We start from the raw sequence: 57671 nt of genomic DNA on the forward strand, positions 1-57671 counted from the left end.
CACGTGCAGAAGGCGCTGCTCACCTTCCTGCTGGACACCGCGACGGGGGAGTCCCGATGACCGCACCGTTGACCCGCGCGGCCCGGCACGCCCGGATCGTGGAGCTGATCCGCGACAAGGCGATCCGGTCGCAGACCGAGCTGGCCGACCTGCTCGCCTCCGACGGCGTCGGCGTCACCCAGGCCACCCTCTCGCGCGACCTGGAGGAGTTGGGCGCGGTCAAGGTGCGTGGCGGCGACGGCCCGGCCGTCTACCTGATCCCCGAGGACGGCAAACGGCCGTTGCGCGACGCCGAGGCCGCGCCGGCCCGGCTGATGCGGCTGCTGCACGAGCTGCTCAACGGCGTCGACTCCAGCGGCAACATCGCCGTGCTGCGTACGCCGCCGGGCGCAGCCCAGTACCTGGCCAGCGCGTTGGACCGAGCGGGCCTGCCCGAGATCGTCGGCACCATCGCCGGCGACGACACCATCCTCGTCGTGGCCCGCGAGGCCGTCGGTGGGGCCGCGCTCGGCGAGAAGCTCGCCGGCTGGGCCCGACGGGAAGACAACGCCGAAGGGAACACCGCATCATGACCGAGCGGGTCGTGCTCGCGTACTCCGGAGGGTTGGACACCTCCGTCGCCATTCCGTACCTGGCCGAGCAGACCGGTGCCGAGGTGATCGCGGTCGCGGTCGACGTCGGTCAGGGCGGCGAGGACCTCGACGCGATCCGGCAGCGTGCCCTGGACTGCGGCGCCGCCGAGTCGGAGGTGGTCGACGCGCGCGACGAGTTCGCCGCCGACTACTGCCTGCCGGCCATCCGAGCCAACGCCCTCTACATGGACCGCTACCCGCTGGTGTCGGCACTGTCCCGGCCGCTGATCGTGAAGCACCTGGTGGCGGCGGCGCGCAAGCACGGCGGCACGATCGTCTCGCACGGCTGCACCGGCAAGGGCAACGACCAGGTCCGGTTCGAGGTGGGCCTGAACGCGCTCGCCCCCGACCTGAAGATCATCGCGCCGGCCCGGGACTTCGCCTGGACCCGGGACAAGGCGATCGCCTTCGCCGAGGAGAAGGGGCTGCCGATCGACGTGTCGGCCAAGTCCCCCTACTCCATCGACCAGAACCTGTGGGGTCGGGCGGTGGAGACCGGGTTCCTGGAGGACATCTGGAACGCGCCCGTCGAGGACCTCTACTCGTACACTGCCGACCCGGCGTCGGACCGCGACGCCGACGAGGTCGCGATCACCTTCGACGGCGGGGTGCCGGTGGCGATCGACGGTGAGACGGTCACTCCGTACCAGGCGATCCTGGAGCTGAACCGGCGTGCCGGCGCCCAGGGCGTCGGCCGGCTCGACATGGTCGAGGACCGCCTGGTCGGAATCAAGAGCCGCGAGGTGTACGAGGCACCCGGCGCGATCGCGCTGATCACCGCCCACCAGGAGCTGGAGGCGGTGACCGTGGAACGCGACCTGGCCCGGTTCAAGCGGAGCGTCGACCAGCGCTGGGGCGAGCTGGTCTACGACGGCCTGTGGTTCTCGCCGCTGAAGGACTCGCTGGACGCGTTCATCGACGACGCGCAGCGGCACGTGAGCGGTGAGGTGCGGATGACCCTGCACGGCGGCCGGGCCACAGTGACGGGTCGGCGCTCCGAGGCGAGCCTCTACGACTTCGGGATGGCCACCTACGACACCGGCGACACCTTCGACCAGTCCCTGGCCAAGGGCTTCGTGCAGTTGTGGGGCCTGCCGAGTCGGATGGCCGCCGCTCGGGACGCCCGGCTGGGCGGTGGCGGACAGTGACACGTGCGAGCGCGCGGAGTGAGAGAGCGCAGCGAGTGAGCCCCGCAGTCGCGAGCGAAAGGCAGGCAGGGCAATGATGGGCGACGTGGACGACAAGAGCCTGACCGAGAACAGTGCCGCCACCAACCGGACGAGCCTGTGGGGTGGCCGGTTCGCTGGCGGCCCCGCCGAGGCGCTCGCCCGACTGTCGGTGAGCGTGCAGTTCGACTGGCGCCTGGCCCCGTACGACATCGCTGGTTCCCGGGCGCACGCCCGGGTCCTGGCCGGCGCCGGCCTGCTCGACCCGGAGGAGCTGGGCCGCATGCTGGCCGCGTTGGACGACCTGGAGGCCGCCTGTGCCTCCGGGGCGTTCCGCCCCACCATCGAGGACGAGGACGTGCACACCGCGCTGGAGCGCGGCCTGCTGGAGCGCCTCGGCAGCCTCGGCGGCAAGCTGCGCGCCGGCCGGTCCCGCAACGACCAGGTCGCCACGGACCTGCGGCTCTACCTGCGGGACCACGCCCGGGGTGTGGCCAGCCGCCTCGTCGAGCTGGCCGAGGCGCTGGTCGAGCAGGCCGAGCGGCACATCGACACCGCAGCGCCCGGCATGACCCACCTCCAGCACGCCCAGCCGGTCACGTTCGGGCACTGGTTGCTCGCCCACGTGCAGCCGCTGCTGCGTGACCTGGAGCGTCTGCGTGACTGGGACCACCGGGCGGCGGTCAGCCCGCTCGGCGCGGGCGCGCTGGCGGGCTCCGGCCTGCCGCTGGACCCGGTGGCCGTGGCCAAGGAGCTGGGCTTCCGCACGTCGTTCGCCAACTCGATGGACGCGGTCGCCGACCGGGACTTCGTCGCCGAGTTCCTCTTCACCACAGCCATGATCGGGGTGCACCTGTCCCGGCTCGGCGAGGAGGTGGTGCTCTGGACGTCGCACGAGTTCGGCTGGGTCGAGCTGGACGACTCGTTCGCCACCGGCTCGTCGATCATGCCGCAGAAGAAGAACGCGGACATCGCGGAGCTGGCGCGCGGCAAGTCCGGGCGCCTCGTCGGTGGCCTGGTGACAGTGCTCACCATGCTCAAGGGTCTGCCGATGACCTACGACCGGGACATGCAGGAGGACAAGGAGCCGGCCTTCGACGCCGTCGACACCCTGGAGCTGCTGCTGCCGGCCCTGGCGGGAATGATCTCCACGATGACGGTCCGGGTGGACCGCCTCGTCGCCGCCGCCCCGGTCGGCTTCTCCCTCGCGACCGAGGTCGCCGACTGGCTGGTCCGGCGCAACGTGCCGTTCCGGGACGCGCACGAGATCACCGGCCGGCTGGTGGCGCTCTGCGCGGCCCGCGAGTGCGAGCTGAACGACGTCTCGGACGAGGACCTGGCCGCGATCAGCGAGCACCTCGACCCGTCGGTGCGCGACGTGCTCTCGGTCCGTTCGGCCCTCGCGGCCCGCACCACCCCCGGCTCCACCGGCCCCGGCCCGGTCGCCGACCAGCTCGCCGACGCGGCGGACCGGCTGGCCGGCTGGCGGGAGTGGGCCACCGAACGGGTCGTTCCGCGCTGACCTCGTCGCGGCGTCGGCGTGTTCCGCCGGCGCCGCGGCCGGTTCAGGCCGTCGGGCGCTCCCGCTTGGGGAGCTTGGCAACCACCATGTCGTACGACGCGTCGACCGCCTCGGTCAGCTCGTCGGCGTCGATCCCGCCGTTGAGCCGCAGCGTGTTCCACCCGGACCGACCGATGTAGGCCATCACCCGGGCGTCGTCGGGGTGCCGGTGCAGCCATTCGTCGGCGACCTCCCGGGTCGGCCCGCACTTGATACCGACCGTCGGCTCGCCGCCACCGTTGCCGAGGAACGCGAAGATCCGGCCGCCCACCTTCACCACCTCGTCGCCCTCCCACGGCTGGTCCAGCCACGCCCCCGGCTTGGCCAGGCAGTACGCCAGCATGTCCGCGCGCTCCATGGGTGCCTCCTCGTCGTGCGCACAGTCTGCCCGTCCGGCCGGCGTGCGGCATGCCAGTCGGCCGGGCGGGTCGCCACGCCGTCAGCGGGTCTGCTCGGCTGAGCGGGCGGCGACCCGCTCGTAGCGCTGCCGGGCCGCCTGTGCGCTGCCCAGCCCCAGCCCGTACGCGATGGCCTGCCAGGTCAGTCCCCGGTCGCGGGCCAGCGTCATCAGCCCGGCCTCCAGCGCGTCCAGCTCGGCGCGGACGTGCGGCAGCAGGGTCAGCGCGGCGGTCAGGTCGGCGGCGTCGACCGGCTCCTCCGTCGGCTCCCGCTCGGCCCCGCCGGCGGCCAGCGCGGTGACCAGGGCGACCGCCTCCCACGGGTCCAGCACGTACGGGTGTGCCCAGCGCGACCGCTGTGCGTCGGTGCCGGCGTGCCGGTCGCTGATCCGCTGGAGTGCCTCGTGGGTGCGGTGGGCGCGGGCGTGGGCCGGGTGCGGCGCGGTGAACGGGTCGTTCGTCGTCATGTCCCCAGCACACATCCTCAACATTCGGTTGTCAACAGAATGTTCAAACATTGTCGGTCGGGTTTGCCGATCTCCGTTGCCTGGAGTTTCCTGGAGAGGTGGACTACTCGTGGCTGCACGCTCCCGCCGGTCAGGTGCCTGAGATGGCGCAGACGCTCCTCGGATGGGAGATCACCGCCGGTGGTGTGCGGGTCAGGTTGACCGAGGTTGAGGCGTACGCGGGGACCGGGGAGGACCCGGCCTCCCATGCTCACCGGGGCCCCACTCCGCGCACCAAGGTCATGTTCGGTCCGGCTGGGTACGCGTACACGTACTTCGTCTTCGGCGTCCACTGGTGTCTGAATATTGTGTGCGCACCCGAGGGGGAGGCCTCCGCGGTCCTGCTGCGAGCGGGTGAGGTCGTCGATGGTGTCGACATTGCCCGAAAGCGCCGGGGGGAGAATGTGCCCGATCGTGACCTGGCTCGCGGGCCAGCGCGGCTGGTGGTTGCGCTCGGGGTCACCGCGTCGGCCAACGGCACGTCCATGCTCGACGGTGAGGGGCCGCTGCTGTTGACGCCGCCGGCCCGTCCGGTCCCGAGATCGGCCATTTCCGCTGGTCCGCGAGTCGGAGTGGCCGCCGCGCACGACGTGCCGTGGCGCTTCTGGATCACCGGCGACGCCACCGTGAGCAGCTACCGGCGGCACACTCCCCGCCGACGAGCTGCAAATGCGGTCGAGGATTAGACCGGGGTTACTCCATCAGGTGCAGGAACTCCGCTGGCGTTAACCCTGCCTGACGGAGGATCGAAGCCAGGGTCCCGCGCTTTATGGTGGCGTGCTGGGGTACCACCACCACATTTCCGGCAGAGTTCCGATAGACCGCGTGACTCCCCTTGGTACGTACATGATCGAACCCAGCCTTGGCGAGACCGGCCAGCACTTTGCGAAGCGGAAGATCTGCCAGTGCTGGGCTCATGCGGCTCTTCCCACCTGGAAGGACGTCACCAGGGGTGTGGCTTCGATGGCCGGCTGGGAAGCCTCCTCGAGGTACGCCTCGACTGCCTCCCGCAGATTGCTCAGAGCAGCGTCGAGCGTTTCGCCCTGACTGGCCACGTCCAGTTCCAGGCACCGCGCGACGTACCAGTCCTCTTCCTCGTGCACCGCTGCGGTGAACGTCCGAACCATCGAGGCCTCCTTGAGCAGGCGAGATCAGTCATTCTACGAGTTCGTTGCGTTCCAAAGAGGGAGGGCGAAGTCCTCGTTCCACGAGTGGACCAGGCGTAACGCGTTGCGCTGCTGACGGGCGTGTGTCCCACGAACGTGTCGGGGGGTGTGGCCATAATCACCGCACCTGCTCACCGACGGTTCGGAGGACGTCATGGCAACACTGCTCGCGATCGGCACGGCCAAGGGATTGTTTCTCGCCACCAGCACCGACGACCGGCGCAGTTGGGAGATCACCGGCCCACACTTCCCGATGACCGGTGTCTATTCGGTCGCGGTCGACACCCGTCGCTCCATCCCGCGCCTGCTCGCCGGGGTGACCAGCTCGCACTTCGGGCCCAGCGTCGCCACCAGCGACGACCTCGGCGCCTCCTGGGACGAGCCCGACGAGGCGCCGGTCGCGTTCCCGGCCGACACCGGCGTCTCCCTCGGGCGGGTCTGGCAGCTGATGCCGGCCGGTCCCGACCAGCCGGATGTGGTCTGGGCCGGCACCGAGCCGTCCGCGCTGTTCCGGTCCACCGATGGTGGCCGCAGCTTCGAGCTGGTCCGCTCCCTCTGGGACCACCCGCACCGCCCCCAGTGGGAGGCCGGCTTCGGCGGGCAGGCCGTGCACACCGTGCTGCCCCATCCGCGTGACCCGGCCCGGCTGCTGGTCGCGATGTCCACCGGCGGGGTCTACCGCTCGGAGGACGCCGGGGCGAGCTGGGCCCCGGGCAACACCGGCATCCGTGCCTACTTCATGCCCGACGAGTGGCCGGAGTTCGGCCAGTGCGTGCACAAGGTCGCCCGGGACGCCGGCAACCCCGAGCGGCTCTACGCGCAGAACCACCATGGTGTCTACCGCTCCGACGACGACGGCCGCACCTGGTCCTCGATCGCCGACGGGCTGCCCAGCGACTTCGGCTTCCCGATGGTGGCCCACCCGGGGCGGGGCGGCATGGTGTGGACCTTCCCGTTGGTGGCCGACAGCGAGCGGTTCCCCACCGACCACCGCTGCCGGGTGTTCCGTTCCGCAGACGCGGGCGGCAAGTGGGAGCCGCTGTCGGTGGGGCTGCCCGAGGGGCCGTTCTATCCGGCGGTGCTGCGCGACGCGATGTGCGCCGACGAGGCCACCCCGGGTGGGGTCTACTTCGGCACCCGCTCCGGCGAGGTCTACGCCAGCCGCGACGAGGGTGACTCCTGGTCCCTGGTGGCCGCGCACCTGCCCGACGTGCTCTGCGTTCGCGCCGCGGCGGTCTGAGATGGTCACCGTGCTGCTGCCCGGCCCGCTGCGCGGCGAGGCCGGTGGTGCCAGTCGACTGAGCGTCACCGCCGCCGGGACGCTGCGGGCGGTCCTCGACGAGGTGGCCGCCCATCATCCGCGGCTGTCCCGGCGCATCCGTGACGAGCGCGGCGAGCTGCGCCGTTACGTCAACGTTTTCGTCGACGGTGAGGATTGCCGGCACTCCGGCGGTCTGGCCACCCCGGTCGGCGACGAGGCCGAGGTGCAGGTGTTGCCGTCGGTGGCGGGCGGCTGAGGTCGCGGGCGGCTGAGGTCGCGGGCGGTCGATGCCCGCGAGACCTGACCACCAGCAGGCCGCCGCCAGCGACGTCACGGCCGGGTTGAGCCCAGCGGCGAAGCCCAGTTCGGTCCCGTCTGTCCGCTGTTGGAGGTGACCCGCGCCACCCCGAGACGTGCCGCCTTCGGAATAGTTGCGTCGTCAAATAAGTTGAGAGCTGCGTCCGGGCACCACGAATGACCCGGTTCTACACGCAGGGAGCTGGTCATGCAGTTCGGAGTCTTCACCGTCGGTGACGTCACGGTCGACCCGACCACCGGTCGGGAGCCGACCGAGCATGAGCGGATCAAGGCGATGGTCGCCATCGCGCTCAAGGCCGAAGAGGTCGGCCTGGACGTCTTCGCCACGGGCGAGCACCACAACCCGCCGTTCGTGCCCTCCTCGCCGACCACCATGCTCGGCTACATCGCGGCGCGCACCGAGCGGCTGCTGCTGTCCACCGCGACCACGCTGATCACCACCAACGACCCGGTGAAGATCGCCGAGGACTACGCGATGCTCCAGCACCTCTCCGGCGGCCGGGTGGACCTGATGATGGGCCGCGGCAACACCGGCCCGGTCTACCCGTGGTTCGGCAAGGACATCCGCGCCGGCATCCCGCTCGCGATCGAGAACTACGACCTGCTGCACCGGCTCTGGCGCGAGGACGTGGTCGACTGGAAGGGCAAGTACCGCACCCCCCTGCAGTCGTTCACCTCGACGCCGCGTCCGCTCGACGGCGTGCCCCCGTTCGTCTGGCACGGCTCGATCCGCAGCCCGGAGATCGCCGAGCAGGCCGCGTACTACGGCGACGGTTTCTTCGCCAACCACATCTTCTGGCCCAAGGAGCACACCCAGCGGATGATCGCGCTCTACCGCCAGCGGTACGCGCACTACGGCCACGGCTCCGCCGACCAGGCCATCGTCGGTCTCGGTGGGCAGGTGTTCATGCGGCGCAACTCGCAGGACGCGGTCCGGGAGTTCCGTCCGTACTTCGACAACGCCCCGGTCTACGGGCACGGGCCGTCGCTGGAGGAGTTCACCCGAGAGACCCCGCTGACCGTGGGCAGCCCGCAGCAGGTCATCGACCGCACGCTCTGCTTCCGGGAGTACGTCGGCGACTACCAGCGGCAGCTCTTCCTGATGGACCACGCCGGGCTGCCCCTGAAGACCGTGCTGGAGCAGCTCGACCTGCTCGGCGAGGAGGTGGTGCCGGTGCTGCGTAAGGAGTTCGCGGCGCTGCGTCCGGCGCACGTGCCGGAGGCTCCCACCCACGCCGCGATGGTCGCCGCCGCCGGTGGCGCCAAGGACAGCACCGTGCACGCCGTCGACGACGTGACGGGCAAGGCGCCGGAGGGGGCGACCCGATGACCCGCCGCACCCTGGCCGTGGTCTCGGCGGGGCTGAGTCAGCCCTCGTCGACCCGGCTGCTCGCCGACCAGCTCGCCGCGGCCACCCGCGACGAGTTGGTCCGGCGCGGCTCCGAGGTGGAGCTGCACGTTGTCGACCTGCGGGAGTACGCCCACGACGTGGTGAACAACATGCTCACCGGGTTCCCGCCGGCGGCGCTGCGCGAGGTCATCGACGCGGTCACCGGGGCCGACGGGCTCATCGCCGTCACCCCGATCTTCAGCGCCTCCTACAACGGGCTGTTCAAGTCCTTCTTCGACGTGTTGGATTCGGGTTCGCTGGTCGACCGGCCGGTGCTGATCGGGGCGACCGGCGGCACCGCCCGGCACTCGCTGGCACTGGAGCACGCCGTCCGCCCGATGTTCGCCTACCTCCGGTCGGTGGTGGTCCCGACCGCCGTCTTCGCCGCACCGGAAGACTGGTCGGACGGCACCGCCGACGGCGCGTTGTGCGGCCGGATCCGGCGTGCCGCCGGGGAGTTGGCCGACCAGATCGAGCGTCGACCGCCGGCCAGCGGCCCCGCCGACCCGTTCGCCCTCACCACCGACTTTCTACAGATGCTCGGTCGATCCGACGACACACCGGTCAGCTGACCGGGTAGGGGTGGGCGACCAGCACCGGGCAGTGCGCGTGCTGGATCGCCGCCTGACTGACCGAGCCGAGCAGCAGCCCGGCGAATCCGGCCCGGCCCCGGGTGCCCACGACCAGCAGCGACGCCGTGCCGCTGGCCTCGACGAGCCCCTGGGCCGCGCCGGCCGCGCGGACCGGATGCTCCCGCACCACCAGGTCGGGATGCTCGGCGCGAACGGCGGCGGAGGCGTCGGAGAGCAGCCGTACCGTGTCGGCCTGGTGCGCGGCCTGTGACTCCTCGATCTCCTCCGGCACCGTCCGCTCCTCGTCCGCAGGGCCGACGTGCACCAGCACCAGCGGCACGTCCCGCAGGGTTGCCTCGTCGGCGGCGTAGCCCGCGGCGAGCCGGGACGACTCGGACCCGTCGACGCCGACGAGCACCGGACCGTCCACCGGGATCGGTTGTTCGTCCGGGCGGACCACCAGCACCGGGCAGTGCGCGTGCGCGGCCACCTGCGTGCCGACCGAGCCGAGGAGTAGCCCGGCGAACCCGCCCAGCCCTCGGCTGCCCACCACTACCAACTCGGCCTGGCGGGACTCCTCGATCAGAGTGATGCCCGGGCCACCGGCGACCTGGCGCACCTCGACGGCCAGGCCGGGGCACCGGTCGGTCAGCTCGGCCGCCGTGCGCTCCAACATCTTCTGCGCCTCCTCGGAGGGCACCGGCACCCCGAGGTCGTACGGGTTGAGCGGCACGCCGTAGCCGAACGGGTGCAGGTAGCCGTGCACCAGGCGCAGCGTCCGGGATCGGAGCAGGGCGGCGCGGGCGGCGTGCTCCGCGGCGACGAGGCTGGACGGCGATCCGTCCACGCCCACCACGACAGGTCGGTTCATCAGCACTCCCTGGGTCGGTCAGCCCATTGTCGGCGGTGCGCAGCCGTCACGGCGCCGAACGCGCCGGCACCGGCCGACCGAACGCGCCGGCCGGGCGGTTGACGTGAGACCGGACGTGGGTCCGCGCCGGCCGAGGGGGAGTGGCCGGCGCGGACGGTACGAGGGGTCAGTCCTTGCGATCCTCGCGGCGGTGCCGAACGACGACCACCGGGCTGTGCGAGTGGTGCAGCACCGTGTGGCTCACCGAGCCGAGCAGCATGCCGGCCAGCGCGCCACGGCCGCGTGCACCGACCACGGTGAGCTGCGCCGTGGCCGACTCCTCCACCAGCATCCGCGCCGGTGCGCCGTACGCCACTCGGCGCCGCACCGGCACGTCGGGGTAGCGCTCGGACCAACCGGCGATCGCCTCGGCGAGCACCCGCTCCTCCTCGGCGATGAGCGCTTCCACGTCGTTCGCTATCGGCAGGAGGTCGCTCGGCGCCGCCGGGATGATCCAAGCGTGCACCGCCACCAGATCGGTGCCGCGCAACGAGGCTTCCTCGAAGGCGAACCCCAACGCCTGGGCGGACAGGTCCGAGCCGTCGACCCCGACCAGGACCGGCCCGTCGGCGCGGGCCTCACCCTTGACGACCAGCACCGGGCAGTCGGCGCGGGCGGAGACCTGCACCGCCACCGAGCCGATCAGCAGCCCGCCGAAGCCGCCCAGGCCCCGGCTGCCGAGCACCAGCAGCGCCGCGTCCCGGGCCTCGACCAGCAGCATCGGCGTGGGCGCGCCCTCGACGATCGCGCCGGTGACGGCGAGCTCCGGTGCGACCTTGCCGGCCTCGGTCACCGCCTCGGCGACCACCTGCTCCGCCTGGTGCCGGAACCCGGCGTTGACGGGAGCGCCCGGCGCCGGCTCCAACGACACGCCGTAGAGCGACCAGATGAACGCGTGCACCACCCGCAGCGGGCGGCCCCGCGTCGCGGCCTCCCGGGCGGCGACACGCACCGCCTCCAGCGCCGATGTCGAGCCGTCCACAGCCACCACCACGGGGGCACCGGATCTGTTGGTCATCACGTCCTCCTTAGTTCCGTCTTCATCCTCCTGCGGTGCGGGCCGGACGGTCAGGGGCGGACGGTAAGGGGCCGGGGGCCATTGGTCCCGTCGACCCGGTCGCTCGGCGGTGTCGGACGGCGACGGGTCAGCCGCAGCACCAACCCGGGCAGAGCGCTCACCACCGCGCAGGCCAGCAGCACGGTCGGTGCCAGGGGGTCGGTGCCGAGCAGGTCCCGCAGCGGGGCGAACAGCACCCCGCCGACCTGCAACAGTGCCGACACCGCGACCGCGACGAGGAGGCCGGGGTTGCCGTGGCGCGCGCCCGCTGGCCGGGGTGCCCGGACGGCCAGTGCCACGCCGAGCTGGGCCAGCCCGAGCACCACGAAGACCACCGACTGCCAGGGCAGGTCCCGGTCGGCGGCGACCACACCGGCGCCCAGCACCACGGCGGCGATCAGCGCGCCGGTGACCAGGACGTCCCGACCGAGCCCTGCGCCGAGCACCGACTCCTGTGGCGAGCGCGGCGAGCGCCGCAGGGTGCCGGGTTCCGCCGGCTCGGCGCCGAGCGCCACCCCGGGCACCCCGTGGGTCAGCAGGTTGATCCAGAGGATCTGGGCGGGCAACAGCGGTACGGCCAACCCGAACAGCGGGCCGATGAGCATCACCATGATCTCCGCCACGCCACCGGAGAGGGCGTAGCGCAGGAACCGGCGAATGTTGTCGTAGATGCGGCGGCCCTCACCGATGGCGGCGGCCACTGTGGACAGGTCGTCGTCGACGAGGACCAGGTCGGCGGCCTGCCGGGCGACCTCGGTGCCGCCACCCATCGCCACCCCGATGTCGGCGCGGCGCAGCGCCGGCGCGTCGTTGACTCCGTCGCCGGTCATCGCGACCACGTGACCGCGGGCCTGCAGGTCCGCGATGATGTCGAGCTTCTGTTCCGGTTGGGTCCGGGCGAAGACCCGGGTGTCCGGGTGCGCCGTCGAGTCGTCGTCGCCGCGGGCGAGAGGATCACCGTCGTGCCACAGGCCGAGCTGGGAGCCGATCGCGGCGGCGGTGGCCGGGTGGTCGCCGGTGATCAGCAGCAGCCGTACCCCGGCGGCGTCGAGGCTCTCGGCGATCTCGGGCGCGCCGGCGCGCAGCGGGTCACCGACGGCGACCAACCCGAGCGGGCGCAGACCGGTCGGCGCGGCCGGGTCCGGCGACGTGTCCGCCAGGGCGGCGGCGACGGCGAGCACCCGCAGGCCCTCCCCGGCGAGCCGGTGGGCGGTGCGGGTCAACGCGGCGATCTCGTCGTCGGTGGCGTCGAGCAGGGACGTGGTGAGGACACTCTCCGGGGCACCTTTGCAGACCACGAGATAGCGCTGGTCGCAGGAGCGGTGCACCGTGACCATCCGCCGTTGGGCCTGGTCGAACGGGTGCTCGGCGACCCGTGGCCAGGCCGCGCGGGTGTCCTGCGGGTCGAGGCCGCACCGGGCCGCGAAGGCCACGAGCGCCGCTTCGAGAGGATCGCCCACGGCGCCCCAGTCGCGTCGTTCGTCGTCCGGGGGTGACAAGGCGGCGTCGTTGCAGAGCAGCCCGGCCCGCGCCAGCCGGCGGAGTTCCTCCGGTACGGCCACCGGCGCGCCATCCTGGTGCACGGCGCCGTGCGGGGCGTACCCACTGCCGGTGACCTCGTACCGCTCCCCGTCGGTGGTGGCGACCTGCTGCACCGCCATGCGCCCCTCTGTGAGGGTGCCCGTCTTGTCGGAGGCGATCACGGTCACCGAGCCGAGTGTCTCCACCGCGTGCAGCCGGCGCGGGATGGCGTGCGCGGCGGCCATCCGGCGCGCGCCCAGCGCCAGCGCCAGGGTCACCACCGCCGGCAGCGACTCGGGTACCGCCGCGACGACCAGGCTCACCGCCGTGATGGCCATGTCGACCACCGGTCGACCGCTGAACAACCCGATCGCGAAGACCAGCCCCGACAGGACGACCGCGACCAACCCGAGCGTGCGGCCCAGGGCGGAGAGCCGGCGTTGCAGGGGAGTGGCGCCGGGCCGCGTGCCCGCCACCAGGGCGCTGATCCGGCCCAACGCGCTCGCCGGCCCCGTCCGGAGCACGGTGCCGTCCGCGCGTCCGGTGGTGACCACCGTCCCGGCCAGCGCCTCCTGACCGACGGTCCGCCCCACCGGTACCGACTCACCACTCAACGCGGATTCATCCAGTTGCAGCCGGTTCGCCTCGACCAGCAGCAGGTCGGCCGGGACGATGTCGCCGGCCTCGATCCGGACGAGGTCACCGTGGACGAGGTCGGCGGCGGGGACGGCCAGGTCCCGGCCGTCACGGACCACCCGGGCGGTGGGGGCGGCGAGCTGGCCCAGCGCCGCGATGGCGCGATCCGCGCGGATCTCCTGCACCACCCCGATGATCGTGTTCACCAGCACGACCAGGACGATCACCGCGGTGTCCGGGTAGTCGCCGAGCACCGTGGTCACCACCGCGGCGGCCAGCAGCAGGGCCACCAGCGGGTCGGTGAGCTGGTGCAGCACCCGTACGGCCGCGTGCCGGCGCGGCGGCGGTGCCACCGCGTTGGGTCCGTTCGCCCGCAATCGGGCGGCGGCCTCTGCCGCGTCGAGCCCGACCGCGACGGGCACATCGATCGTGCCCTCCAGCGTCCGGCCCGGACCGCCCGTCTTCGCCACCAGTGACCTCCCCGTCCCGCGCGGCGCGTCACCGGCACGCCGTCCGTCTCACCATCCCGCTGAGTGATCACCCAGGGCAGAGGCGTTGCGCCCGATGGGCTCGGGACCAAAGACCCGCCGGGCCTCCCGGGTCCCCGGCTTGTACGGGAATACGTTTGTACGTACTATCAACCTATGACCGCCACCATGGAGTCGCGGCTCGCCGCGCTGGAGACCCAGGTCGCCGCGTTGAACGAGCGCCTGGCGGCGGCGCCACCAGCGCCACCCGTATCCGAGGGCACCTTCTGGGCACTCGACGGCCTCAAGCAGCGCCTGCCGCCCGAGGGCACCGGCGCGGTCCTCTACACCGGCACCGTCCGCGTCGCCGGGCAGCACTACGACTGGCAGTACGGCCGCACCGTCGACGACGTGCTCGCCGCCGACTGGACGGAGCTGGCCAGCACGCTCTCCGCATTGGCCCACCCGGTGCGGCTGCGGCTGCTGCGCGAGATCCTCGACGGCCGGCAGAGCACCAGCGAGCTCGCCGAGATCGAGGAGCTGGGCACCACCGGCCAACTCCACCACCACCTGCGCCAGATCACCGCCGCCGGCTGGCTGAGCAGCACCGGCCGGGGTCGGTGGGCCGTCCCCGCCGAACGCGTGGTGCCGCTGCTGACCATCCTCACCGCCGCCGGCCGATGACCCACGCCCGCAGCACCGACCGCCCGCACGACGAGCAGCAGGGAGAAGCACCATGCGCCGGACGACAGTGATCACCATCGTCGTCGCGCTGATCGCCGGCCTCGCCGGAATCGCACTCATGCCCCGGGTGGCCCGCCTCGGCGCGCAGACCACCGGCGACGCTGACCTGGCCGGCGCCGCACGCGCGGCCGTACGCGACCCGTCGGGACACCGCGGGCTCGCCGTCGCACTGGTCGAGAACGGCCGGATCCGCACGGCCGGCCTGGGTGACCGGGACCGGACCGGCCAGCCCGTCGAGCCCGGCACCTCGTTCGAGATCGGCTCGGTCACCAAGGCGCTCACCGGCATGCTCCTCGCCGACCAGGCCGCCGCCGGGGTCGTCCGCCCCGACGACCCTCTCGGCGCCACCTGGCCCACGGTCACCGGCCCCGCCCGCGACGTGACGCTCGCCGAGTTGGCCAGCCACCGCGCCGGTCTGCCCCGGCTCGCCCCCGACGGCATCCTGGGCTGGGCCCGCATCCTCTGGTCCAACGTGTCCGGCGGCAACCCGTACGCCGGGCAGGACACCGACGCCGTCCGCAGCGCCGCCGACCGGGTCACCCCCGACGACGACGATCGCGGCGAGGTCCACTACTCCAACCTCGGGCCGTCCGTGCTCGGCCACGCGCTGGCAGCGAGGGCCGGCGTCGCGTACGCCGATCTGCTGCGGGCGCGGCTGCTCCAACCGCTCGGGATGGACGCCACAGTGATCGCCACCCACGCCGACGACCTGCCGGCCGGCCGCGCGCACGGCGGCCGGGCCTCCGGCCGGCCCCTCGACACCTGGTCGGGAGTGGGGTACGCACCGGCCGGCGTCGGCCCCTGGTCCACCGCCGGGGACCTGGGCCGGCTGGCCGCCGCGACCCTCGCCGGCACCGCGCCCGGCGCCGACGCCACCACCGCCCGCTTCCGGGAGGACGAGAACAACCACATCGGGTACGGCTGGTTCACCACCCGGCACGGCGACCACGAGGTGGTCTGGCACAACGGCGCGACCGGCGGGTTCCGGTCCTACATCGGCCTCGAACGGGCCACCGGCAGGGCGGTGGTGGTGCTCGGCAACACCGACAGGGGCGTCGAGCCGATCGGGCTGCGACTGCTCGGCGTACCGGAGAAGGAGGCGGGGGAGGCGGCACCGGTGGCTCCCGTCTGGATCGGCGCCGGTCTCGCTCTGGCGTTCACCTTCCTCGGCGGCCTGTCCCTGCTCGGCACCGCCCGCCGCCGCGAACTGGACCGGGTGACAGTGGTGGCCGCGGTGGTGTGGGCGTTCGCCTATCTCGGGTTGGCGCACCGGATGGGCGACTGGTCGGTGGTGCCGGTCTGGCTCTGGCCGCTCGGGGCCGGTCTGTCCGCGGCGGGAGCAACACTGGCCGTGACCCGGTGGTCCGCCCTGCCGGTGGTCGACGCGCGGGTGCCGTGGCGTCGCCTGCTGTCGGTGGCCAGTTCCCTGCTCGCCGCCGTGCTGGCGGTCGCCGCCGTGAGCGACTGAGCGAGCCGCGCGGGCCCGCCGTTGCGTACCCTCGGCCGATGACTTCTGATCTGCGGCTGCGCCCGGTCCTGGAGGACGACCTCGTCGAGTTCTTCCTGTTCCAGCAGGACCCGGAGGCCAACCGGATGGCCGCCTTCGTCGCCGAGGACCCGTCCGACCGTCGGGAGTTCGCCCGGCACTGGGCGCGGGTGCTCACCAACCCGGCGAACCGGGTCCGGACCGTCGAGGTCGACGGCGAGGTGGTCGGCTACGTGAGCGCCTTCCCGGTCGACGACCAGACCGAGGTCAGCTACTGGATCGACAGGGAACGCTGGGGCCGGGGCCACGCCACGGCGGCCCTGGCCGCCCTGCTGCGCGAGCTGCCCCGCCCGGTGCACGCCCGCGCCGCCAAGGACAACGCTGCGTCCCTCGCGGTGCTGCGCAAGTGCGGGTTCGTGGTGGTCGGCGAGGACTCGGGGTACGCCAACGGCCGCGGCGAAGACGTCGAGGAGTGGCTGCTGGAGCTGCCCGCCGATACTTCTGACCTGGGTGGGCACTAGTCTCGCGGCGTGAACTGGTTGGATCTCGTCGGCTGGGCCGGCTCTGCGGTGCTGGTCTGGTCGCTGCTGCAGTCGCGCATCCTGCGGCTGCGCGCGCTCAACCTCGTCGGCTGCCTCGTGCTGATCGGCTACAACGCCGCGATCGAGGTCTGGCCCATGGTCGGGCTCAACATCGTGCTTACGGTGATCAACCTCTGGTACCTGCGGGGAATGCTCGCCACCCGGCACGACGAGAAGACCTACCAGGTGGTCGAGGTCGGCGTCGGCGACCAGTTCCTCGCCCACACGCTGCGGGTGCACGCCGCTGACATCGCCCGCTTCAACCCCGACTTCCGGTGGGATGCGGACACCTCGGGACGATCCGCCTTCCTGGTGGTCACCGCCGACGAGGTGGTCGGCGTCGTGCTGTCCCACGCCGAGGCGCGCGGCGTCGCCCAGATCGACCTGGACTACGTGACCCCCAAGTTCCGCGACTTCACCCCGGGCGAGTTCGTCTACCGGCGCAGCCACCTGTTCACCGAACGAGGCTTCCGCCAGGTGGTCAGCCCGCCCCGGATGGTCGCGCCGTATTACCACCGGCTCGGCTTCCGCCCGGAGGGCGACTCGTACGTCCTCGATCTGCCTACCACCCCGGCGGCCGATCCCGCGTAGCGTCACCCGCGACCTATCGGCGTAGCCTCGCCGGCGCAGGATTCAGCGGGCACCGGATGGGGCAATCACACGCCTACGCCGGGCGGGCTCGCCGACCGGCGGGCGCCGCGCGTACCGGCCGGCGCCACCACCACGAGGGAGCGAACCGGGCGTGCAGAGCTACGGGAGCCAACTGGCCCTGGTCGGAATCCTGGTCGTGATCAACGCGCTCTTCGCGGGCAGCGAGATGGCGTTGGTGTCACTGCGGGACAGCCAGATCCAGCGGTTGGAACGGACCAGTCGCGGGGGCCGGGTGCTGGCCCGCCTCGCCAAGGACCCGAACCGCTTCCTGGCCACCATCCAGATCGGCATCACCCTCGCCGGCTTCCTCGCCTCCGCCGCCGCGGCGGTCTCGCTGGCCAAGCCTCTCGTGCCGCTGCTCGGAATCTTCGGCGGCGCCGCCGAGACGATGGCGATCGTGGTGGTCACCCTCGCGCTGACGTTCGTCACCCTCGTCTTCGGCGAGCTGGCGCCCAAGCGGATCGCCATGCAGGCCGCCGAGCGGTGGGCGCTGCTGGTGGCCCGCCCACTCGACCTGCTCGCGACATTCACCCGCCCGGCCGTCTGGGCGCTCGGCGCCACCAGCGACGTGGTGGTCCGCCTGGTCGGGCTCAACCCCAAGCACCAGCCGGAGGAGATCGGCCCGGACGAGCTGCGGGACATCGTCGCCGGCAACCACGGCTTCACCAAGGAACAACGCACCATCATCGCCGGCGCGGTGGAGATCGCCGACCGACGGTTGCGGGCTGTCCTCGTACCCCGGTTGCAGGTCTTCACGCTCGACAGCGGGACCACCGCGGAGGCCGCGCGGCTCGTGCTGGCCGCCACCGGGCACTCCCGCGCGCCGGTCGTGCGACACGGCGGCTTGGACGACACGGCCGGCGTGATCCACCTGCGCGACCTGGTGGGGGTGCCCGACGACCGCCCGGTCGACGAGATCGCCCGCCCTCCGATGCTGCTGCCCGACTCGTTGCCCGTCGTGGAGGCGCTGCGCCAGTTCAAGGCAGAGCGCCAACACATCGCACTCGTCGTGGACGAGCGCGGCGCGGTCGACGGCATCGTCACGCTGGAGGACATCCTGGAGGAGATCGTCGGTGAGATCTACGACGAGACCGACAGGGACGTGCGCTCGGTCCGCCGCGACCCCGACGGCGCGCTGCTGCTGCCCGGCACCTTCCCGGTGCACGACCTTCCGGACATCGGCGTCGAGCTGCCGTCGCGCCCGGAAGGCGACTACACCACCGTCGCCGGGCTGGTGCTGGCCCGACTCGGGCACATCCCCACCGTCGCCGGCGAGGACGTCACCCTGGACGGCTGGGTGCTGATGGTGGCCGGCATCGACCACCGGGCGATCACCGAGGTACGGGTCAGCCGGGTGCCCGACGACTCCGACTCCGACTCCGACGCCGACCTGACCTCGGAGCCGGTGCTGGACGAGGCCCGCAGCTGAACCGTCCGGGTGCCGCCGCTCAGTCGCGCGAGAGGTTCTGGAGGCGGACCTGACCGCGGGCGACCAGCCGCTCGTCGGCGTCGGTGATCTCCACCTGCCACAGCTGCTGGCTGCGGCCCCGGTGCACCGGCGTGCCGACCGCGGTCAGCTCCCCGTCCCGGACGGCCCGCAGGAAGTCGGTCTGGTTCGACACGCCGACCACAGTGCCCCGGTCACCCAGCCAGAGGGAACCACCCACGCTGGCCGCGGTCTCCACGACCGAGCAGTACACCCCACCGTGCTGAATGCCGAACGGCTGGTGCAGCTCCGGTCGGACCCGCCAGCTGATGACCACCCGGTCAGCGGACGCCTCTTCGAACTTCAGGCCGAGCAGGGCGACGAAACCACCCGTCAGATCCGGCATCTCCACGGCAGAACCCCTCCTCGATCAACGGGGCGCAAGCCTAACCGGGGCTGGTTACGGGAAACCCGGTACGGGTCGGTGCCGGCGATGGGGGAGAATCGGTGACCGTGACCGACAGCAGCCCCCCGCCGTCCCGGCGGGACTCCCTGACCGACGACCTGCTCTGGCGTGGCCTCATCCAGGACTCGACCGGCCTCGACGAGCTGCGCGAGCTGCTCGACGGCGGGACGGCCACCACCTATTACGTGGGTTTCGACCCCACCGCGCAGAGCCTGCACGTCGGCTCGCTCATGCAGGTCACCACGGCCCGCAGGCTGCAACTCGCGGGGCACCGCCCGTTGCTGCTGGTGGGCGGCGCGACCGGGCAGATCGGTGACCCCAAGGAGAGCGCCGAACGGACGCTCAACCCGCCCGAGGTGATCGCCGGCTGGGTCGAGCGGATCCGTGAGCAGCTCGCGCCCTTCGTGTCGTACACGGGGGACAACGCCGCGCAACTGGTCAACAACCTGGACTGGACCGGCGAGATGTCGGTGGTCGAGTTCCTGCGCGACGTGGGCAAGCACTTCCCGGTCAACAAGATGCTCGCCCGGGAGGTGGTGCGGGCGCGGCTGGAGACCGGCATCAGCTTCACCGAGTTCAGCTACCAGCTGCTGCAGGCCAACGACTTCTACGAGCTGCACCGGCGGCACGGCTGCCAGCTTCAGTTCGGCGGGTCCGACCAGTGGGGCAACATCACCGCCGGCGTCGACTACGTACGTCGACGTGGCGCGGGGCCGGTGCAGGCGTTCACCACGCCGCTGGTCACCAAGGCCGACGGCACGAAGTTCGGCAAGACCGAGGGCGGCGCCGTCTGGCTCGACCCGACATTGACCAGCCCGTACGCGTTCTACCAGTTCTGGCTCAACGTCGATGACCGCGAGGTCGACCGCTACCTGCGCTTCTTCAGCTTCCGTACGCGCGAGGAGCTGGAGGAGTTGGCGAAGGCGACGGCCGAGCGGCCGGCGGCCCGCCTGGCACAGCGGGCGCTCGCCGAGGAGCTGACCACCCTGGTGCACGGCGCCGACGAGACCCGACAGGCGATCGCCGCCAGTCAGGCCCTCTTCGGCCGCGGGTCGCTGGATGACCTGGCCCCGGAGACGCTGCGCGCGGCGTTGACCGAGGCCGGCCTGGTGCGTCTCTCCGGCGAACTGCCGGATGTGGCGGGGTTGTTGCGGGACTCCGGGCTCGTCAGTGGCCTGAAGGAGGCCCGTCGGGTGATCGCCGAGGGCGGCGCCTACGTCAACAACAACCGGGTGACCGAGGTGGACGCCGGGGTGTCGGCGACCGACCTGCTGCACGGGCGATACCTGGTGCTGCGCCGTGGCAAGCGCTCGTTCGCGGGCGTTGAGCTGGGCGAATAGTCGACTGTCGACGGTGTGACGGGGGACGCGTCCGGCGGATTTGACGATCATCCCGCCGGACGCGTAACTTTCTCTCTGCCAGCGCGGAACGGACGAAACAGGCGAAAGCCTGAGACGGTCGGAGCGCGGGAATGACCGCCGGGTCGGAGGGGTTGTACCTCTCGGAACCGGTACCGGGTGGTGCCCCCGAGTTCGCCGCGAGGCGGATTTGGCGCGGCGAAACCGACCGGGTATGGTTACCAACCGGCAGGGCACCGGGCAAGCTTGCGGGAGACCGCAGCGGCCGGCCTGCCAAATCCGTGACGAGAGCGGCGCAAGCCGGTCGGGACATGGTGCCCGCATTACCGGGTGAAGCACGACGAACCGCGAAACACCGGTTTGACACGGCGGAAACCAGCGGGTAACGTAGTAAAAGTGCCTGGCGCTGGAAAGCGCTAAGGGACACGAACGAAAAGCCCCGGTTGGGGGTTCCACTGAGGTGGGGCTTCTGGTCGGTGTGTGGTTGTTCTTTGAGAACTCAACAGGGTGCTTGTAAAGCCAGTGCCAATTATGATTTATACCCCGGACTGGTCAGTTTTTTCTGGCTGGTTGGGATTCCTTTGGCAACATTTGTTTGTTGTCAGGATGCTGTTCAACTAATTTTTTGTTGGAGAGTTTGATCCTGGCTCAGGACGAACGCTGGCGGCGTGCTTAACACATGCAAGTCGAGCGGAAAGGCCCTTCGGGGTACTCGAGCGGCGAACGGGTGAGTAACACGTGAGCAACCTGCCCCAAGCTTTGGGATAACCCTCGGAAACGGGGGCTAATACCGAATAGGACTTCCGGCCGCATGGCTGGGGGTGGAAAGTTTTTCGGCTTGGGATGGGCTCGCGGCCTATCAGCTTGTTGGTGGGGTGATGGCCTACCAAGGCGACGACGGGTAGCCGGCCTGAGAGGGCGACCGGCCACACTGGGACTGAGACACGGCCCAGACTCCTACGGGAGGCAGCAGTGGGGAATATTGCACAATGGGCGGAAGCCTGATGCAGCGACGCCGCGTGAGGGATGACGGCCTTCGGGTTGTAAACCTCTTTCAGCAGGGACGAAGCGAGAGTGACGGTACCTGCAGAAGAAGCACCGGCCAACTACGTGCCAGCAGCCGCGGTAAGACGTAGGGTGCGAGCGTTGTCCGGATTTATTGGGCGTAAAGAGCTCGTAGGCGGCTTGTCGCGTCGACCGTGAAAACTTGGGGCTCAACCCCAAGCCTGCGGTCGATACGGGCAGGCTAGAGTTCGGTAGGGGAGACTGGAATTCCTGGTGTAGCGGTGAAATGCGCAGATATCAGGAGGAACACCGGTGGCGAAGGCGGGTCTCTGGGCCGATACTGACGCTGAGGAGCGAAAGCGTGGGGAGCGAACAGGATTAGATACCCTGGTAGTCCACGCTGTAAACGTTGGGCGCTAGGTGTGGGGGACCTCTCCGGTTTCCTGTGCCGCAGCTAACGCATTAAGCGCCCCGCCTGGGGAGTACGGCCGCAAGGCTAAAACTCAAAGGAATTGACGGGGGCCCGCACAAGCGGCGGAGCATGCGGATTAATTCGATGCAACGCGAAGAACCTTACCTGGGTTTGACATGGCCGCAAAACTCACAGAGATGTGAGGTCCTTCGGGGGCGGTCACAGGTGGTGCATGGCTGTCGTCAGCTCGTGTCGTGAGATGTTGGGTTAAGTCCCGCAACGAGCGCAACCCTCGTTCGATGTTGCCAGCGCGTTATGGCGGGGACTCATCGAAGACTGCCGGGGTCAACTCGGAGGAAGGTGGGGATGACGTCAAGTCATCATGCCCCTTATGTCCAGGGCTTCACGCATGCTACAATGGCCGGTACAATGGGCTGCGATACCGCGAGGTGGAGCGAATCCCAAAAAGCCGGTCTCAGTTCGGATCGGGGTCTGCAACTCGACCCCGTGAAGTCGGAGTCGCTAGTAATCGCAGATCAGCAACGCTGCGGTGAATACGTTCCCGGGCCTTGTACACACCGCCCGTCACGTCACGAAAGTCGGCAACACCCGAAGCCGGTGGCCCAACCCCTTGTGGGAGGGAGCCGTCGAAGGTGGGGCTGGCGATTGGGACGAAGTCGTAACAAGGTAGCCGTACCGGAAGGTGCGGCTGGATCACCTCCTTTCTAAGGAGCACCTTCACCTGAAAGGGTGCAAGGAGCCCGCGGCCCACGGATGTTGGGTCGGGGTGCTCAGATGGCGGAGACACTGGCAAGTTTTTCCTCGGCAACGGCCGGGTTCCTTCTAGTACAGCTGCTTTCGGGTGGTGGGAACGAAGTCCCTGGTGCGGCTGAGAAGAAATGTGAGCACCCTGTTGGGTCCTGAAGGAACAACCATGTGGTTGTTGTTTCAGAGACTTGGCCAGCCCTCCGGTGTGGGGGCTGGGAGTCTGCCAGGCATGGCCTGGCCCCACATACCGCTGGTCGTTGGACTGGGTTTGGTGTGGGGCGGATCGGGTTGTGGGTTGGTCGTTTGTTGAGAATTGCACAGTGGACGCGAGCATCTTTGTGGTCAAGTTGTCAAGGGCGAACGGTGAATGCCTTGGCACCAGGAGCCGATGAAGGACGTGGGAGGCCGCGATAGGCCTGGGGGAGCTGTCAACCAAGCTGTGATCCCAGGGTGTCCGAATGGGGAAACCTGGCACCAGTCATGTGGTGTCACCCACACCTGAACACATAGGGTGTGTGGAGGGAACGCGGGGAAGTGAAACATCTCAGTACCCGTAGGAAGAGAAAACAATTTAGTGATTCCGTGAGTAGTGGCGAGCGAAAGCGGATCGAGGCTAAACCGGCTGCGTGTGATACCTGTCAGGGGTTGCGTGGTCGGGGTTGTGGGACCCTGCTGAACAAGCTGACACTTGTTCGAGAAGTTACAAAGTTAGTGGCTAGTCGAACAGTCTGGAATGGCTGACCGTAGACGGTGAAAGTCCGGTAGGTGAAAGTTGCTGACCTTCTGTGGGTGTTCCCGAGTAGCGGCGGACCCCTGAAATCTGCCGTGAATCTGCCAGGACCACCTGGTAAGCCTAAATACTTCCTGGTGACCGATAGCGGACAAGTACCGTGAGGGAATGGTGAAAAGTACCCCGGGAGGGGAGTGAAATAGTACCTGAAACCGTTCGCCTACAATCCGTCGGAGCCTTGCGGGGTGACGGCGTGCCTTTTGAAGAATGAGCCTGCGAGTTAGTGGCATGTGGCGAGGTTAACCCGTGTGGGGGAGCCGTAGCGAAAGCGAGTCTGAATAGGGCGATTCAGTCGCGTGTCCTAGACCCGAAGCGGAGTGATCTAGCCATGGGCAGGCTGAAGCGCGGGTAAGACCGCGTGGAGGGCCGAACCCACCAATGTTGAAAAATTGGGGGATGACCTGTGGTTAGGGGTGAAAGGCCAATCAAACTCCGTGATAGCTGGTTCTCCCCGAAATGCATTTAGGTGCAGCGTCGCGTGTTTCTTGCCGGAGGTAGAGCACTGGATGGTCTAGGGGGCCCACAAGCTTACCGAAATCAGCCAAACTCCGAATGCCGGTAAGTGAGAGCGCGGCAGTGAGACTGCGGGGGATAAGCTTCGTAGTCGAGAGGGAAACAGCCCAGATCACCAGCTAAGGCCCCTAAGCGTGTGCTAAGTGGAAAAGGATGTGGGGTCGCATAGACAACCAGGAGGTTGGCTTAGAAGCAGCCACCCTTTAAAGAGTGCGTAATAGCTCACTGGTCAAGTGGTTCCGCGCCGACAATGTAGCGGGGCTCAAGCACACCGCCGAAGCTGTGGCATTCACATTTTAACCTCGCTTGGACTTGATTCCTTGTGCAGGTGTGTGGATGGGTAGGGGAGCGTCGTGCCGCGAGTGAAGCAGCGGGGTGACCCAGTTGTGGACGCGGCACGAGTGAGAATGCAGGCATGAGTAGCGAAAGAAGGGTGAGAAACCCTTCCGCCGGATGACCAAGGGTTCCAGGGCCAGGCTAATCCGCCCTGGGTGAGTCGGGACCTAAGGCGAGGCCGAGAGGCGTAGTCGATGGACAACGGGTTGATATTCCCGTACCCGCGAAAGAGCGTCCCTGATGAACCTCGTTGTGCTAACCACCTGAACTGACTGATGTCTTCGGACGGATGTTGGGGAGGCTGGGAACCTGATGGGTAGTAGTCAAGCGATGGGGTGACGCAGGAAGGTAGCTGAGCCCGGCCGGTGGTTGTGCCGGGGTAAGCGTGTAGGCCGTGTTGTAGGCAAATCCGCAACACATTTAAGGCTGAGACGTGATGCCGAGCCGATTCAGGTGAAGTCAGTGATCCTATGCTGCCGAGAAAAGCCTCTAGCGAGTTCTTAGCGGCCCGTACCCCAAACCGACACAGGTGGTCAGGTAGAGAATACCGAGGCGATCGGGCGAACTGTGGTTAAGGAACTCGGCAAATTGCCCCCGTAACTTAGGGAGAAGGGGGGCCGGAGACGTGAAGCCCCGCGCGGGTGGAGCGTTGTATGGCCGCAGAGAGCAGGGGGAAGCGACTGTTTACTAAAAACACAGGTCCATGCGAAGAAGTAATTCGATGTATATGGACTGACGCCTGCCCGGTGCTGGAACGTTAAGGGGACCTGTTAGCTCTTCGGGGCGAAGCGGAGAACTTAAGCGCCAGTAAACGGCGGTGGTAACTATAACCATCCTAAGGTAGCGAAATTCCTTGTCGGGTAAGTTCCGACCTGCACGAATGGCGTAACGACTTCCCCACTGTCTCAACCACAGGCCCGGCGAAATTGCAGTACGAGTAAAGATGCTCGTTACGCGCGGCAGGACGGAAAGACCCCGGGACCTTTACTATAGCTTGACATTGGTACTCGAATTAGTTTGTGTAGGATAGGTGGGAGCCGGTGAAGTCCATACGCCAGTATGGGTGGAGGCAATCTTGAAATACCACTCTGGTTGATTTGGGTATCTAACTTCGGACCGTTATCCGGTTCAGGGACAGTGTCTGGTGGGTAGTTTAACTGGGGCGGTTGCCTCCTAAAAGGTAACGGAGGCGCCCAAAGGTTCCCTCAGCCTGGTTGGCAATCAGGTGTTGAGTGCAAGTACACAAGGGAGCTTGACTGTGAGACTGACAGGTCGAGCAGGGACGAAAGTCGGGACTAGTGATCCGGCACTTGCGAGTGGAAGCGGTGTCGCTCAACGGATAAAAGGTACCCCGGGGATAACAGGCTGATCTTCCCCAAGAGTCCATATCGACGGGATGGTTTGGCACCTCGATGTCGGCTCGTCGCATCCTGGGGCTGTAGCAGGTCCCAAGGGTTGGGCTGTTCGCCCATTAAAGCGGTACGCGAGCTGGGTTTAGAACGTCGTGAGACAGTTCGGTCCCTATCCGCCGTGCGCGTAGGATACTTGAGAAGGGCTGTCCCTAGTACGAGAGGACCGGGACGGACGAACCTCTGGTGTGCCAGTTGTCCTGCCAAGGGCACGGCTGGTTAGCTACGTTCGGAAGGGATAACCGCTGAAAGCATCTAAGCGGGAAGCCTGCTTCAAGATGAGGTATCCCACCCCACTTTGTGGGGGTAAGGCCCCCAGCTAGACGACTGGGTTGATAGGCCGGAAATGTAAGCCCGGTAACGGGTTCAGTTGACCGGTACTAATAGGCCGAGGACTTGACTACTAAGCTGCTACGCGTCCACTGTGCAACTCTCGATAAACGAACAACAGACCACACGTTTGGTGTTGGTGTTGTTTGACATGTCGATAGAGTTACGGCGGTCATGGCGGAGGGGAAACGCCCGGTTACATTCCGAACCCGGAAGCTAAGCCCTCCAGCGCCGATGGTACTGCACTCGTGAGGGTGTGGGAGAGTAGGACGCCGCCGGACAATCTTCCAGTCGAGGGCCGCCCCATCCGGGTCGGCCCTCGACTGCGTAGCGCCATTGGTGGCGCAATCAGGAAGGATGTACCTGTGAGTTCAGGACCGCAGGGCGGAGACCGTCCCCGTCGCTACGAAGACCGTACTGACGGCGCGGGCGGACGCGACCGCGGCCCGCGCCGCGATGACCGAGACCGTCCCCCGTACCGGGGAGACCGTGACAACGCTGGTGGCGCCCGCGGCGGCTACGCCGGCGGCCGCGACTCTGGTTCCCGTGGCGGCGACCGGGACAGCTCGCGCTCCAGCGCCCCCCGCGAGGGTGGTTACCGTGGCGGCGACCGCGACGGCTCGCGCTCCAGCGCCCCCCGTGAGGGTGGTTACCGTGGCGGCGACCGCGACGGCTCGCGCTCCAGCGCCCCCCGCGAGGGTGGTTACCGGGGCGGCGACCGCGACGCTTCGCGCTCCAGCGCCCCCCGCGAGGGTGGTTACCGGGGCGGTGACCGCGACGGTTCGCGCTCCAGCGCCCCCCGTGAGGGTGGTTACCGGGGCGGTGACCGTCGTGAGGGTGGTTTCCGCGGTGGTGACCGTGATGCTTCGCGTTCCGGCGGCCCGCGTGAGGGTGGTTTCCGCGGTGGTGATCGGGATGGTTCGCGTTCCGGTGCCCCCCGTGAGGGTGGCTTCCGTGGTGGCGATCGGGACGGCTCGCGCTCTGGTGCTCCGCGTGAGGGTGGCTTCCGCGGCGGTGACCGTCGCGAGGGTGGTTTCCGCGGTGGTGACCGTGATGCTTCGCGTTCCGGCGGCCCGCGTGAGGGTGGTTTCCGCGGTGGTGATCGGGATGGTTCGCGTTCCGGTGCCCCCCGTGAGGGTGGCTTCCGTGGTGGCGACCGGGACGGCTCGCGTTCCAGCGGCCCGCGTGACGGCGGTTTCCGCGGTGGCGACCGTGAGGGTGGCTTCCGTGGCGGCGACCGCCGCGAGGGCGGCTATCAGGGTGGCGACCGCACCCGCTCCGGCCCGTCCCGCGAGGGCGGTTTCCGCGGCGGTGACCGCGAGGGTGGTTTCCGCGGTGGCGATCGCCGTGAGGGCGGTTTCCGTGGCGGTGACCGGCCGAGTGGACCGCGCGATGGCGGCGCGCCCCGTGAGGGTGGCTTCCGTGGCGGTGACCGCGACGGTGGTTTCCGTGGTGGCGACCGCCGTGAGGGCGGTTTCCGTGGCGGTGACCGGCCGAGTGGACCGCGTGACGGCGGCGCGCCCCGTGAGGGTGGTTTCCGTGGCGGCGACCGCCGTGAAGGTGGTTTCCGTGGTGGCGATCGGGACGGCTCGCGTTCCAGCGCTCCGCGTGAGGGTGGCTTCCGTGGCGGCGACCGCGACGGTGGTTTCCGCGGTGGCGATCGCCGTGAGGGCGGTTTCCGTGGCGGTGACCGGCCGAGTGGACCGCGTGACGGCGGCGCGCCCCGTGAGGGTGGCTTCCGTGGCGGTGACCGCGACGGTGGTTTCCGTGGTGGCGACCGCCGTGAAGGTGGTTTCCGTGGTGGCGACCGGGACGGCTCGCGTTCCAGCGCTCCGCGTGAGGGTGGCTTCCGTGGCGGTGACCGCGACGGTGGTTTCCGTGGTGGCGACCGCCGTGAGGGCGGTTTCCGTGGCGGTGACCGCGACGGTGGTTTCCGTGGTGGCGACCGCCGTGAGGGCGGTTTCCGTGGTGGCGACCGCCGTGAGGGCGGTGCGCCTCGTGAGGGCGGTTTCCGTGGTGGCGACCGTGACAGCTCTCGGCCGAGTGGTCCGCGTGAGGGCGGTGGCTACCGTGGCGGCGACCGCGAGGGTGGCTACCGTGGTGGCGACCGGACGGGTGCTCCCCGGGCCGACGACCGGCCGCGTCGTGAGGGCGAGTTCCGCCGCGACGACCGCGCTGGCGGCTCCGAGTCGTACGAGGGTGGGCGTAGCTCTGGCCCGGCACTGCCGGACGATATCGTCGCGACCGACCTCGACAAGGACGTTCGCGCTGAACTGCTCTCGCTGAACAAGCCGGTCGCCGAGACGGTGGCCCGGCACCTGGTCGCGACCGGTCAGCTGATCGACGAGGACCCGGCCGAGGCGTTGGCGCACGCGCTGGCTGCCCGGCGGCTCGCGTCGCGCATCTCCGCGGTCCGTGAGGCGGTCGGCCTTGCCGCGTACCACGCGGGGGAGTGGCAGTCGGCGATCGCCGAGTTGCGTACGTACCACCGGATGAGTGGTCTGCAGAGCCACCTGGCCGTGCTCGCGGACTGTGAGCGGGCTCTTGGCCGCCCGGAGCGGGCCATCGACCTGTTCCGTGGCGCTGACCGGGAGAAGTTGGACCAGGCCGTCGCGATCGAGCTGCTCATCGTCGCCGCTGGCGCCCGGGGTGACCTCGGGCAGAAGGACGCCGCGGTGGCGATGCTCCAGGTCCCGGACCTCACCAGTGAGGCCACGGTGCCGTGGACGGCTCGGCTGCGGTACGCGTACGCCGATGCGCTGCTCGCCGTGGGCCGGCGCGAGGAAGCTCGCGAGTGGTTCTCCCGCGCCGCCGACGTGGACACCGAGGGCGAGACCGACGCCGCCGAGCGGCTGCTGGAACTCGACGGCGTGCTCATCGAAGGCGACGACGAGGACGAGGCCGCCGAGGAGATCGCCGCAGGCCCGGGCACTCCGGGCGCGGTTCCGGCCCAGCCGGACGCCGACCTGACCGGCGACGACCGCGACGACGACGACGACGAGGACGACGACGACCGCGAGGACGACGACGACCGCGACGACGACGAAGACGACGAAGACGAAGACGACGAAGACGAAGACGACGAAGACGACGAAGACGAAGACGAGGACTTCGACGACGACGAGAAGGACGGTGCTGTCGGCCGCCCTGACGACGACGAGGACTCCGTCGACGAGGACGAGGACCGTCACCCGGACGAGGCTGGCAATGCCGACACCGCTGCCGACGGCAGCGTGACGTCCGGCGACGCGGTGAACACCGACGACACCGCCCCCACCCGGGGTGACGAGTCGGAGCCGACGCAGCGGTGAGCGCGGGCGTGGGGGAGCGGCTGGTCGACGGGTACACCCTGGTCGTCTTCGACCTGGACGGCGTGATCTACCTGATCGACCGGCCGATCCCCGGCGCCGTCGAGGCGGTGGCCCGGCTGCACGACGAGGGGCGGGCGGTGGCGTACGCCACCAACAACGCCTCCCGGCGCTCCAGCGAGGTCGCCGACCTGCTCTCCGGGATGGGCGTGCCGGCTCGACCGGAGGAGGTGCTCACCTCCGCCGCGGCCTCGGCCGAACTGTTGCGGGACCGGCTGCCCGCCGGCGCGCCGGTGCTGGTGGTCGGCGCGGAGGCCCTGCGCGCCGAGCTGCGTGCGGTCGGCCTGACCCCGGTCACCAGGGCCGACGAGAACCCTGCCGCTGTGGTGCAGGGGTACGGGCCGCAGGTCGGCTGGGCCGAACTGGCCGAGGCTTCGGTCGCGGTGCGGGCCGGGGCGCTCTGGATCGCCACGAACACCGACCGGACCCTGCCCAGTGGGCGGGGACCGCTGCCCGGTAACGGGTCGCTGGTGGCCGTGCTGCGTACGGCGTTGGAGCGGGACCCTGACGTGGTGGTCGGCAAGCCGGAGTCGGCGCTGTTCGAGACCGCCGCCCGGCGCGCGGGCGGTGGCCGGAGCCTGGTGGTGGGTGACCGACTGGACACCGACATCGAGGGCGCCCGCCGTGCCGGCCTGGACAGCCTGCTCGTACTCACCGGCGTCAGCGGCGTACCGGATCTGCTGGCTGCCGAACCGCGGCGGCATCCCACGTACGTCGCGAGGGACCTGGCGGGGCTCTTCGACCCGGCTGCCGCCGTGCGGGTCCCGGGCCCGGCGGACGCTGGCGGCTGGTCCGTGACCGACCGCGACGGGGTGCTGGAACTGGCCGGGTCGGGTCGTCCGCTGGATGCGCTGGCCGCGCTCTGCGCGGTGGCCTGGTCGGCGTCGGAGCCGGCGCTGCCGAAGATCCGCCCGATCGGCCCGGACGCGGCCCACGCGCTGGAGAGCTTCGGTCTGACCGCCGCTGCCTGACCGAGGTCGGGCGAACGGGTCCGTCAGAGCAGTTTGCGCAGCTTCAGCAGGTCGAACGGGTTGGCCTTGATCGACACCCGGCGGGAGGTCACCGCGCTGGTGACGTCGAGGTCGCCGCGGACCAGGGCGAGCAGGTCGTCGCTGGACGTGCTCAGCGCGATCTTGGCTTTTGGGTCGTCGCCGTCGGTCAGCTCGACCAGCCGACCGCCGGTGATCCGGCCGTGGAACGCGGTGTCCAGGTCGGTGATCCGGCAGGCCAACGTCCGGTCCAGATCGATCCGTTCGCGCACCGTCTCCGCGTTGCGGTCCAGCCGGGCGGCCAGCTCCTGCAATGCCTGCCGGCACTCGTCCACGCTGGCCACATCTCCCCCTCGTTGATCGCCACGCCGTCCTCGGCACCGTACCGCACGGCACGGCACGGGGTGCCCGGTAGCGTGACACCTGCACACCCCGCCCCGTGGAAGGACTCAGGCATGCAGGACGCGTGGCGCGCCTACTTCGAACTGGCCATGGGCCTCGCGGAGGCGCCCCGGAAGAAGGCCCAGGACGTGGCACGTCGCCTCGTCGGTTCCGGCGGCGCGACCGCCGCCCAACTCCAGGCGCTCGGCGAGGAACTGGTCACCACCGGCGCCGCCAACCGGGAGGCGCTGACCAAGCTGGTCCGCTTCGAGGTCGACCGGGCTCTCGGCGCGGTCGGGCTGGCCACCGCCGACGAGGTGGCCGAGCTGACCCGGCGGGTGCACGACCTGGAGCGGCAACTCCGCGAGGCGCGTGCCGCCGAGCCGGCGCACGCGCCGACTGCCGGCCCCCGGGAGCAACCCGATCCGACCCTCGCCGCGCCGCCCGGTGACCGGCTGGTGCCGTCCGACGGCCCGGCCGGTGCCCCGGTCTCCGCGCCGACGGCCGAGAAGGCCGTGGCGAAGAAGGCTGTGGCAAAGAAGGCCGTGGCGAAGAAGGCGATCGCCAAGAAGGCCATCGCGAAGAAGCCGCCGGCGACGATCAGCCGGACCGACGACGACACCCCGACCCCGGCGGTCATGCCGGCCAAGAAGGCGGCCCGTCCGCAGCCGCCGGACGCCGCCGAATGAGCCAGCCCCATCCGCCGACGGGCGGGTCGTTCCCGGCCCGGCCCGGCCCGCCCACCGGCGGGTCGTTCGCCGCCCGCCCCGGCCCTCCCGCAGGCGTCCGCCCCGGCCCTCCCACGGGGGTCCGCCCCGGGCCGCTGCTGGACGTCGGGGACGACGAGGCGCGGCACCCTGCGGTGGACGCCGCCGTGCAGGCCATGACCAACGCGGCGACGCTCGCCCCGGCCGACCAGATCGCGCAGTACGAAGCGGCCTACGAGACGCTGCGGGAAACCCTCGCCACCATCGACCAGACCTGAGCCGGACGACCAGGGCTGAGGAGACCGGAGAACCACCCATGGCACGTCGTAACCGGCTGGACGCCGAACTCGTCCGCCGCGGTCTGGCCCGCTCCCGGGAGCAGGCCGCCGCGTTGGTGGAGGCCGGCCGGGTCCAGCTGCGCGGGGTGGTCGCGCGCAAGGCCGCCGCGATGGTCGACCCGGCCGATCCCCTCCTGGTGACCGGTGCGGACCCGACCGAGGAGTACGTCTCCCGGGGCGGGCACAAGCTCGCCGGCGCGCTGGCCGCGTTCGGCGCCGGTGGGCTGCGGGTCGCCGGACGGCGCTGCCTGGACGCCGGCGCCTCCACCGGTGGCTTCACCGACGTGCTGCTGCGCGCCGACGCCGCCGAGGTGGTGGCCGTGGACGTCGGCTACGGGCAGCTCGCCTGGCCGCTGCGCACGAACGAGCGGGTCCGCGTCCTGGAACGCACCAACGTTCGTACCCTCGACGCCGAGACGATCGGCGGGCCTGTCGACCTCACGGTGGCCGACCTGTCGTTCATCTCGCTGCGTCTGGTGCTGCCGGCGCTGGCCGGCTGCACTCGCGACGACGGTGACCTGGCGTTGATGGTGAAGCCGCAGTTCGAGGTCGGCAAGGACCGGGTCGGCGCCGGTGGTGTGGTGCGCGATCCGGAGCTGCGTGCCGAAGCGGTGCTGGACGTGGCCGCGGCGGCCGAGCGGCTCGGTCTCGGGTTGGCGGACGTGGCGGCCAGCCCGCTGCCCGGGCCGAGCGGCAACGTGGAGTTCTTCGTATGGTTGCGCCGGGGCGCACCGCCGGCCGACCCGCAACGGGTGCGGGCCGTGGTGGCGGCTGGGCCGGACGGCCCGACGACGGCCGGCGACGTGCCGGACGTGGCGGCGGCGACGGAGGAGGTCGCAGGGTGAACGCGCGCAGCGAGGGCACTGGCACGACACACGGTTGTGCCGGTGCGACGGTGGCGCACCGCCGCCCGGTCGGGCGGGTGGCCCGATGAGCCGGACCGCGCTGCTGGTGACGCACACCGGCCGTCGGCGTAGCACCGAGCACGCCCGGTCGGTCGCGGCCGACCTGATCGCCGCGGGTTTCGAGGTACGGGTGGTCGCCGACGAGGCCGACGACCTGGACCTGCCCGGCGTGGTGCCGGTCGCAGGTCAGGAGGCCGCCGAGGGCGCCGAGATCGTCTTCGCGCTCGGGGGCGACGGCACCTTCCTGCGTGCCGCCGAGCTGGCCCGCCCGGCGAAGGCGCCGCTGCTCGGCATCAACCTCGGCAAGGTTGGTTTCCTGGCCGAGGCGGAGATCGACGACCTGGACGTCGCGGTGCGGGACGTGGTCAGTCGCAACTACACGGTCGACGAGCGGCTCACCCTGGACGTCACCGCCGAGTTCGACGGTGGGCCGACCATCGAGTCCTGGGCGCTCAACGAGATCAGCATCGAGAAGGGCGAGCGGGCGCAGATGCTCGAACTGCTCGTCGACGTGGACGGGCGCCCGCTGTCCCGCTACGGCTGCGACGGTGTCGTCTGCGCCACGCCCACCGGCTCCACCGCGTACGCGTTCTCCGGTGGCGGCCCGGTGGTCTGGCCGGAGGTGGAGGCGTTGCTGCTGGTGCCGATCAGCGCGCACGCGTTGTTCAGCCGCCCGCTGGTCACGGCGCCGACGTCCACCTTCGTGATCACCGTCGACCCGTTCACCACCCTCGCGGTGCTCTCCTGCGACGGGCGTCGGGTCTACGACCTGCCGCCCGGTGCCCGGGTGACGGTGCGTCGGGGCGCCCTGCCGGTGCGCATCGTGCGGTTGCGGCCCCGCCCGTTCACCGACCGGCTGGTCGCCAAGTTCGCCCTTCCCGTGCACGGTTGGCGCGGCAGCCGCCGGTGACCGTGGTGCACACGCTCGGTGGACGTCGGTTGTCCACCTGACGACATGTCGCCGCTGCGGCGGCCGATGACTAGTGACCTGGTGACAGGCTCCGACGCACACTCCGATCGGCCCTCATCTACGGATGGCGGGCCTGGAGGAGTAGAGGAGCACATCGCATGCACTGGTCCCCACGCTGGCTCGCCGTCGGCGCGGTCGGCGCGTTGGTGGTCGGTCTCGCCGCACCGGCGTCCGCCGACCCGCCCGCCCGGCCCACCGGCCCGACGGCGGGCACACCCGTTCCGGGTGCCGCGCCCGTTCGTCTCACGCTGATCACCGGCGACCAGGTCGACCTGGTGCAGGCCGCACCAGGCCGGGTCGCCGCCACCGTCCGCCCGGGACCCGGGCGCGAGCGGATCGTGTTCCAGACCATGGAGGTCGACGGCGCGCTGCGGGTGCTTCCCAGCGACGCCCTGCCCTACGTCTCCAGCGGGGTTCTCGACGCCAACCTGTTCGACGTGCAGAAGTTGGCCGCTGACGGCTACGGCGACGCCGCGCAGGGCAACCTGCCGCTGATCGTGCGCTATCAGGAGCCGGCCGCCGGCCGGGTCCGGCCGCTCACCGTCGCCGCGGACGCCCGCCCCCTGGAGAGCATCGACGGCGCGGCTCTGCGGGTCGGCAAGGGTGACCTCGGTGGCCTGTGGAGCACGCTCGCCGGCACGCCGACCACCCGGACCACGGCCGCCGCGCCCCGGTTGGGCGGTGGCATCGCCCGGATCTGGCTGGACGGGAAGGTCCGCCCGACGCTGGAGCACAGCGTGCCGCAGATCGGCGCCCCGCAGGCCTGGGCGGCCGGCCGGGACGGCAGTGGCGTGACGGTGGCCGTCCTGGACACCGGCGTCGATGCCACCCACCCCGACCTGGCCGGACGGATCGCCGAGGCGCGGGACTTCTCCGACAGCGGCAGCGCCCGTGACGGTCATGGCCACGGCACGCACGTGGCGGCGACCATCGCCGGCACCGGCAACGCGTCTGCCGGGCTGCGCAAGGGTGTCGCGCCCGGCGCGCGGTTGCTGGTCGGCAAGGTGCTGGACGACGGTGGCTCCGGCTATGACTCGTCCATCATCGCCGGCATGGAGTGGGCCGCCCACTCCGGCGCGAAGGTCGTCAGCATGAGCCTCGGCGGCGACCCGACCGACGGCACCGACCCGATGAGCCAGGCCGTCAACGACCTGACCGCCGAGACCGGCGCGCTCTTCGTGGTCGCCGCCGGCAACGCGGGCGAGGCGCGTACCGTCGGTTCGCCGGGCGCGGCCGCGGCGGCGCTCACCGTCGGCGCGGTCGACCGCGACGACAACCTGGCGGAGTTCTCCAGCCGTGGTCCGCGACTCGGCGACAACGGCCTGAAGCCGGAGATCACCGCCCCGGGCGTCGGCATCGTCGCCGCGCGGGCCGTCGGGACCACAATGGGTACGCCGGTGGGCGACGCCTACACGACCGCGTCCGGGACCTCGATGGCCACACCGCACGTGGCCGGCGCTGCGGCGATCCTCGCCCAGGAACACCCGGACTGGGCCGCCGGGACGCTCAAGGACGCGCTGGTGAGCACCACGAAGGCCAACCCGGCGCTGACCGTCTTCGAGCAGGGCGGCGGCCGGGTCGACGTGGCTCGGGCGCTCAAGCAGCAGGTGTACGCCTCGGCCACCGCTGACTTCGGACGGATCCAGACCGGCGCCGCGCCGGTCGAGCGGACCGTGACGTACACCAACGGCACGAACATCGCGCAGACCCTGCGGCCGGCCCTGGAGCTGCGCAACCTGGACAGCGGCGCGGCCGAGACCGACGGGGTCTCAGTGGCCTCCGACGCGGTGACAGTGCCGGCGGGCGGAAGTGTCGCCGTGCCGCTGCGTGCCGACCCGGCGAAGCTGGCCCGAGGCCCGCACGGTGGCTGGCTGGTGGCGACCGGTACGGACGGCGTCGCCGTGCGCACGCCGGTCGGGCTCACCGTCAACGGTCCGTTGCACCAGGTCACCATCAAGGTGTTGGACCGGCAGGGTCAGCTGACCCTCTCGCCGGGGTTCACCCTCTTCGGTGAGCAGCCCGAGTCCGACTACTGGGGCGAGTGGCCGGGCGAAGGCACCCTCCAGGTCGAGGAGGGCACGTACATGCTGACCGCGATGGTCCAGCACGGCGTTCCACTGGACGAGCAGTTGACCCAGACCGTCGAACCGGAGCTGGTCGTCGACCGGGACCTGACAGTGGTCCTCGACGCGCGCAAGGGCACACCGGTGCGGATCGAGACGCCGAAGCCCAGCGAGCAGCGGGCCACCCTCAGCTACTACGTGCACCGGGTGTTGGCCAACGGCCGGCAGATCGACCACGGCGTGATGGCCTACAGCACCGTCCAGCAGGTCAACGTCACGCCGACCCGCCAGGTGCGCCAGGGTGAGTTCGAGTTCGCCTCGCGCTGGCAGCTCGTCGCACCGATGGTGGACGCGAAGATCAGCGGGGTGTCCGGTCCACTGGACATCAACGTGCTGCGTACGTCACCGGCACCGACCGGCCGGCGCAAGCTGCCGCTGGTCTGGGCCGGCACCGGGACGCCCGCCGACCTGACCCGGGTGCGGGGCGCCGCGGCGCTGCTCGCCACCGATCCGGACCGATCCGAGGAGGAGCAGGTTGCCGCCGCCGCGGCCGCTGGCGCCGCCATGGTGCTGATCGTTCGGCCGGCGGACTTTTCGGCGTGGACGGTGTGGCGCCCGATCGGGGACCGACTGCCGATCCCGTCGATGGTGGTCGCGTACGACGACGGGCAGCGGTTGATCGCGGCGGTGCGCAAGGGCCGGGCGACGCTCGACCTGACGCTGACCGTGGACAGCCCGTACCTGTATGACGTGTGGCAGGTGTCGAAGGGCCGGGTGCCGGAGCGCATCGTGCACACCGTGACCGCGAAGAACACGGCCGAGGTGACCGCGAGCTACGGCGACACGGGTGCCGGCTGGGCCAGCGAGGAGCGGTTCAGCTGGCGTCCGTGGCAGGAGTACTCCTGGAACGACGACCAGCGCATGGTCCGCACCGGCACCACCCGGCAGGAGTTCGTCAGTGCCGGAGACAACTGGTGGCAGCACCGGGTCCAGCACAAGCTCATGTACCTGCAGTGGGGGCAGTTGACCGGCGGCCTGACCGAGGAGCCCCGGCGCTACGACGCCGACGACCGGGAGGCCGAGACCTGGCACGCCCCGGTGATCCGGCCGGCCGTGCCGGCCGGCGGCGGGGTGCCGGTGCCCACGCGTACCGGTGACACGCTGGACCTGCGGGTGCCCGAGTTCGTCGACGCGGACGGCCACTACAGCGTCGCCGGAAACAGTGAGGAGTCGGACACCGTCGAGGCGCGGGTCAGCCGGGACGGGAAGCAGATCGCCGACCTGTCCGGCGGGTGGGCCCCGGTGCCCACCACGGCGCAGCGGGCCCGCTACCGGCTGGACCTGACCACGAAGCGGTCCTCGGCCGAGTGGCGCTACGGCACCCGGACCGACACGGCCTGGGAGTTCACCTCGGCCCGGCCGGCGGGCGACGCCGCGCCGTTGTCGCTGCTGCAGGTGGACTACCGGGTGCCGGCCGACCTGCTCGGCACGGTACGCGGCAACCGCCCCCACCAGCTGGGGGTGACGCTGCGCCAACCGGCCGGGGTGGCAGCGCCGACCGGCACCAGCGTCCGGGTGCAGGTCTCCTTCGACGGGGGAGTCACCTGGCGGAACGCCCCGACCAGAGGGTCGGGCACCCGGTACACCGCGACCGTGCCCGCTGGGCGGGGAACGGTGTCGTTGCGGGTGCACGCCTCCGACCGGGCCGGGAACACCGTCGACCAGACGGTGCTCCAGGCGTACGGGCTGCGCTGATCCGGGAGGGCGGGGCGGTCACGCCGTCCCGCCCACCCGTCGAGGGGTCCACCGTCTTCCGACGGTGGGCCCCTTCGGCGTCAGAGCCAGCCGCGTCGGGCGACCTGGAACGCCAGCCCGGGCCGGGTGTCCACGCCGGCGGCGGCCATCAGGTCGGCGATCCGCCGCTGCACGGTCCGCCGGCTCACGCCGAGCTGGGAGGCGATGGACTTGTCCGGTACGCCGGCCACGAACAGCGACAACAGTCGTGCCTCGTCGGCATCCGGCTGGTAACCGTCGCTCGGATGGTCCTCGGGGTCCGGCCGCCGGTTCTCCGCCGCCGCGACGTTGAGGGGGTCGTCGAGCCGCAGCCGGGTGGCCACCCGCCAGTGGCTCTCGAAGAGGGCGAGCAGGGCGTCGAGCAGTTGACTGCGACCGATCACGGCGGCGCTCGGCTCCCCACCGTCGCGGTCGGGCACCAACGGGCAGACGGCGGTGCTGCCGTCCACGATGGCCAGTCGGACCGGCAGCCGGTCCAGCACCCGGGCCTGCTCGCCGGCGGCGACGCCCTTGGCCAGGTCCGCCAGCGCGCCCGGCTCCAGCAGCAGGTCACGCTCGTAGATGGCCCGGTAGGTCACCCCGCGGGCCAGCGCGTCGAACTCCTCGACGTTCTCCGGGCCGGCCATCGCCAGGGGGTTGGCCCGGCAGAACCAGAGCACCTCGGTACGCGCCGAATTCTGCAGATCGCGCAAACGGTCCCGCAGGACCCGGGCGCCGGTGATCACCTCGACGAGGTGGTCGACGTGGTGCCGGCGTAGCCCGGACCGGTACTCCTCGGCCAGTTGGGTGACCCGGCGGCGGGCCGCCTCCAGGTCCTCCTGACGACGCAGCAGCGCCCCGCCCAGGGCGACGTCCGGGGCGGTCGGGCGCAGTGGCGCGTCGGGGTCGCTGTCGGTGGGCTGCACCAGACCCTTGGCGCGCAGGGCCTCGACCTGGGCGACGACCTGCTCGCGGGGGCGTTGCAGACGAGCGACCAGGTCGTCGACGCGCGCCACCGTGAGCTGGAGCAGGCAGCGGTAGAGCTCCTCTTCAGCCGAGGTCAGGCCGATCACGTCCAACACGGGGCAGAACTGTACGTCGGCCGGGTGCCGGCCCCTCCCGGGCCCGTCGGCTGGTCAACTGTCGTGCCTCGCGTCTACTGTCGGTGGCTGTGCTGGAAGAGCTGCGCATCACCGGACTGGGCGTCATCGACGACACCACGCTGCCGTTGACCGGCGGGATGAACGTCATCACCGGCGAGACCGGTGCGGGCAAGACGATGGTCGTCACCGGCCTCGGCCTGCTCTTCGGCGGCCGGGCCGACGCCGGGCGGGTTCGCGCCCAACCCGGCCGGGCGGTGGTCGAGGGGCGGTTGCGCCTGACCGGGCGGGTCGCCGACGCCGTGCACGCGCGGATCACCGAGGCCGGTGGGGAGCCCGACGAGGACGGCTCGGTGCTGCTGAGCCGGACGGTGACGGTGGAGGGGCGCTCACGCGCCCATGTCGGCGGCCGCAGCATGCCGGTGTCGATGCTCGGTGAGGTCGGCGAGCAGGCGGTGGCCGTGCACGGGCAGTCCGACCAGCTGCGGCTGCTGCGCCCGGCCGAGCAGCGGGCCGCACTGGACCGCTTCGCCGGCCCGGCGCACGAGAAGCTGCTCGACGCGCTGCGCGAGGCGTACACGGGGTGGCGGCGGGTGGTCGACGACCTGGCCGACCGGCGGCGCAACGCCCGCGAGCGCAGCCAGGAGGCCGATCTGCTGCGGCTGGGCCTGGACGAGATCACCCGGGTCGATCCGCAGCCCGGTGAGGACGACGAGCTGAAGACCGAGGCGCAGCGGCTGGAGCACGCCGAGGGGTTGCGCACGGCAGCGCAGATCGCCCAGCAGTGTGTGGCCGGTGGCGCCGAGGCCGCCGAGGAGACGCCCGACGCGGCGGTGTTGCTCGGGACCGCCCGACGGACCCTGGAGGCGCAGGCCGGCACCGACCCGGCGCTGGGTGAGTTGGCGTCGCGCCTGGAGGAGGCGGCCACGCTGGTCACCGACGTGTCGGCGGAGCTGTCGGCATACCTGGCGACGCTCGACGCGGACCCGGCCCGGTTGCAGCACGTCTACGAGCGGCGGGCGGCGCTGCGCGCCCTGACCCGCAAGTACGCCGACGACGTCGACGGTGTGATCGCCTGGGCCGATCGGGCGCGGACCCGACTGTCCGATCTGGACAGCTCCGACGATCTGCTCGACGAGTTGGAGCGGGAGGGTCAGCGGCTCGCCGTCGAGGTGGCCGACCTGGCCGGGCGGGTGTCGGCCTCCCGGCAGGAGGCGGCGGTCCGGTTCGCCGACCAGGTAACGGTGGAGCTGGCCGGGCTGGCCATGCCACACGCGCGCATCGAGGTGGCGGTGCTGCCTCGCCCGGCCGGGCGCGCCGAGCCGACGCTGTCGGTCAACGGTGTCGAGGTGGGTGTCACCCCCGATGGCGGCGACGAGGTGGAGCTGCGGTTGCTGGCCCACCCGGGCGCGCCGTCGTTGCCGTTGCAGCGCGGTGCCTCCGGCGGTGAGCTGTCCCGGGTGATGCTCGCCATCGAGGTGGTCTTCGCGGGCTCGGGTGGCCCGCCCACGCTGGTCTTCGACGAGGTCGACGCGGGTGTCGGCGGTCAGGCGGCGGTGGAGATCGGCCGGCGGCTGGCCCGGCTGGCCCGCAGCCACCAGGTGCTGGTCGTCACGCACCTGCCGCAGGTGGCCGCGTTCGCCGACCGCCACCTCGTGGTGGCGAAGGACACCGGGGGCGCGGTGACGACCAGCGGGGTGCGGGTCGTGGAGGACACCGAGCGGGCCCGGGAACTGGCCCGCATGCTGGCAGGTTTGCCCGACTCCGATCTGGGTATCGCCCACGCCGAGGAGCTTCTGGCCGTGGCCGCCAAGGAAAGGCGGTTGTGACGCCGCGTATTGTGAGCGCAAGCACACCGGCTTGTGCCGACGTGTGCTTCCCTGGGTAGGCGGCCCTGCTCAGGCATGTCGCGACAGAAAAGCCTGCCTCACATGCCAGGATGGTCACGATGCGTCTACCCACGTTGCGCCGAAACAGAAGCTCCGAACCGGGCAGAGTCCTCGGCACCGCGCGCCTTGATCGCCGGACGAAACGCCTGGTCGGTCGGCTGCGCCCTGGTGACATCGCGATCATCGACCACGTCGACCTGGACCGGGTGGCGGCGGATTCGTTGGTAGCTGTCGGTGTCGCGGCGGTGCTCAACGCCAAGCCGTCGGTCTCCGGCCGCTACCCGAACCTCGGCCCGGAGGTCCTGGTCGCCGCCGGCATCCCGCTCCTCGACGACCTCGGCGAGGGCGTCTTCGAACGGATCCGCGAAGGCGACCAGGTGCGCATCGAGGGCAACACGGTCTTCGCCGGTGACGAGCCGGTCGCCCACGGCAGCCTGCAGGACGCCGAGACGGTCGCCAAGGCCATGGCCGACGCCCGGGAGGGTCTGTCGGTGCAGTTGGAGGCGTTCGCCGCCAACACGATGGACTACCTGCGCCAGGAGCGCGACCTGCTGCTTGACGGTGTGGGCGTGCCGGACATCGACACCCAGATCCAGGGCCGGCACTGCCTGATCGTGGTGCGCGGCTACGACTACAAGGCCGACCTGGACGTGCTGCGCCCGTACATCCGGGAGTTCAAGCCGGTGCTGATCGGCGTCGACGGCGGCGCGGACGCCCTGGTCGAGGCGGGCTACACCCCCGACATGATCATCGGGGACATGGATTCCGTCACCGACGACGTGCTGCGGTGCGGCGCCGAGGTGATCGTGCACGCGTACCCGGACGGGCGCGCCCCCGGCCTGCCGCGGGTCAACGGCCTCGGCGTCCCGGCGGTGACCTTCCCGGCCGCGGCTACCAGCGAGGATCTTGCCATGCTGCTCGCCGACGAGAAGGGCGCGTCGCTGCTGGTCGCGGTGGGCACCCACGCCACCCTTGTCGAGTTTCTCGACAAGGGGCGCGGCGGGATGGCCTCGACCTTCCTGACCCGGCTCAAGGTTGGTGGCAAGCTGGTCGACGCCAAGGGTGTGAGCCGGCTCTACCGGCAGAGCATCTCCGGCTCGTCGCTGCTCCTGCTGGTGCTGTCGGCGATCGCGGCGATGGCATCCGCGGTGGCCGTTTCGACCGTAGGAAAGGCGTACCTGGGCGTCGTCGCCGAATGGTGGGACAATTTCGTGTTCCAGCTGTACCGGCTCTTCTAGTTCCCGACCGATCAAGAGGCTGCAAGCGTGATCAACTTCCGCTACCACGTGGTGTCCCTCACCGCGGTCTTCCTGGCTCTGGCGATCGGCCTGGTGGTCGGCACAGCCGCCCTCAACGGCCCGGTCGCCGACTCCCTCGAGGGGCAGGTCACCGGTCTGCGCAAGGACAACCAGAACTGGCGCCAGACGGTCAGCAACATGGAGAAGCAGCTCGGCATGGAGGAGAAGTTCGCCGAGGAGATGTCGCAGGTCGTCCTGCCCGGCACCCTCACCGGACGCCGGGTGGTGGTGCTCAGCCTGCCCAACGGGCGCGACCACACCGAGGGTGTGCTCAAGAAGCTCCAGCTCGGCGGGGCCACCATCACCGGTCGCGTCGACCTCCAGGACAAGTTCATCAACCCGGACAACAACTCCAACCTGCTGGAGTTGGCCGTCACCGCCGCCCGCCCGACCGCGCAGACCACCGGCCTGCCGGGCAACGGGCACGGTGTGGAGACCTCCAGCGCGCTGCTGGCCAGCGTCCTGCTGGACCGGACCCAGGGCACCGCGCCGGTCAGCGACGCCGACCGGCGGGCGGTGCTCGCCGCGTACAACAACGCCGGCTACCTGACCACCGACAGCAACAAGGTCACCGGGTCGGCGGAGGCGGTCGTCGTGGTCAGCGGCCAGCCGTACGTCGACAAGGACTCCGAGAAGCGGGACGAGTCGGTCGTCAAGATCGCCGAGCAGTTCGACCGCACCGGGTCGATCGTGGTCGCCGGCAACGGCTCCGTCGGCGGCAACCTGGTGTCGGTGGTCCGCGGTGACCCGGTACTCGCCCAGACCATCTCGACTGTCGACAACGCCAACACCGGGCAGGGTCAGCTGGTCACCAGCCTCGCCCTGGTGCAGCAACTCACCGAGAAGAGGGCCGGACAGTACGGCGTCGGCGACAACGCCGCATCCCTGCTGCCTAGACTGCCCCAGTGAGCGAACGACGTACCCCCGTGTCCGTAATCGACGAGGCGGCGCGAGCGCATCGGAGGGTGGCGTGAGGGCGCTGGGACGGCTGTTGATCGCCGGCGCTGGCGCCGCGGCGGCCCGGTACGCGCTGCGTGAGGTGCGGACCTCACCGGCCGGGCCCACGTTGGACCGCACCAACTTTCGTGGTCGCACGGTGAGCCTGGCCGCCGGGCCGGCGCTTGCCGCCGGTGCTGCCGCCGCAGGCGCGTTCGGTGCCACCAGCGGCGCCTCCGGTGGGGCGGCCCTGGTCGCCGGCCTCGGTGCCGGTGGCGTCGGGCTTTACGACGATGTGGTCGGCGCGCGGCCGGAGCAGAAGGCAGCCAAGGGTTTCGCCGGTCACCTCGCCGCGCTGCGCGAGGGGCGGGTCACCGCGGGCCTGGTGAAGGTCGTCGGGGTGGGCGCCGCCGGGCTGGGCGCGGCCGCGCTGCTGGCCGCCGACCCCCGGGTCGCCGCGCACCCGCGCCGGCAGCGCCACGGCGCGTTCGGGCGGGGCGTCGACGTGCTGCTCGGCGCCGGCGTGATCGCCGGCACCGCCAACCTGCTCAACCTGCTCGACCTGCGGCCGGGCCGGGCGATCAAGTCCGGGCTGCTGCTCGCCGCGCCCCTGGCGGGTGGCCCGCACGGCGGGATCGCCGCGGGTGCGGCCGGAGCCGCCGCCGGCCTGCTCCGCGACGACCTGGGCGAGGACGTGATGCTCGGCGACAGCGGGGCGAACGCGCTCGGGGCGCTGCTCGGCGTCGCGCTCGCCGCCCGCACCGGCCCGCTCGGCCGGGCCGGGCTGCTCGCCGTGCTCGCCGGCCTGACCGCCGCGAGCGAGAAGGTGAGCTTCACGTCGGTGATCCAGCGGACGCCGGGGCTGCGCGAGCTCGACGCACTGGGCCGGCGCGCCGACTGACGTGACCCGACCGGCCCCCCTCGCCGGCGCCGGCCGGCTGGCCGGGGCAGCCGCGCTCATCGCCGTCCTCACCGTCGCCAGCCGCCTCGCCGGCTTCGGTCGCACCGCCGTGTTCACCTGGAGCCTGGCGCCCACCGACCTCGGCGGCACCTACGTGGTGGCCAACGCCGTGCCGAACTTCATCTTCGAGATCGTCGCCGGGGGAGCGCTGGCCAGTCTCGTCGTACCGCTGCTGGCCGGCGCGGTCGCGGCGGGCGACCGGACGGCGGTGGCCCGCACCACCGGGGCGCTGTTGACCTGGACGTTGGCCCTGCTGGTGCCGCTCGCGTTGCTGGTGGTGGTGTTCGCCGGGCCGGTGGTCGAGTCGCTGGGCCACCATCTGACCACCGCCCAGCAGCAGAGCGGCGTCCGGATGCTGCGGATCTTCGCACCCCAACTGCCGCTGTACGGGGTCGGCATCGTGCTCACCGGTGTGCTCCAGGCGCATCGCCGGTTCGCTTGGCCGGTGCTGGCCCCGTTGCTGTCCAGCCTCACCGTGATCGTCGTCTACCTGGGGTTCACCGCGACGCAGGGCAGGTACGCCACCGTCGGCGGCGTGAGCCCCGGCGGCGAGGTGCTGCTCTCCGCCGGCACCACCCTCGGTGTGGTGGTGCTGTCGTTGTCGCTGCTGATCCCGGTCCGCCGACTGCGGCTGGGGGCGCGGCCCGGGTTCGGGTTCCCCGCCGACGCGCGGGCCCGGGTCGGCGGGTTGGCGGTGGCCGGCGCGGTCACCGTCACCACGCAGCAGATCGCCCTGATTGTCAGCCTGAACCAGGTGACCGCCGGCGCGCGCAGCAACCCGGGCGTCTACAACCTGGTGCAGAGCGTCTACCTGCTGCCGTGGGCGGTGCTGGCGGTGCCGCTGGCCATCGCGGCCTACCCGACCCTGGTGGCGGCGCGGGCCGCCGGTGACGAGGGCACCTACCGGGCGACCCTGTCGTCGGCGGTGCGCGGCGTTCTGCTGTTCAGCTGCCTCGGCACGGCCGCGTTGATCGGGACCGCGGGCCCGGTCGGGCACTTCTTCTTCCCCGCGTCCACGGACTCGGCCTCGACCGCCGCCGCCGCGATCATCGGGTACGCCCCGGGCCTGGTCGGCTACAGCCTGTTCGCGGTGCTCACCCGGGCGCTCTACGCCAGGGGGCAGACCCGGGCCGCCACGGTCGCCACCGCCGTCGGTTTTCTCGTGGTGCCGGCCACCGTGGTGTTGTTCGGTGCGTTGCTGCCCCTGCGGGACCGGGTGCTCGCGGTGACGTCCGCCAACTCGGTGGGGATGCTGGTGCTCGGGGCGCTGCTGCTCGCGGCGGTGCTGCGCAGCGCCGGCCGTCCCGCCCTCGCCGGCGCGGCACGGGCCGGGGCGGCCGGTGGCCTCGCCGGTGTGCTCGCGGCGCTCGCCGGGTTGGGCCTGACCCGATGGCTCGACACGCCCGGGGGCGGCACCCCGACGATGGCGACGGCGTTCGGTCAGGGCATGCTGTCCGGGGTTCTGGTCGGGGTGGTGTTCTTCGCCGTGGTCTGGTTCGTCGACCGGCAGGACGTGCAGCCAATGCTCAGCCGGGTGTTGCGCCGTCTGCCTCGGTGGGGGCCACGGGGCCGGGGCGGCGGGCCGACGTCGGGCGCTGTCTCCCCGAAACGGGGCGACGGGAAGGAGACGGCCGCGCGATGAGTGAGCAAGCTCTGCCTGCCGGCTTTTCGGGCAGCGTCGCGTTGGTGCTCGCGTCCAGCACCGGTGGCGTCGGCCAGCACGTCCGTTCGGTGGCGCGTGGCCTCGTCGCCGGCGGCGCCACCGTCGTGGTCTGCGGGCCGGCCGCGACCCAGGAGCAGTTCGACTTCACCGGGGTCGGTGCGCGGTTCGCGCCGGTGGAGATCCCGGCCAGCCCGACGCCGGCCGACGCGCGGGCCGTGCTGGCCCTGCGTCGGGCGCTCGCCGGCTCCCGGGTCGACGTGGTGCACGCGCACGGCCTGCGGGCCGGGTTGGTCGCGGTGCTGGCCCGTCCCGCCGCACCGCTGATCGTCACCTGGCACAACGCGGTACTCGCCGGTGGACTGCGCGGTGGCATGTCCCGACTCGCGGAGCGCGTGGTGGTCCGTGGTGCCCGGGTGGCCCTGGGCGCCTCCACGGACCTGGTGCGACGCGTCACCGCGCTGGGCGCCACCGACGCCCGACTCGCCCCGGTCGCCGCACCCACGCTGCCCGCGCCCCGTCGACGCCCGGCCGCCGTACGCGCCGAGTTCGGGGTTCGCCCGGACCAGCCGCTGATCCTGTCGGTGGGTCGGTTGCACCCGCAGAAGCGCTACGACGTGCTGATCGACGCCGCCGCCCGCTGGCGTACGCGTACCCCACCGCCGGTCGTGGTGATCGCGGGCAGCGGGCCCGCGTACCTGCCGTTGGCGGCCCGGACGTCCGCGGCCCGCGCCCCGGTCACCCTGCTGGGGCACCGCACCGACGTGGCGGACCTGCTGGCCGGCGCCGACCTGGCGGTGGTGACCAGCGACTGGGAGGCCCGGCAGCTCTTCGCCCAGGAGGCGCTGCGCGCCGGCGTACCGCTGGTCGCCACCGCTGTCGGCGGCTTGCCGGAGCTGGTCGGCGACGCCGCCACCCTGATCCCCGCCGGGGACGTCGACGCGGTCGACACGGCGGTACGCGCGTTGCTGGACGACCCGGCGGCCCGGGCCGAGCTGGGCCGGCGGGGCGCCGAACGGGCGGCGACGTGGCCGACCGAGACGGACACCGTCGCCACGCTGGCCGCCCTCTACGCCGAGCTGGCCGCCGACCACACCGGCCCGGCGGCCACCCCGGGCTCCGACGCCCCCAGAACGGGACACCGGTGATGTTGCGCCGAATCGCCCCCGCCCTGCTGACCGTGCTCGTGGTGGCGCTGGGTGTCACCGCCCTCGCCGCGCGCCCGACGCAGGACAGCCCGCGACGCACCGCCGACTTCGTGGTGCTCGCCGGGGTCGCGGGGCTGCGCTGGGAGGACGTCGATCCGCAGAGCACCCCGACGCTGTGGCGGATGGCCCAGGAGGGGTCGATCGGCTCGCTGTCGGTGCGTTCGGCACACCAACCCACCTGCCCGGTGGACGGCTGGCTGACGCTGGGCGCGGGCAGCTTCGCCGGGTGGAACGGCAGCCGGTTGCCCGGCGGTTGCCCGGCGGCCGGGGTGGCTGTCGAACAACCCGACGGCATCGGCGCGAACCTGCCGGACCAGGAGAGCGTGGTCCAGTACAACCAGCAGCGCCTGCCGTGGAACGCGACGCCCGGATCGCTGTCGGAGTCGGTGCGCTGCTCCGTCGCCGTGGGCCCGGGTGCGGCAGTGGCCGCCGCGCGACCGTTCGGCCGCGTCGACCGGTACGCCTCGGCGTTGCCCACTGATCCGCGGACTCTGCTGGGCTCCTGCGTGCTGAGCATCGTCGACCTCGGCACTGTCGAGGGGACCGACCCGGCGACCCGCGCCGAGGAGGCCCGGGAGGCGGACGCCCAACTGGCCCGGGTGCTGGCCGCCCGTCCACCGCGGTCGTTGGTGCTGGTAGCGGGGATCTCCGACACCGCACAGCCGTCGCGGCTGCACGTGGCGGTCGCCGACGGTCCGGGCTGGGAGCGGGGGTGGCTCACCTCGGCGAGCACCGGCCGGGACGGCTACCTGCAACTCGTCGACCTCGCGCCGACGGCGCTCGCCGCGCTGGGCCGGCCGATGCCGGAGCGGCTCTTCCTCGGTCGTCCGGCGGTCAGCACCGGCGGCCGTCCGGCCGACCTGGCCGACGCGATCAACGCCCCGGCGGACGCCGATCGGGAGGCGGCCGCCCAGCGCGACGTCTCCGCCGTGTTCTTCACGCTGCTGGCCGGTGTGCAGGTGCTGCTGGCCATTGGCATCCTGCCGCTGCTGCGCCGGGCCCGCCCGCACGCCGGGCCGAGTGGCCCGACGCCCGTCTCGGGGCGGGTCGTGGCGGTGGTGGAGCTGCTGCTCGTCGCCGCGGCGTTGACAGTGCCGGCGGCGTTGCTGGCCGACGCGGTGCCGTGGTGGCAGGGCGAGCACCCCGGGTGGATCTTCGCGGGGGTCACCGCGTTCCTGGTGGCCGCGGGCACCGCCGCGGTGCGGTTCACCCCCGGGTACGCGGGCACCCTCGGCCCGGTCGGCGCGGTGGCCGGCCTCACCACCCTCGTCGTCGGCTTGGACGTCCTCACCGGCGCCCGCCTTCAGCTCAACGGAGTGGTCGGCTACTCCGCTCTGCAGGGTGGCCGATACTCCGGGCTGAGCACGGTGGGGCTGGGAGTGTTCCTCGCCGGCGCGTTGCTCGCCGGCGGCTGGCTGGCCCAACGGGTGCACCGCGGCTGGCGGCCGGCGGTGATGGTGGCCGTGGGTGGCCTCGCCGTGGTGGTGGTCGGCAGCCCCTTCCTGGGTGCCGACCCGGTCGGCGCGATCGCGCTCACCGCCGGGGTGAGCGTCGCCGCCGTGATCAGCGCCGGCGGGTGGTTGACGATCAGCCGGTTGGCGTGGGCCACCATGGCCGCTCTGGCGGTCGGCATCGGCTTCGCAGTGGTGGACCTGCGTCGCCCGTCGGCGGAGCGGGGCAGCCTGGGCCGGTTCCTGTCCGCGCTCGGCGACGGCACCGGCGGGTTCGCCGTGCACCGCTCCAGCACGGAGAACTTCGAGACGTTGGTCAACAGCCCGCTGACCGTGCTGGCGCTGACCGGCGGGTTGCTGGTGTGGTTCGCCCTGTTGCAGCCGTGGGGTGGGCTGATGCGGCTGTTCGGCATCTACCCGGCGGTCCGGGCCGCGTTGGCGGGCACCGTCGTCGCCGCTGTGCTCGGTGGCGTGCTCGACGGCGCGGCGCTGGACGTGATGGGCGCCGCCGCCGCGATGGTGGTGCCGATGGCCGCGTTGGCGTCGCTGCGGGTGCTCGGGCACGCCGCCGACCGGACCCGCCCGGTCCCGGCCCGCTCCTTCGCCGACGGCGCCGACGACGACTCGGGCTCCGGCGGGGTCAGCCCGACCGGTGGCGGCGACGGTCCGACCGGTGGCGGCGGGCCGCTCGGCGCGGTCCACCCCCGTCCGATCAGCGGCCCACCCGCGAGCGCACCACCGCCGGTGACCCCGACCCCGGACGCCCCCACAGCGGACACCCCGGCCCCGGACGCCCCGGCGGAGCCCAGCGACGCCCCGGCCGAGCCCAGCAACGCCCCGGCGGAGCCGACCGACGCCCCGGGGGAGCCGACCGGTGGTGGGGCCGCCGTGCCGCCCCGGCAGGTCACCCGGTCATCGACCGAGGTTGCCGCTTCCTGAGCGCCGGACCGCCTCCGGATGACCCGCAGGTGTCGCAGCCGGGGTGCGGCCTGCGGGTACCCGCCCGGGAGGTGTTACCGTCGAATCCCGTGGATCGCGTGATCACTTTTGCTGATCAAGCACGGCGGTCTGCATGACCGCGACAGACGACACGGGAGCAGGCCTTGGCCCCATCAGCACGGACGACCAGGCACATTTTCGTCACCGGGGGCGTCGCCTCCTCGCTGGGTAAGGGCCTCACCGCCTCCAGCCTCGGCAACCTGCTGACCGCGCGCGGGTTGCGGGTGGTGATGCAGAAGCTCGACCCCTACCTGAACGTCGACCCGGGGACGATGAACCCGTTCCAGCACGGTGAGGTCTTCGTCACCGAGGACGGCGCCGAGACCGACCTCGACGTCGGGCACTACGAGCGCTTCCTCGACCGGGCGCTGTCCGGCAAGGCGAACGTCACCACCGGCCAGATCTACTCCGACGTGATCGCCAAGGAGCGGCGCGGGGAATACCTGGGCGACACCGTCCAGGTCATCCCGCACATCACCAACGAAATCAAGTCCCGGATCCTGGCGATGGCCGACCCGGACGAGGACGGCCACCTCCCCGACGTGGTGATCACCGAGGTCGGCGGCACCGTCGGCGACATCGAGTCGCTGCCGTTTCTGGAGGCGATCCGCCAGGTCCGCCACGACCTGGGTCGGGACAACTGCTTCTACCTGCACGTCTCCCTCGTGCCGTACCTGGCGCCGTCGGGTGAGCTGAAGACCAAGCCGACCCAGCACTCGGTGGCGCAGCTGCGCAACATCGGCATCCAGCCGGACGCGATCGTGCTGCGCTGCGACCGGGAGATCCCGGTGAAGCTCAAGGAGAAGCTGTCGCTCTACTGCGACGTGGACACCGAGGCGGTCGTCGCCGCCCCGGACGCCCCGAGCATCTACGACATCCCGAAGGTGCTGCACCGGGAAGGCCTCGACGCGTACGTGGTGCGCCGCCTCGGCCTCTCCTTCCGGGACGTGGACTGGACCAGCTGGGACGACCTGCTGGAGCGGGTGCACCGGCCCCGGCACACGGTCACCGTCGCGGTGGTCGGCAAGTACGTCGACCTGCCCGACGCGTACCTGTCGGTCAGCGAGGCGATCCGGGCGGCCGGGTTCGGCCACCGGGCCCGGGTGCAGCTGCGGTGGGTGCCCAGCGACGAGTGCGTCACCCCGGCCGGTGCCGCGGCGGCGTTGGCCGGCGTGGACGGCATCCTCATTCCCGGCGGCTTCGGCGTGCGCGGCATCGAGGGCAAGATCGGCACCGCCCGGTACGCCCGCGAGAACGGCATCCCGCTGCTCGGCCTCTGCCTCGGTCTGCAGTGCATGACGATCGAGGTGGCCCGGCACCTGGCCAGCCTGGACGGCGCCAACTCGTTGGAGTTCGACGAGCAGGCCGCGCACCCGGTCATCGCCACCATGGCCGATCAGGAGGACATCGTCGCCGGCAAGGGCGACCTGGGCGGCACGATGCGGCTCGGGGCGTACCCGGCGACGCTGACCGAGGGCTCGATCGTCGCCGAGGCGTACGGCAGCACCGAGATCAGCGAGCGGCACCGGCACCGTTACGAGGTGAACAACGCCTACCGGGACGCGCTGACCAAGGCGGGTCTGCACATCTCCGGCACCTCGCCGGACGGCCGGCTGGTCGAGTTCGTCGAGCTGGACCGCAGCCTGCACCCGTTCTTCGTGGCCACGCAGGCGCATCCGGAGCTGAAGAGCCGCCCCACCCGACCGCACCCGCTGTTCGCGTCGTTCGTCAAGGCCGCTGTGGCGTACTCGCAGGCCGACCAGTTGCCGGTCGACCTGGACGCGGCGTCGGAGGCCCCGACGACGCGCAAGGCCGCCCGCAACGGCGCCTCGACCAAGGCCGCGTCCTCCTCATGAGCGAACTCGAACACCGCTACGAGGTGCGTTCCCGCGAGGAGCGGTACCGAGGGCGGATCTTCGACGTGGTCACCGAGGAGGTGACCATGCCGGGCGGCGGCACCGGGATGCGTGACCTGGTCCGGCACGTCGGGGCGGTGGCCGTGGTGGCGCTCGACGACGCCGGCCAGGTGGTGCTGATCCGGCAGTACCGGCACCCGGTCGGGCGGCACCTGTGGGAGCTGCCCGCCGGGCTGATGGACGTCTCCGGCGAGGAGTTGCCGGCTGCCGCGCTGCGGGAGCTGGCCGAGGAGGCCGACCTCACCGCCGGGCGGGTCGACGTGCTTGTCGACCTGCACAGCTCGCCCGGGTTCACCAACGAGCTGGTGCGGGTCTTCCTCGCCCGGGACCTCGCCGAGGTGCCGGCCGACGAGCGTCACGAGCGCCGCGACGAGGAGGCCGACCTCCAGGTCGTCCGGATCGACCTGGACGAGGCGGTCGCCATGGTCCTGGCCGGTGAGATCACCAACGCGTCCGCGGTGGCCGGGCTGCTCGCCGCCGCCCGCGCCCGGGACACCGGTTGGTCGACGCTGCGCCGGTCGGACGCGCCGCTGCCACGCTGAGCGTCGTCGCCGGTCACCCCCGCGAGGGGGGTACGCGTGAAAAGGGCCCCGCGGTCAGCCGCGGGGCCCTTGCCGGCTGTCCTCAGCGGCATCCGGCAGATCAGGCGATAATGGTCGAACACTGTCCCGCCGGCGGGGGCGATGGCGCACCGGCGAGTCCGGGCGGCGCCCTGACACTCCGTCAGGCCATCCGGGCACCGGATGCCACTGTGCTGGCTCGCGGCGGCACCGGGCGCGCCTAGACTGCCGCCGGCGGGACCGGTGGACCGCGGTGGCAATGGGGCCGTCGCGGCACCGAGCAGTCGGGGGAGAGCAGCCCCGAAGAGAGGTGTCTGCATCGTGAAGGTCGGAATCCCACGCGAGGTCAAGAACCACGAGTACCGCGTGGCGATCACGCCAGCGGGCGTCAACGAGTTCACCCGCAGCGGTCACCAGGTCTTCGTCGAGTCGGGCGCCGGCGTCGGCTCCAGCATCACCGACGAGGAGTTCGCCGCCGCGGGCGCGAAGATCCTCGGCACCGCCGACGAGGTGTGGGAGACCGCCGAGCTGGTGCTCAAGGTCAAGGAGCCGATCGCCGAGGAGTACCACCGGATGCGCGAGGGGCAGGTGCTCTTCACCTACCTGCACCTGGCCGCCTCCAAGGAATGCACCGACGCGCTGGTCGACCGCAAGGTCACCGGCATCGCGTACGAGACGGTCGAGCTGCCCGACCGGTCGCTGCCGCTGCTCGCCCCGATGTCCGAGGTGGCCGGCCGGCTCGCCCCGCAGATGGGCGCCTTCTACATGATGCGCACCGGCGGGGGTCGCGGTGTGCTGCCCGGCGGTGTCTCCGGGGTGTACGCGGCCAAGACCGTGGTCATCGGCGCCGGCGTCTCCGGCATGAACGCCGCCGCGATCGCGCTGGGCCTGCAGTCCGAGGTGCTGCTGCTGGACAAGAACGTCGCCCGGCTGCGCTCGGCCGACGCCATCTACCGGGGCCACCTGCAGACCGTCGCGTCCAACGCCTACGAGGTCGAGCGGGCCGTGCTCGACGCCGACCTGGTCATCGGCGCGGTGCTGGTGCCCGGCACGAAGGCGCCGACGCTGATCTCCAACGAGCTGGTCTCCCGGATGAAGCCGGGCAGTGTGCTCGTCGACATCGCCATCGACCAGGGCGGCTGCTTCGAGGACTCGCGCCCCACCACGCACGCCGACCCGGTCTACAAGGTGCACGAGTCGATCTTCTACTGCGTGGCGAACATGCCCGGCGCGGTGCCGAACACCAGCACCTACGCGCTGACCAACGTCACCCTGCCGTACGCCCTGGAGCTGGCCAACCAGGGCTGGCGCGAGGCGCTGCGCAACGACCCGGCGCTGGCGTTGGGCCTGAACACCCACGACGGGCAGGTCACCTACGGCCCGGTCGCCGAGGCGCACGGCATGGACGTGCTCCCGCTGGCCGACGCGCTGGCCTGAGCGGTGGCGGCCGAGCGGTAGCGAGCCGAGGGGCAGGGCACTGACCGACGGTGTAGCCGGCGCCGGCGTGGGCGAACAGCCCGCGCCGGTCCTGCGTCGTGCCGTGCGCGGCTACCTCGACCACCTGACCGTCGAACGTGGCCTGTCGGCGAACACGCTCACCTCGTACCGTCGGGATCTGGACCGCTATCTCGACACCCTGGTCGGCGCCGGCGTCACCGACCTCGCGTCGGTCGGCGCCGGCCTGGTCGAGGCGCACCTGGCGCGGCTGCGCGCGGGCGACGACGGCCACCCGCCGTTGGCGGTCTCCTCCGCCGCCCGGGCGGCCAGCGCGGTCCGCGGCCTGCACCGCTTCGCGCTGCGTGAGGGGCTGGCCGGCGTCGACCCCAGCCGCGACGTCCGCCCACCCACCCCGCCGCGACGGCTGCCCCGGGCCCTGCCGGTCGACGACGTGGTCCGGCTGTTGGACATCGCCGGCCCGATCACCGCCACCGGCGAGGACGCGCCCCTCGCGCTGCGCGACCGGGCGCTGCTGGAGTTCCTGTACGGCACCGGGGCGCGGATCTCCGAGGCGGTCGGTGCCGCCGTGGACGACCTCGACACCGAGGAGGGCAGCGTTCTGCTGCGTGGCAAGGGCGGCCGGGTCCGGCTGGTGCCGATCGGCGGGTACGCCGTCGACGCCGTCCGCGCGTACCTGGTCCGGGCCCGCCCCGGGCTGGCCGCCTCCGGCCGGGGAACACCGGCGGTGTTCCTGAACGCCCGCGGTGGCGCGCTGTCCCGCCAGGGCGCCTGGGGAATCCTGCGCCGCGCCGCCGAGCGGGCCGGGCTGCCCGTCGACGGGCCCGCGGCCGTCTCCCCGCACACCCTGCGCCACTCGTACGCCACGCATCTGCTCGACGGCGGCGCTGACGTCCGGGTGGTCCAGGAGCTGCTCGGGCACGCATCGGTGACCACCACCCAGGTCTACACGTTGGTCACCGTGGAGCGGCTGCGCGAGGTGTACGCCACCGCGCATCCGCGCGCCCGGGGCTGAACAGGTCGCGGTCGGCTCCGACACGCCGGGCCGGTGCCGAACCCCCTGCTGGTCGGTGGCGTACAGTCGGCATCGGCGCGGACCTCCTGGGGCGACACGACCGGGGTGCGCAGCGGCGCCGCGAAGGACGTCGGACGGCTCCGACGCCGGGTGGGGTCGTCGGGAGGGGGCAACGAGCACATGGCTGGCAACGGTGACCGTGCCGAGACCTGGACGTCGGAGCTCCGCGAGCAGCAGGCCACGCTCGGCGCGGACCTCGGTCCTGCGGACCCGGCTGCCTACACGATGCGCAAGCCCATTCCGGAGCCGATGCCCACCGATCGGCACGGCCCCGCGCGCATCATCGCGATGGCCAACCAGAAGGGTGGCGTCGGTAAGACCACGACCACCATCAACCTGGGCGCGGCGCTCGCGGAATATGGCCGCAAGGTGCTGCTGGTCGACTTCGACCCGCAGGGCGCGCTCTCGGTGGGGTTGGGCGTCAATCCGCACAACCTCGACCTGTCCATCTACAACCTGCTCATGCAGGACGACATCATCGCCGAGGACGTCGTCATCAAGACCGACGTCGCGGGGCTGCACCTGCTGCCGGCCAACATCGACCTCTCCGCCGCCGAGATCCAGCTCGTCAACGAGGTGGCCCGGGAGATGGCCCTGGCGCGGGTGCTGCGCACGGTCCGCAAGGAATACGACTACATCCTGATCGACTGCCAGCCGTCGCTCGGCCTGCTGGCGATCAACGCGCTGACCGTCGCGCACGGCGTGCTCATCCCGCTGGAGTGCGAGTTCTTCAGCCTGCGTGGTGTGGCGCTGCTGCTGGACACCATCGACAAGGTGCGCGAGCGACTCAACTTCGACCTGGAGCTGGAAGGCATCCTCGCCACCATGTACGACAGCCGCACCACGCACTGCCGTCAGGTGTTGCAGCGGGTGGTGGAGGCGTTCGGCGACAAGGTCTACCAGACGGTCATCACCAAGACGGTGAAGTTCCCGGAGTCCACCGTGGCCGGTGCGCCGATCACGACGATGGACCCGGCGTCCTCCGGGGCACGTAACTACCGTCAGCTGGCCCGCGAGGTGATCGCCGCCCAGTCGGAGCGGTAGCCGGAACGCCCGGTGCCCGCCTCGTGGACTACGGTCGTGCGGTGACCGCGCCACCCCTTGACCCGCCCGAGGCCGCTGCCACGGCGGTGGTCGATGGTGTGCCGCCCGCCGACGTGGCTGCCGACCTGCCCGCCGAGCCGGCTTCCACCGGTTTCACGGTGCGGCTGGCCAACTTCACCGGCCCGTTCGATCTGCTGCTGCAACTGATCGGCAAGCACAAGCTCGACGTGACCGAGGTGGCCCTGCACACGGTCACCGACGAGTTCATCGCCTACATCCGGGCCATGGGCGACAACTGGGACCTGGACGAGGCGAGCGAGTTCCTGCTGATCGCCGCGACGCTGCTCGACCTGAAGGCGGCCCGGCTGCTGCCTTCCGCCGAGGTGGAGGACGAGGCCGACCTGGCCCTGCTGGAGGCCCGGGACCTGCTCTTCGCCCGGCTGTTGCAGTACAAGGCGTACAAGGAAGCGGCGGCGTACATCGCCGAGTTGGAGGCCGTCGGCGGCCGGCGGTACCCGCGGGCGGTCAGCCTGGAGGCCCGCTACGCGGACGCGCTGCCCGACCTGGTGCTCGGCATCGGTCCGCAGCGGCTGCTGAAGCTGGCCGTGAAGGCGATGACCCCGAAGCCGGTGCCGGAGGTCTCCATCGCCCACGTGCACATGGTCCGGGTCAGTGTCCGGGAACACGCGGCGATCCTCGCTACCCGGCTGCGCCGGGCCGGCACGGCCACGTTCTCGCTGCTCTGCGCGGACTGTGAGGCGACCCTGGAGGTGGTGGCGCGGTTCCTCGCGCTGCTGGAGCTCTACCGGGAGGGCTTGGTGTCCTTCGTGCAGGAGCAGGCCCTGGAGGAGCTGACCGTTCGCTGGACCGGCCCGGCCGACGGTGACACCGAGGTGCACGTCGACGAGTACGCGGGCAGCCCGGCCGACCCGGAGCCGGTGGCGCAGACCGGGGGACCGGAGGCACCGGAGTTGCCGGGTGAGTCCTCTGGGGTGGACGGGACGGAAACGACGGAGGATGAGCGCGATGAGTGACGAGGATCGCCGGGACTCCCTGGCCGACCAGGCGGCCGCCTGGGTCCCCCCGTGGGAACGCCCCCGTCCGCCCGCCGCCGAACCGGACACCGCAGAGGCCGCGTCGGACGTCACCGCACCTTCGCCGGCCACGGACGATCTCGCGGCGCAGCCGCCCGTCCAGGAGCCGGAACCCGCCGCGCTCCCCGGCGATCTGGACCGCGCCGAATCAGACCGCACCGAATCAGGCCGCGCCGAGCCGGACCGCGCCGAATCGGACCGCGCCGAATCGGACCGCGGCGAGCCGGAGCCCGGCGAGCCGTTCGTGGGGGAGTCGTCCGAGGCTGCGGGCGTACCCCGGCGGCAGGCTGCGGGGCGGCGGCGGGTGACGGCCGCGCCGGAGCCCGCGCCGGAGCTGTCCGACACCGAGTTGCGCGGCGCCCTGGAGGCGATCCTGCTGGTGGTCGACGAGCCGGTCAGTGAGCTGGTCCTGGCCCAGGTGCTGGAGCAGCGGGCCGAACGGGTCGGGCCGGTGCTGGACGAGATCGCCGCCGGCTACACCGCCGCCGGCCACGGGTTCGAGCTGCGCCGGGCGGCCGGCGGGTGGCGGCTGTACACCCGGCCGGAATACGCTACGTACGTTGAGCGGTTCGTGTTGGACGGGCAGTCCGTACGGCTGACCCAGGCGGCGTTGGAGACGCTCGCCGTGGTCGCCTACAAGCAGCCGGTGACCCGTTCGCGAATCTCAGCCATCCGGGGTGTGAACTGCGACGGGGTCATCCGTACGCTGGTCACCCGCGGCCTCGTCGAGGAGTGCGGCACCGAAACGGACAGCGGGGCGTTCCTGTACAAGACCACCACGCTGTTCCTGGAGAAGCTCGGGCTGAACACCGTTGACGAGCTGCCGCCCCTCGCACCCTTCCTGCCCGACGACGTAGAAGAGCTTGCTGATGCGACCCGATAACCGTTCCCCCAAACCCGACGCCCCTGTCTTCGAGGGGGCTGAGCGCCTGCAGAAGGTGCTCGCCGCCGCCGGCGTGGGTTCCCGGCGTGCCTGCGAGGACCTGATCTTCCGCCGCCGGGTCACCGTGGACGGGCGGGTCGCCAAGCTCGGCGACAAGGTCGACCCGGCCACCGCCGTGATCCACGTGGACGGCGAGCGCCTCCAGGTCGACGTCCGCCTGGTCTACGTGGCGATGAACAAGCCGCGCGGGGTGGTCACCACCATGGCAGACGAAAAGGGACGCAACGAGCTGTCCGACTTCATCGGCGCCCGGCTGGAGCAGCGGGTCTACCACGTCGGGCGGCTCGACGCGGACAGCGAGGGCCTGCTGCTGCTCACCAACGACGGCACCCTCGCGCACAAGCTCATGCACCCCTCGTACCAGGTGCTGAAGACCTACCTCGCCGAGGTGGTCGGGCCGATCCCGCGCAACCTGAGCAAGCGGCTGTTGGCCGGGGTCGAGCTGGAGGACGGGCCGGTCAAAATCGACTCGTTCAAGGTGGTGGACACTCTGGGCAAATCCGCCCAGGTGGAGCTGAGCCTGCACGAGGGCCGCAAGCACATCGTCCGGCGGCTGATGGAGGAGGTCGGCCACCCGGTCACCCGGCTGGTGCGTACCTCGATCGGTCCGATCCGACTGGGTGACCTGCGCACCGGGCGGATCCGGCGGTTGACCAACGCCGAGGTCGCCGCCCTGTTCAACGCGGTGGGTGACTGACCCCCGAGTTCGGGTACGGCTGCCGGTAGGCTTCGCAACGGCCGAGACGGCGGCC

48 protein-coding genes and 3 rRNA genes (1 of these 51 cut by a window edge) are annotated in these 57671 nt (G+C 71.4%); 40 read left to right on the top strand and 11 right to left on the bottom strand.

Annotated elements, in window-relative coordinates; all coding sequences use genetic code 11:
• The 4 genes from argF to argH form a co-directional block, all read left to right on the top strand.
• Positions 1–60, top strand: the final stretch of a protein-coding gene (gene argF / locus FBZ33_RS10440; protein ID WP_141908868.1) for an ornithine carbamoyltransferase. It extends 879 nt beyond the left edge of the window; 60 of the gene's 939 nt are visible here — the last part of the coding sequence; its start codon lies off the left edge, out of view; its stop codon occupies positions 58–60.
• Positions 57–572, top strand: a complete 516-nt coding sequence (locus FBZ33_RS10445; protein WP_088947500.1) for an arginine repressor — start codon at positions 57–59, stop codon at positions 570–572. Before argF ends, FBZ33_RS10445 begins: the two co-directional genes overlap by 4 nt.
• Positions 569–1780 carry an argininosuccinate synthase gene (locus FBZ33_RS10450; RefSeq protein ID WP_141908869.1) on the top strand — a complete coding sequence of 404 codons (1212 nt, stop codon included), beginning with the start codon at positions 569–571 and terminating at the stop codon, positions 1778–1780. The genes FBZ33_RS10445 and FBZ33_RS10450 overlap by 4 nt, the downstream gene beginning before the upstream one ends.
• A gap of 76 nt (positions 1781–1856) precedes the next feature.
• Positions 1857–3320 carry an argininosuccinate lyase gene (argH, locus tag FBZ33_RS10455; RefSeq protein ID WP_088951635.1) on the top strand — a complete coding sequence of 488 codons (1464 nt, stop codon included), beginning with the start codon at positions 1857–1859 and terminating at the stop codon, positions 3318–3320.
• 43 nt (positions 3321–3363) lie between these two features.
• On the opposite strand, the gene FBZ33_RS10460 is transcribed toward argH, so the two are convergent.
• Positions 3364–3717, bottom strand: coding sequence for an MmcQ/YjbR family DNA-binding protein (locus FBZ33_RS10460; RefSeq protein ID WP_099852299.1), 354 nt, complete (start codon positions 3715–3717; stop codon positions 3364–3366).
• An 81-nt stretch (positions 3718–3798) separates the two neighbouring features.
• Positions 3799–4224 (bottom strand): DNA-binding protein, encoded by a 426-nt coding sequence (locus FBZ33_RS10465; RefSeq protein WP_141908870.1) that lies wholly within the window; start codon positions 4222–4224, stop codon positions 3799–3801.
• A gap of 143 nt (positions 4225–4367) precedes the next feature.
• On the opposite strand from FBZ33_RS10465, the gene FBZ33_RS10470 reads away from it, so the two are divergent.
• Entirely contained in the window at positions 4368–4949 is a 582-nt protein-coding gene (locus tag FBZ33_RS10470) for a DNA-3-methyladenine glycosylase (protein ID WP_185755266.1), read from the top strand.
• Positions 4950–4956: 7 nt separating this feature from the next.
• Here FBZ33_RS10470 and FBZ33_RS10475 read toward each other — a convergent pair whose 3' ends face one another.
• Together FBZ33_RS10475 and FBZ33_RS10480 are read right to left on the bottom strand one after the other, a co-directional pair.
• Positions 4957–5181: a type II toxin-antitoxin system HicA family toxin gene (locus tag FBZ33_RS10475; protein ID WP_141908872.1), complete on the bottom strand. Its 225-nt coding sequence runs from the start codon at positions 5179–5181 to the stop codon at positions 4957–4959.
• Positions 5178–5390 carry a type II toxin-antitoxin system HicB family antitoxin gene (locus tag FBZ33_RS10480; RefSeq protein WP_141908873.1) on the bottom strand — a complete coding sequence of 71 codons (213 nt, stop codon included), beginning with the start codon at positions 5388–5390 and terminating at the stop codon, positions 5178–5180. Before FBZ33_RS10480 ends, FBZ33_RS10475 begins: the two co-directional genes overlap by 4 nt.
• 193 nt (positions 5391–5583) lie before the next feature.
• On the opposite strand from FBZ33_RS10480, the gene FBZ33_RS10485 reads away from it, so the two are divergent.
• The 4 genes from FBZ33_RS10485 to FBZ33_RS10500 all read left to right on the top strand — a co-directional run bounded on the left by FBZ33_RS10485 (position 5584) and on the right by FBZ33_RS10500 (position 8970).
• Positions 5584–6669, top strand: a complete 1086-nt coding sequence (locus tag FBZ33_RS10485) for an exo-alpha-sialidase (protein WP_141908874.1) — start codon at positions 5584–5586, stop codon at positions 6667–6669.
• Position 6670: 1 nt separating this feature from the next.
• Complete coding sequence (locus tag FBZ33_RS10490) at positions 6671–6946, top strand: ubiquitin-like small modifier protein 1 (protein WP_088947505.1); 276 nt, start codon at positions 6671–6673, stop codon at positions 6944–6946.
• Between the two features lie 249 nt (positions 6947–7195).
• Entirely contained in the window at positions 7196–8338 is a 1143-nt protein-coding gene (locus FBZ33_RS10495) for an LLM class flavin-dependent oxidoreductase (RefSeq protein WP_141908875.1), read from the top strand.
• Complete coding sequence (locus tag FBZ33_RS10500; protein ID WP_141908876.1) at positions 8335–8970, top strand: FMN reductase; 636 nt, start codon at positions 8335–8337, stop codon at positions 8968–8970. Before FBZ33_RS10495 ends, FBZ33_RS10500 begins: the two co-directional genes overlap by 4 nt.
• Here the strand turns inward: FBZ33_RS10500 and FBZ33_RS10505 are convergent.
• From FBZ33_RS10505 to FBZ33_RS10515, 3 genes are all read right to left on the bottom strand, one after another.
• Positions 8963–9847 (bottom strand): universal stress protein, encoded by an 885-nt coding sequence (locus FBZ33_RS10505; RefSeq protein WP_141908877.1) that lies wholly within the window; start codon positions 9845–9847, stop codon positions 8963–8965. The two genes, FBZ33_RS10500 and FBZ33_RS10505, sit on opposite strands and share 8 nt — an antisense overlap.
• A 160-nt stretch (positions 9848–10007) precedes the next feature.
• Positions 10008–10898 carry a universal stress protein gene (locus FBZ33_RS10510; RefSeq protein WP_141908878.1) on the bottom strand — a complete coding sequence of 297 codons (891 nt, stop codon included), beginning with the start codon at positions 10896–10898 and terminating at the stop codon, positions 10008–10010.
• A gap of 50 nt (positions 10899–10948) precedes the next feature.
• Positions 10949–13564: a cation-transporting P-type ATPase gene (locus tag FBZ33_RS10515; protein WP_255508789.1), complete on the bottom strand. Its 2616-nt coding sequence runs from the start codon at positions 13562–13564 to the stop codon at positions 10949–10951.
• A 174-nt stretch (positions 13565–13738) separates the two neighbouring features.
• Here FBZ33_RS10515 and FBZ33_RS10520 point away from each other — a divergent pair, with 174 nt between their 5' ends.
• The 5 genes from FBZ33_RS10520 (at position 13739) to FBZ33_RS10540 (ending at position 18452) form a co-directional block, all read left to right on the top strand.
• Positions 13739–14245: a helix-turn-helix transcriptional regulator gene (locus FBZ33_RS10520; protein ID WP_255508791.1), complete on the top strand. Its 507-nt coding sequence runs from the start codon at positions 13739–13741 to the stop codon at positions 14243–14245.
• A gap of 52 nt (positions 14246–14297) precedes the next feature.
• Positions 14298–15773, top strand: coding sequence for a serine hydrolase (locus FBZ33_RS10525; RefSeq protein WP_141908880.1), 1476 nt, complete (start codon positions 14298–14300; stop codon positions 15771–15773).
• Between the two features lie 38 nt (positions 15774–15811).
• Complete coding sequence (locus tag FBZ33_RS10530) at positions 15812–16312, top strand: GNAT family N-acetyltransferase (RefSeq protein ID WP_141908881.1); 501 nt, start codon at positions 15812–15814, stop codon at positions 16310–16312.
• Between the two features lie 9 nt (positions 16313–16321).
• Entirely contained in the window at positions 16322–16963 is a 642-nt protein-coding gene (locus FBZ33_RS10535) for a YgjV family protein (RefSeq protein ID WP_141908882.1), read from the top strand.
• Between the two features lie 151 nt (positions 16964–17114).
• Positions 17115–18452 carry a hemolysin family protein gene (locus tag FBZ33_RS10540; RefSeq protein WP_141908883.1) on the top strand — a complete coding sequence of 446 codons (1338 nt, stop codon included), beginning with the start codon at positions 17115–17117 and terminating at the stop codon, positions 18450–18452.
• A 19-nt stretch (positions 18453–18471) separates the two neighbouring features.
• Here the strand turns inward: FBZ33_RS10540 and FBZ33_RS10545 are convergent, their stop codons facing one another.
• Positions 18472–18855 carry a PaaI family thioesterase gene (locus FBZ33_RS10545; protein ID WP_185755482.1) on the bottom strand — a complete coding sequence of 128 codons (384 nt, stop codon included), beginning with the start codon at positions 18853–18855 and terminating at the stop codon, positions 18472–18474.
• A gap of 107 nt (positions 18856–18962) precedes the next feature.
• On the opposite strand from FBZ33_RS10545, the gene tyrS reads away from it, so the two are divergent.
• The 4 genes from tyrS to rrf all read left to right on the top strand — a co-directional run bounded on the left by tyrS (position 18963) and on the right by rrf (position 26117).
• On the top strand, positions 18963–20255 hold the full coding sequence (tyrS, locus tag FBZ33_RS10550; protein WP_141912563.1) for a tyrosine--tRNA ligase: 1293 nt from the start codon (positions 18963–18965) through the stop codon (positions 20253–20255).
• Between the two features lie 643 nt (positions 20256–20898).
• Positions 20899–22415 (top strand): 16S ribosomal RNA (locus tag FBZ33_RS10560).
• A gap of 383 nt (positions 22416–22798) precedes the next feature.
• A 23S ribosomal RNA gene (locus FBZ33_RS10565) occupies positions 22799–25910 on the top strand.
• A 90-nt stretch (positions 25911–26000) separates the two neighbouring features.
• A 5S ribosomal RNA gene (gene rrf / locus FBZ33_RS10570) occupies positions 26001–26117 on the top strand.
• Together the 16S, 23S and 5S rRNA genes form the textbook arrangement of a ribosomal RNA operon.
• Positions 26118–26207: 90 nt before the next feature.
• On the opposite strand, the gene FBZ33_RS32695 is transcribed toward rrf, so the two are convergent.
• Positions 26208–28208, bottom strand: coding sequence for a hypothetical protein (locus tag FBZ33_RS32695; protein ID WP_185755547.1), 2001 nt, complete (start codon positions 28206–28208; stop codon positions 26208–26210).
• Here FBZ33_RS32695 and FBZ33_RS10575 point away from each other — a divergent pair.
• Positions 28143–29147, top strand: coding sequence for a lipopolysaccharide assembly protein LapB (locus FBZ33_RS10575; protein WP_255508792.1), 1005 nt, complete (start codon positions 28143–28145; stop codon positions 29145–29147). The two genes, FBZ33_RS32695 and FBZ33_RS10575, sit on opposite strands and share 66 nt — an antisense overlap.
• The gene (locus FBZ33_RS10580; RefSeq protein WP_141908884.1) at positions 29144–30175 is read left to right on the top strand and encodes an HAD-IIA family hydrolase; all 1032 of its coding nucleotides are present in this window, start codon (positions 29144–29146) and stop codon (positions 30173–30175) included. The genes FBZ33_RS10575 and FBZ33_RS10580 overlap by 4 nt, the downstream gene beginning before the upstream one ends.
• A gap of 23 nt (positions 30176–30198) precedes the next feature.
• Here the strand turns inward: FBZ33_RS10580 and FBZ33_RS10585 are convergent, their stop codons facing one another.
• Positions 30199–30537: an SCP2 sterol-binding domain-containing protein gene (locus tag FBZ33_RS10585; protein ID WP_088947517.1), complete on the bottom strand. Its 339-nt coding sequence runs from the start codon at positions 30535–30537 to the stop codon at positions 30199–30201.
• A 111-nt stretch (positions 30538–30648) separates the two neighbouring features.
• On the opposite strand from FBZ33_RS10585, the gene FBZ33_RS10590 reads away from it, so the two are divergent.
• The 5 genes from FBZ33_RS10590 to FBZ33_RS10610 all read left to right on the top strand — a co-directional run bounded on the left by FBZ33_RS10590 (position 30649) and on the right by FBZ33_RS10610 (position 37312).
• Positions 30649–31263: a phasin family protein gene (locus tag FBZ33_RS10590; RefSeq protein WP_088947518.1), complete on the top strand. Its 615-nt coding sequence runs from the start codon at positions 30649–30651 to the stop codon at positions 31261–31263.
• The gene (locus FBZ33_RS10595; RefSeq protein ID WP_141908885.1) at positions 31260–31559 is read left to right on the top strand and encodes a hypothetical protein; all 300 of its coding nucleotides are present in this window, start codon (positions 31260–31262) and stop codon (positions 31557–31559) included. The genes FBZ33_RS10590 and FBZ33_RS10595 overlap by 4 nt, the downstream gene beginning before the upstream one ends.
• A gap of 38 nt (positions 31560–31597) precedes the next feature.
• The gene (locus tag FBZ33_RS10600) at positions 31598–32464 is read left to right on the top strand and encodes a TlyA family RNA methyltransferase (protein ID WP_141908886.1); all 867 of its coding nucleotides are present in this window, start codon (positions 31598–31600) and stop codon (positions 32462–32464) included.
• An 85-nt stretch (positions 32465–32549) separates the two neighbouring features.
• Positions 32550–33434 (top strand): NAD kinase, encoded by an 885-nt coding sequence (locus tag FBZ33_RS10605; RefSeq protein ID WP_141908887.1) that lies wholly within the window; start codon positions 32550–32552, stop codon positions 33432–33434.
• 158 nt (positions 33435–33592) lie between these two features.
• Positions 33593–37312 carry a S8 family serine peptidase gene (locus tag FBZ33_RS10610; protein ID WP_141908888.1) on the top strand — a complete coding sequence of 1240 codons (3720 nt, stop codon included), beginning with the start codon at positions 33593–33595 and terminating at the stop codon, positions 37310–37312.
• Positions 37313–37392: 80 nt separating this feature from the next.
• Here the strand turns inward: FBZ33_RS10610 and FBZ33_RS10615 are convergent, their stop codons facing one another.
• A complete protein-coding gene (locus tag FBZ33_RS10615; RefSeq protein WP_141908889.1) occupies positions 37393–38412 on the bottom strand; it encodes a helix-turn-helix domain-containing protein in 1020 nt (339 codons plus the stop codon).
• Positions 38413–38501: 89 nt separating this feature from the next.
• On the opposite strand from FBZ33_RS10615, the gene recN reads away from it, so the two are divergent.
• The 15 genes from recN (at position 38502) to FBZ33_RS10690 (ending at position 57616) form a co-directional block, all read left to right on the top strand.
• Positions 38502–40259: a DNA repair protein RecN gene (gene recN, locus FBZ33_RS10620; protein WP_141912566.1), complete on the top strand. Its 1758-nt coding sequence runs from the start codon at positions 38502–38504 to the stop codon at positions 40257–40259.
• A 119-nt stretch (positions 40260–40378) separates the two neighbouring features.
• Complete coding sequence (gene steA / locus FBZ33_RS10625) at positions 40379–41557, top strand: putative cytokinetic ring protein SteA (protein ID WP_088951640.1); 1179 nt, start codon at positions 40379–40381, stop codon at positions 41555–41557.
• 27 nt (positions 41558–41584) lie between these two features.
• Positions 41585–42526: a copper transporter gene (locus tag FBZ33_RS10630; protein ID WP_141908890.1), complete on the top strand. Its 942-nt coding sequence runs from the start codon at positions 41585–41587 to the stop codon at positions 42524–42526.
• Between the two features lie 61 nt (positions 42527–42587).
• Positions 42588–43454, top strand: a complete 867-nt coding sequence (locus FBZ33_RS10635; RefSeq protein WP_141908891.1) for a hypothetical protein — start codon at positions 42588–42590, stop codon at positions 43452–43454.
• A 1-nt stretch (position 43455) separates the two neighbouring features.
• Positions 43456–45156: a murein biosynthesis integral membrane protein MurJ gene (gene murJ, locus FBZ33_RS10640; protein WP_141908892.1), complete on the top strand. Its 1701-nt coding sequence runs from the start codon at positions 43456–43458 to the stop codon at positions 45154–45156.
• Entirely contained in the window at positions 45153–46322 is a 1170-nt protein-coding gene (locus FBZ33_RS10645; RefSeq protein WP_141908893.1) for a glycosyltransferase family 4 protein, read from the top strand. The genes murJ and FBZ33_RS10645 overlap by 4 nt, the downstream gene beginning before the upstream one ends.
• Positions 46322–48772 (top strand): hypothetical protein, encoded by a 2451-nt coding sequence (locus FBZ33_RS10650; RefSeq protein WP_141908894.1) that lies wholly within the window; start codon positions 46322–46324, stop codon positions 48770–48772. The genes FBZ33_RS10645 and FBZ33_RS10650 overlap by 1 nt, the downstream gene beginning before the upstream one ends.
• 164 nt (positions 48773–48936) lie before the next feature.
• Positions 48937–50688 carry a CTP synthase gene (locus tag FBZ33_RS10655; protein ID WP_141908895.1) on the top strand — a complete coding sequence of 584 codons (1752 nt, stop codon included), beginning with the start codon at positions 48937–48939 and terminating at the stop codon, positions 50686–50688.
• Positions 50685–51290, top strand: coding sequence for an NUDIX hydrolase (locus tag FBZ33_RS10660; protein ID WP_141908896.1), 606 nt, complete (start codon positions 50685–50687; stop codon positions 51288–51290). Before FBZ33_RS10655 ends, FBZ33_RS10660 begins: the two co-directional genes overlap by 4 nt.
• Positions 51291–51629: 339 nt before the next feature.
• On the top strand, positions 51630–52745 hold the full coding sequence (gene ald / locus FBZ33_RS10665) for an alanine dehydrogenase (RefSeq protein WP_088947530.1): 1116 nt from the start codon (positions 51630–51632) through the stop codon (positions 52743–52745).
• Positions 52746–52812: 67 nt separating this feature from the next.
• A complete protein-coding gene (locus tag FBZ33_RS10670; protein ID WP_141908897.1) occupies positions 52813–53778 on the top strand; it encodes a site-specific tyrosine recombinase XerD in 966 nt (321 codons plus the stop codon).
• Positions 53779–53958: 180 nt separating this feature from the next.
• Complete coding sequence (locus FBZ33_RS10675; RefSeq protein ID WP_030487987.1) at positions 53959–54882, top strand: ParA family protein; 924 nt, start codon at positions 53959–53961, stop codon at positions 54880–54882.
• Positions 54883–54923: 41 nt separating this feature from the next.
• Positions 54924–55916, top strand: coding sequence for a segregation/condensation protein A (locus tag FBZ33_RS10680; protein WP_141908898.1), 993 nt, complete (start codon positions 54924–54926; stop codon positions 55914–55916).
• On the top strand, positions 55909–56859 hold the full coding sequence (scpB, locus tag FBZ33_RS10685) for an SMC-Scp complex subunit ScpB (RefSeq protein WP_141908899.1): 951 nt from the start codon (positions 55909–55911) through the stop codon (positions 56857–56859). The genes FBZ33_RS10680 and scpB overlap by 8 nt, the downstream gene beginning before the upstream one ends.
• Complete coding sequence (locus FBZ33_RS10690) at positions 56846–57616, top strand: pseudouridine synthase (protein ID WP_141908900.1); 771 nt, start codon at positions 56846–56848, stop codon at positions 57614–57616. The genes scpB and FBZ33_RS10690 overlap by 14 nt, the downstream gene beginning before the upstream one ends.
• Positions 57617–57671 lie beyond the last annotated feature (55 nt).

Source organism: Micromonospora sp. A202 (assembly GCF_006715105.1).
GTDB classification, from domain to species: Bacteria; Actinomycetota; Actinomycetes; order Mycobacteriales; family Micromonosporaceae; genus Micromonospora; species Micromonospora zamorensis.

What these genes read in the sequence shown, in the direction of transcription:
- FBZ33_RS10520 (WP_255508791.1), top strand. Translation starts at nt 13,739, where the DNA reads ATGACCGCCACCATGGAGTCGCGGCTCGCCGCGCTGGAGACCCAGGTC.
- argH (WP_088951635.1), top strand. Translation starts at nt 1,857, where the DNA reads ATGGGCGACGTGGACGACAAGAGCCTGACCGAGAACAGTGCCGCCACC.
- FBZ33_RS10485 (WP_141908874.1), top strand. Translation starts at nt 5,584, where the DNA reads ATGGCAACACTGCTCGCGATCGGCACGGCCAAGGGATTGTTTCTCGCC.
- FBZ33_RS10590 (WP_088947518.1), top strand. Translation starts at nt 30,649, where the DNA reads ATGCAGGACGCGTGGCGCGCCTACTTCGAACTGGCCATGGGCCTCGCG.
- FBZ33_RS10460 (WP_099852299.1), bottom strand. Translation starts at nt 3,717, where the DNA reads ATGGAGCGCGCGGACATGCTGGCGTACTGCCTGGCCAAGCCGGGGGCG.
- FBZ33_RS10645 (WP_141908893.1), top strand. Translation starts at nt 45,153, where the DNA reads ATGAGTGAGCAAGCTCTGCCTGCCGGCTTTTCGGGCAGCGTCGCGTTG.
- steA (WP_088951640.1), top strand. Translation starts at nt 40,379, where the DNA reads ATGCGTCTACCCACGTTGCGCCGAAACAGAAGCTCCGAACCGGGCAGA.
- FBZ33_RS10605 (WP_141908887.1), top strand. Translation starts at nt 32,550, where the DNA reads ATGAGCCGGACCGCGCTGCTGGTGACGCACACCGGCCGTCGGCGTAGC.
- FBZ33_RS10445 (WP_088947500.1), top strand. Translation starts at nt 57, where the DNA reads ATGACCGCACCGTTGACCCGCGCGGCCCGGCACGCCCGGATCGTGGAG.
- FBZ33_RS10600 (WP_141908886.1), top strand. Translation starts at nt 31,598, where the DNA reads ATGGCACGTCGTAACCGGCTGGACGCCGAACTCGTCCGCCGCGGTCTG.
- FBZ33_RS10650 (WP_141908894.1), top strand. Translation starts at nt 46,322, where the DNA reads ATGTTGCGCCGAATCGCCCCCGCCCTGCTGACCGTGCTCGTGGTGGCG.
- FBZ33_RS10525 (WP_141908880.1), top strand. Translation starts at nt 14,298, where the DNA reads ATGCGCCGGACGACAGTGATCACCATCGTCGTCGCGCTGATCGCCGGC.
- FBZ33_RS10500 (WP_141908876.1), top strand. Translation starts at nt 8,335, where the DNA reads ATGACCCGCCGCACCCTGGCCGTGGTCTCGGCGGGGCTGAGTCAGCCC.
- FBZ33_RS10660 (WP_141908896.1), top strand. Translation starts at nt 50,685, where the DNA reads ATGAGCGAACTCGAACACCGCTACGAGGTGCGTTCCCGCGAGGAGCGG.
- FBZ33_RS10480 (WP_141908873.1), bottom strand. Translation starts at nt 5,390, where the DNA reads ATGGTTCGGACGTTCACCGCAGCGGTGCACGAGGAAGAGGACTGGTAC.
- FBZ33_RS10495 (WP_141908875.1), top strand. Translation starts at nt 7,196, where the DNA reads ATGCAGTTCGGAGTCTTCACCGTCGGTGACGTCACGGTCGACCCGACC.
- FBZ33_RS10475 (WP_141908872.1), bottom strand. Translation starts at nt 5,181, where the DNA reads ATGAGCCCAGCACTGGCAGATCTTCCGCTTCGCAAAGTGCTGGCCGGT.
- FBZ33_RS10610 (WP_141908888.1), top strand. Translation starts at nt 33,593, where the DNA reads ATGCACTGGTCCCCACGCTGGCTCGCCGTCGGCGCGGTCGGCGCGTTG.
- FBZ33_RS10595 (WP_141908885.1), top strand. Translation starts at nt 31,260, where the DNA reads ATGAGCCAGCCCCATCCGCCGACGGGCGGGTCGTTCCCGGCCCGGCCC.
- scpB (WP_141908899.1), top strand. Translation starts at nt 55,909, where the DNA reads ATGAGTGACGAGGATCGCCGGGACTCCCTGGCCGACCAGGCGGCCGCC.
- FBZ33_RS10690 (WP_141908900.1), top strand. Translation starts at nt 56,846, where the DNA reads ATGCGACCCGATAACCGTTCCCCCAAACCCGACGCCCCTGTCTTCGAG.
- FBZ33_RS10465 (WP_141908870.1), bottom strand. Translation starts at nt 4,224, where the DNA reads ATGACGACGAACGACCCGTTCACCGCGCCGCACCCGGCCCACGCCCGC.
- FBZ33_RS10530 (WP_141908881.1), top strand. Translation starts at nt 15,812, where the DNA reads ATGACTTCTGATCTGCGGCTGCGCCCGGTCCTGGAGGACGACCTCGTC.
- FBZ33_RS10510 (WP_141908878.1), bottom strand. Translation starts at nt 10,898, where the DNA reads ATGACCAACAGATCCGGTGCCCCCGTGGTGGTGGCTGTGGACGGCTCG.
- FBZ33_RS10450 (WP_141908869.1), top strand. Translation starts at nt 569, where the DNA reads ATGACCGAGCGGGTCGTGCTCGCGTACTCCGGAGGGTTGGACACCTCC.
- FBZ33_RS10470 (WP_185755266.1), top strand. Translation starts at nt 4,368, where the DNA reads ATGGCGCAGACGCTCCTCGGATGGGAGATCACCGCCGGTGGTGTGCGG.
- FBZ33_RS10490 (WP_088947505.1), top strand. Translation starts at nt 6,671, where the DNA reads ATGGTCACCGTGCTGCTGCCCGGCCCGCTGCGCGGCGAGGCCGGTGGT.
- FBZ33_RS10545 (WP_185755482.1), bottom strand. Translation starts at nt 18,855, where the DNA reads ATGCCGGATCTGACGGGTGGTTTCGTCGCCCTGCTCGGCCTGAAGTTC.
- FBZ33_RS10675 (WP_030487987.1), top strand. Translation starts at nt 53,959, where the DNA reads ATGGCTGGCAACGGTGACCGTGCCGAGACCTGGACGTCGGAGCTCCGC.